52 protein-coding genes (2 of these 52 only partly in view) are annotated in these 56,155 nt (G+C 67.2%); 30 read left to right on the forward strand and 22 right to left on the reverse strand.

Features of this window, described 5'->3' with window-relative positions; all coding sequences use genetic code 11:
• Positions 1–191, forward strand: partial view of an NAD-dependent DNA ligase LigA gene (ligA, locus tag N5K27_RS11400; protein WP_279816489.1) — the end only. The gene continues 1,867 nt to the left of window position 1, outside the view; only the last 191 of its 2,058 coding nucleotides appear in the window; the start codon falls outside the window, past its left edge; it ends in the stop codon at positions 189–191.
• 34 nt (positions 192–225) lie between these two features.
• Positions 226–987, forward strand: coding sequence for an S-methyl-5'-thioinosine phosphorylase (locus tag N5K27_RS11405; RefSeq protein WP_087837409.1), 762 nt, complete (start codon positions 226–228; stop codon positions 985–987).
• An 89-nt stretch (positions 988–1,076) separates the two neighbouring features.
• On the opposite strand, the gene gstA is transcribed toward N5K27_RS11405, so the two are convergent.
• The 4 genes from gstA to map all read right to left on the reverse strand — a co-directional run bounded on the left by gstA (position 1,077) and on the right by map (position 7,819).
• The gene (gene gstA, locus N5K27_RS11410; RefSeq protein ID WP_087837408.1) at positions 1,077–1,682 is read right to left on the reverse strand and encodes a glutathione transferase GstA; all 606 of its coding nucleotides are present in this window, start codon (positions 1,680–1,682) and stop codon (positions 1,077–1,079) included.
• Between the two features lie 55 nt (positions 1,683–1,737).
• Positions 1,738–4,254 (reverse strand): glycogen/starch/alpha-glucan phosphorylase, encoded by a 2,517-nt coding sequence (locus N5K27_RS11415; RefSeq protein ID WP_243724335.1) that lies wholly within the window; start codon positions 4,252–4,254, stop codon positions 1,738–1,740.
• A 135-nt stretch (positions 4,255–4,389) separates the two neighbouring features.
• Complete coding sequence (locus N5K27_RS11420; RefSeq protein ID WP_279816589.1) at positions 4,390–6,990, reverse strand: [protein-PII] uridylyltransferase; 2,601 nt, start codon at positions 6,988–6,990, stop codon at positions 4,390–4,392.
• A gap of 16 nt (positions 6,991–7,006) precedes the next feature.
• Entirely contained in the window at positions 7,007–7,819 is an 813-nt protein-coding gene (map, locus tag N5K27_RS11425; protein ID WP_087837406.1) for a type I methionyl aminopeptidase, read from the reverse strand.
• Between the two features lie 417 nt (positions 7,820–8,236).
• Here map and rpsB point away from each other — a divergent pair, with 417 nt between their 5' ends.
• The 17 genes from rpsB (at position 8,237) to N5K27_RS11510 (ending at position 26,598) form a co-directional block, all read left to right on the forward strand.
• Entirely contained in the window at positions 8,237–8,986 is a 750-nt protein-coding gene (gene rpsB / locus N5K27_RS11430; protein ID WP_087837405.1) for a 30S ribosomal protein S2, read from the forward strand.
• Positions 8,987–9,224: 238 nt separating this feature from the next.
• The gene (tsf, locus tag N5K27_RS11435) at positions 9,225–10,106 is read left to right on the forward strand and encodes a translation elongation factor Ts (protein WP_087837404.1); all 882 of its coding nucleotides are present in this window, start codon (positions 9,225–9,227) and stop codon (positions 10,104–10,106) included.
• 196 nt (positions 10,107–10,302) lie between these two features.
• The gene (gene pyrH / locus N5K27_RS11440; protein WP_087837431.1) at positions 10,303–11,034 is read left to right on the forward strand and encodes a UMP kinase; all 732 of its coding nucleotides are present in this window, start codon (positions 10,303–10,305) and stop codon (positions 11,032–11,034) included.
• 28 nt (positions 11,035–11,062) lie between these two features.
• Positions 11,063–11,623 (forward strand): ribosome recycling factor, encoded by a 561-nt coding sequence (gene frr, locus N5K27_RS11445; protein ID WP_087837403.1) that lies wholly within the window; start codon positions 11,063–11,065, stop codon positions 11,621–11,623.
• Between the two features lie 36 nt (positions 11,624–11,659).
• Positions 11,660–12,439: a polyprenyl diphosphate synthase gene (gene uppS, locus N5K27_RS11450; RefSeq protein ID WP_087837402.1), complete on the forward strand. Its 780-nt coding sequence runs from the start codon at positions 11,660–11,662 to the stop codon at positions 12,437–12,439.
• A 4-nt stretch (positions 12,440–12,443) separates the two neighbouring features.
• Positions 12,444–13,295 (forward strand): phosphatidate cytidylyltransferase, encoded by an 852-nt coding sequence (locus N5K27_RS11455; protein WP_279816499.1) that lies wholly within the window; start codon positions 12,444–12,446, stop codon positions 13,293–13,295.
• On the forward strand, positions 13,292–14,500 hold the full coding sequence (locus N5K27_RS11460; RefSeq protein ID WP_279816501.1) for a 1-deoxy-D-xylulose-5-phosphate reductoisomerase: 1,209 nt from the start codon (positions 13,292–13,294) through the stop codon (positions 14,498–14,500). The genes N5K27_RS11455 and N5K27_RS11460 overlap by 4 nt, the downstream gene beginning before the upstream one ends.
• Positions 14,501–14,667: 167 nt before the next feature.
• On the forward strand, positions 14,668–16,002 hold the full coding sequence (gene rseP, locus N5K27_RS11465; protein ID WP_279816503.1) for an RIP metalloprotease RseP: 1,335 nt from the start codon (positions 14,668–14,670) through the stop codon (positions 16,000–16,002).
• Positions 16,003–16,122: 120 nt separating this feature from the next.
• A complete protein-coding gene (gene bamA / locus N5K27_RS11470) occupies positions 16,123–18,417 on the forward strand; it encodes an outer membrane protein assembly factor BamA (protein ID WP_279816505.1) in 2,295 nt (764 codons plus the stop codon).
• A gap of 157 nt (positions 18,418–18,574) precedes the next feature.
• The gene (locus N5K27_RS11475; protein ID WP_087837430.1) at positions 18,575–19,138 is read left to right on the forward strand and encodes an OmpH family outer membrane protein; all 564 of its coding nucleotides are present in this window, start codon (positions 18,575–18,577) and stop codon (positions 19,136–19,138) included.
• Positions 19,139–19,181: 43 nt separating this feature from the next.
• A complete protein-coding gene (gene lpxD / locus N5K27_RS11480; protein WP_087837397.1) occupies positions 19,182–20,303 on the forward strand; it encodes a UDP-3-O-(3-hydroxymyristoyl)glucosamine N-acyltransferase in 1,122 nt (373 codons plus the stop codon).
• Positions 20,304–20,355: 52 nt separating this feature from the next.
• A complete protein-coding gene (gene fabZ / locus N5K27_RS11485) occupies positions 20,356–20,802 on the forward strand; it encodes a 3-hydroxyacyl-ACP dehydratase FabZ (protein WP_087837396.1) in 447 nt (148 codons plus the stop codon).
• A gap of 12 nt (positions 20,803–20,814) precedes the next feature.
• A complete protein-coding gene (lpxA, locus tag N5K27_RS11490) occupies positions 20,815–21,603 on the forward strand; it encodes an acyl-ACP--UDP-N-acetylglucosamine O-acyltransferase (protein WP_087837395.1) in 789 nt (262 codons plus the stop codon).
• Positions 21,604–21,644: 41 nt separating this feature from the next.
• On the forward strand, positions 21,645–22,769 hold the full coding sequence (gene lpxB / locus N5K27_RS11495; RefSeq protein WP_087837429.1) for a lipid-A-disaccharide synthase: 1,125 nt from the start codon (positions 21,645–21,647) through the stop codon (positions 22,767–22,769).
• Between the two features lie 37 nt (positions 22,770–22,806).
• Positions 22,807–23,535 carry a ribonuclease HII gene (rnhB, locus tag N5K27_RS11500; protein ID WP_279816591.1) on the forward strand — a complete coding sequence of 243 codons (729 nt, stop codon included), beginning with the start codon at positions 22,807–22,809 and terminating at the stop codon, positions 23,533–23,535.
• 30 nt (positions 23,536–23,565) lie between these two features.
• Positions 23,566–24,360 (forward strand): RNA methyltransferase, encoded by a 795-nt coding sequence (locus N5K27_RS11505; protein WP_087837393.1) that lies wholly within the window; start codon positions 23,566–23,568, stop codon positions 24,358–24,360.
• Positions 24,361–24,477: 117 nt separating this feature from the next.
• Complete coding sequence (locus tag N5K27_RS11510; protein WP_087837392.1) at positions 24,478–26,598, forward strand: LamG-like jellyroll fold domain-containing protein; 2,121 nt, start codon at positions 24,478–24,480, stop codon at positions 26,596–26,598.
• Positions 26,599–26,601: 3 nt separating this feature from the next.
• On the opposite strand, the gene N5K27_RS11515 is transcribed toward N5K27_RS11510, so the two are convergent.
• From N5K27_RS11515 to N5K27_RS11550, 8 genes are read right to left on the reverse strand one after another with little or no spacing between them, the layout of a single operon-like run.
• A complete protein-coding gene (locus N5K27_RS11515; RefSeq protein ID WP_087837391.1) occupies positions 26,602–27,015 on the reverse strand; it encodes a VOC family protein in 414 nt (137 codons plus the stop codon).
• 30 nt (positions 27,016–27,045) lie between these two features.
• Positions 27,046–28,038: a hydroxyacid dehydrogenase gene (locus N5K27_RS11520; protein WP_279816515.1), complete on the reverse strand. Its 993-nt coding sequence runs from the start codon at positions 28,036–28,038 to the stop codon at positions 27,046–27,048.
• A gap of 21 nt (positions 28,039–28,059) precedes the next feature.
• Positions 28,060–29,310: a Zn-dependent hydrolase gene (locus N5K27_RS11525; protein ID WP_087837389.1), complete on the reverse strand. Its 1,251-nt coding sequence runs from the start codon at positions 29,308–29,310 to the stop codon at positions 28,060–28,062.
• A complete protein-coding gene (locus N5K27_RS11530) occupies positions 29,307–30,095 on the reverse strand; it encodes an aspartate/glutamate racemase family protein (RefSeq protein WP_087837388.1) in 789 nt (262 codons plus the stop codon). Before N5K27_RS11530 ends, N5K27_RS11525 begins: the two co-directional genes overlap by 4 nt.
• Positions 30,096–30,127: 32 nt before the next feature.
• Positions 30,128–30,910 (reverse strand): aldolase/citrate lyase family protein, encoded by a 783-nt coding sequence (locus N5K27_RS11535; RefSeq protein ID WP_087837387.1) that lies wholly within the window; start codon positions 30,908–30,910, stop codon positions 30,128–30,130.
• Between the two features lie 9 nt (positions 30,911–30,919).
• Complete coding sequence (locus tag N5K27_RS11540) at positions 30,920–31,699, reverse strand: creatininase family protein (protein ID WP_279816521.1); 780 nt, start codon at positions 31,697–31,699, stop codon at positions 30,920–30,922.
• 53 nt (positions 31,700–31,752) lie between these two features.
• Positions 31,753–32,709: a tripartite tricarboxylate transporter substrate binding protein gene (locus tag N5K27_RS11545; RefSeq protein WP_087837428.1), complete on the reverse strand. Its 957-nt coding sequence runs from the start codon at positions 32,707–32,709 to the stop codon at positions 31,753–31,755.
• A gap of 38 nt (positions 32,710–32,747) precedes the next feature.
• Entirely contained in the window at positions 32,748–33,698 is a 951-nt protein-coding gene (locus tag N5K27_RS11550; RefSeq protein WP_087837385.1) for a tripartite tricarboxylate transporter substrate binding protein, read from the reverse strand.
• Positions 33,699–34,004: 306 nt separating this feature from the next.
• Between N5K27_RS11550 and N5K27_RS11555 the strand changes: the two genes are divergently transcribed.
• Positions 34,005–34,919, forward strand: coding sequence for a LysR substrate-binding domain-containing protein (locus tag N5K27_RS11555; RefSeq protein WP_243724336.1), 915 nt, complete (start codon positions 34,005–34,007; stop codon positions 34,917–34,919).
• 1 nt (position 34,920) lies between these two features.
• On the opposite strand, the gene N5K27_RS11560 is transcribed toward N5K27_RS11555, so the two are convergent.
• A complete protein-coding gene (locus tag N5K27_RS11560) occupies positions 34,921–35,769 on the reverse strand; it encodes a pyruvate, water dikinase regulatory protein (protein ID WP_087837383.1) in 849 nt (282 codons plus the stop codon).
• Positions 35,770–36,017: 248 nt separating this feature from the next.
• On the opposite strand from N5K27_RS11560, the gene ppsA reads away from it, so the two are divergent.
• Positions 36,018–38,381, forward strand: coding sequence for a phosphoenolpyruvate synthase (gene ppsA / locus N5K27_RS11565; protein ID WP_279816529.1), 2,364 nt, complete (start codon positions 36,018–36,020; stop codon positions 38,379–38,381).
• A gap of 87 nt (positions 38,382–38,468) precedes the next feature.
• On the opposite strand, the gene N5K27_RS11570 is transcribed toward ppsA, so the two are convergent.
• The 3 genes from N5K27_RS11570 to N5K27_RS11580 form a co-directional block, all read right to left on the reverse strand.
• Positions 38,469–39,368, reverse strand: a complete 900-nt coding sequence (locus N5K27_RS11570) for an alpha/beta fold hydrolase (protein ID WP_279816532.1) — start codon at positions 39,366–39,368, stop codon at positions 38,469–38,471.
• 5 nt (positions 39,369–39,373) lie between these two features.
• Entirely contained in the window at positions 39,374–39,817 is a 444-nt protein-coding gene (locus N5K27_RS11575; RefSeq protein WP_279816534.1) for a DUF1330 domain-containing protein, read from the reverse strand.
• Between the two features lie 138 nt (positions 39,818–39,955).
• Entirely contained in the window at positions 39,956–41,884 is a 1,929-nt protein-coding gene (locus tag N5K27_RS11580) for a serine hydrolase domain-containing protein (protein ID WP_279816536.1), read from the reverse strand.
• Between the two features lie 133 nt (positions 41,885–42,017).
• Between N5K27_RS11580 and N5K27_RS11585 the strand changes: the two genes are divergently transcribed.
• Positions 42,018–42,446 (forward strand): NfeD family protein, encoded by a 429-nt coding sequence (locus N5K27_RS11585; RefSeq protein ID WP_087837380.1) that lies wholly within the window; start codon positions 42,018–42,020, stop codon positions 42,444–42,446.
• A 53-nt stretch (positions 42,447–42,499) separates the two neighbouring features.
• Complete coding sequence (locus tag N5K27_RS11590; protein WP_087837379.1) at positions 42,500–43,429, forward strand: stomatin-like protein; 930 nt, start codon at positions 42,500–42,502, stop codon at positions 43,427–43,429.
• A 12-nt stretch (positions 43,430–43,441) separates the two neighbouring features.
• Here N5K27_RS11590 and N5K27_RS11595 read toward each other — a convergent pair whose 3' ends face one another.
• From N5K27_RS11595 to smpB, 4 genes are all read right to left on the reverse strand, one after another.
• The gene (locus N5K27_RS11595) at positions 43,442–45,763 is read right to left on the reverse strand and encodes an acyl-CoA dehydrogenase (protein WP_279816542.1); all 2,322 of its coding nucleotides are present in this window, start codon (positions 45,761–45,763) and stop codon (positions 43,442–43,444) included.
• 23 nt (positions 45,764–45,786) lie between these two features.
• Positions 45,787–46,998, reverse strand: coding sequence for a CoA transferase (locus N5K27_RS11600; protein WP_279816545.1), 1,212 nt, complete (start codon positions 46,996–46,998; stop codon positions 45,787–45,789).
• A complete protein-coding gene (locus N5K27_RS11605; protein ID WP_087837376.1) occupies positions 46,995–48,227 on the reverse strand; it encodes a CaiB/BaiF CoA-transferase family protein in 1,233 nt (410 codons plus the stop codon). The genes N5K27_RS11600 and N5K27_RS11605 overlap by 4 nt, the downstream gene beginning before the upstream one ends.
• 186 nt (positions 48,228–48,413) lie before the next feature.
• A complete protein-coding gene (gene smpB / locus N5K27_RS11610) occupies positions 48,414–48,875 on the reverse strand; it encodes an SsrA-binding protein SmpB (protein ID WP_132978789.1) in 462 nt (153 codons plus the stop codon).
• Positions 48,876–48,932: 57 nt separating this feature from the next.
• Here smpB and N5K27_RS11615 point away from each other — a divergent pair, with 57 nt between their 5' ends.
• The 5 genes from N5K27_RS11615 to N5K27_RS11635 all read left to right on the forward strand — a co-directional run bounded on the left by N5K27_RS11615 (position 48,933) and on the right by N5K27_RS11635 (position 54,421).
• Positions 48,933–49,364, forward strand: coding sequence for a type II toxin-antitoxin system RatA family toxin (locus N5K27_RS11615; RefSeq protein ID WP_087837374.1), 432 nt, complete (start codon positions 48,933–48,935; stop codon positions 49,362–49,364).
• A complete protein-coding gene (locus tag N5K27_RS11620; protein WP_087837373.1) occupies positions 49,357–49,695 on the forward strand; it encodes an RnfH family protein in 339 nt (112 codons plus the stop codon). Before N5K27_RS11615 ends, N5K27_RS11620 begins: the two co-directional genes overlap by 8 nt.
• 122 nt (positions 49,696–49,817) lie before the next feature.
• Positions 49,818–51,278, forward strand: coding sequence for an IMP dehydrogenase (guaB, locus tag N5K27_RS11625; protein ID WP_087837372.1), 1,461 nt, complete (start codon positions 49,818–49,820; stop codon positions 51,276–51,278).
• A 3-nt stretch (positions 51,279–51,281) separates the two neighbouring features.
• Complete coding sequence (guaA, locus tag N5K27_RS11630; RefSeq protein ID WP_087837371.1) at positions 51,282–52,910, forward strand: glutamine-hydrolyzing GMP synthase; 1,629 nt, start codon at positions 51,282–51,284, stop codon at positions 52,908–52,910.
• A gap of 308 nt (positions 52,911–53,218) precedes the next feature.
• Entirely contained in the window at positions 53,219–54,421 is a 1,203-nt protein-coding gene (locus N5K27_RS11635; protein ID WP_011805741.1) for a site-specific integrase, read from the forward strand.
• 91 nt (positions 54,422–54,512) lie between these two features.
• Here the strand turns inward: N5K27_RS11635 and N5K27_RS11640 are convergent, their stop codons facing one another.
• Positions 54,513–54,758, reverse strand: coding sequence for an AlpA family phage regulatory protein (locus N5K27_RS11640; RefSeq protein WP_011805740.1), 246 nt, complete (start codon positions 54,756–54,758; stop codon positions 54,513–54,515).
• A gap of 79 nt (positions 54,759–54,837) precedes the next feature.
• Complete coding sequence (locus N5K27_RS11645) at positions 54,838–55,818, reverse strand: hypothetical protein (RefSeq protein WP_020371267.1); 981 nt, start codon at positions 55,816–55,818, stop codon at positions 54,838–54,840.
• Between the two features lie 91 nt (positions 55,819–55,909).
• On the opposite strand from N5K27_RS11645, the gene N5K27_RS11650 reads away from it, so the two are divergent.
• Together N5K27_RS11650 and N5K27_RS11655 are read left to right on the forward strand one after the other, a co-directional pair.
• The gene (locus N5K27_RS11650; RefSeq protein ID WP_016713071.1) at positions 55,910–56,143 is read left to right on the forward strand and encodes a hypothetical protein; all 234 of its coding nucleotides are present in this window, start codon (positions 55,910–55,912) and stop codon (positions 56,141–56,143) included.
• A 3-nt stretch (positions 56,144–56,146) separates the two neighbouring features.
• A protein-coding gene (locus tag N5K27_RS11655; RefSeq protein ID WP_016713070.1) for a helicase RepA family protein crosses the window boundary here: on the forward strand, positions 56,147–56,155 show its 5' portion. The gene runs 867 nt beyond the window's last position; 9 of the gene's 876 nt are visible here — the first part of the coding sequence; its start codon is at positions 56,147–56,149; its stop codon lies off the right edge, out of view.

The following is a 56,155-nucleotide window of genomic DNA, read 5'->3' on the forward strand; positions in this document are numbered from 1 at the left end:
TGCCCACGCTCACCCGCGAGGACGCGGCCGAGCTCATACGCGCCGCCGGCGGCAAGGTGACCGGCTCGGTGTCCAAGAAGACCCACTACGTCGTCGCCGGCGCCGACGCCGGCAGCAAGCTCGCCAAGGCCCAGGAGCTCGGCATCGCCGTGCTCGACGAAGACGGCCTGAAAGCCTTGCTGCAGTCTTGACAGGGCGAAGCGCCGCTTCGCAGGAAGGAAAACCATGCAGGCAATCATCGGAGGCACCGGCCTCTACCATTTGACCGGGCTCGTCGTGACGCGCCGCCAGGTCGTGCGCACGCCCTACGGCGAGCCTTCGGGCGCGCTGACCTACGGGCGCATCGGCGACGGCGCCGAAATCGTCTTCCTGGCCCGCCATGGATACGGCCACACGCTGGCCCCGCACCGCATCAACTATCGCGCCAACCTGTGGGCGCTGCATGAGGTGGGGGTGCGGCGCATCGTCTCGGTGGCGACGGTGGGCGGCATCGCGGGTCCCCTCGTGCCCGGGGTCATCGTCGTGCCCGATCAGATCATCGACTACACCACCGAACGGCCCCGCACCTTCTTCGAGGGAGGCGACCAGCCCGTCGCCCATGTGGACATGACCCAGCCCTATGGCGCCGCCATGCGGCACGATCTGCTGGAATCGGCGCGGACCTGCGGGATAGACGTCGTCGACGGCGGGGTCTATGGCTGCACACAGGGTCCGCGGCTGGAAACCGCCGCGGAAATCCGCCGGATGGGGCGGGACGGCTGCGACATGGTCGGCATGACCGGCATGCCCGAGGCCGCCCTGGCGCGGGAGCTCGACCTGGACTATGCGGCCCTGTGCCTCGTCACCAACGATGCCGCGGGCCAGCGCGCGAGCGTGGACGAGATTTCCATGCAGGGCATGCGCGTGGTGGTGGACGACAGCATGCAGAACGTCCACCGCATCCTGGGCCAACTGGTGGGCACCACCTGCGGCGACGGAGCCACCTGATTCGTCAGTGATCCAGGGCACAGCGGATCCGGCTTTGCCGGTCCGCCAGTGCCGCCCCTGGGGGCGCGCGTCAGCGCGTAGGGGGGGATTTACTGCAGGCCTTCGGCCTTGAGCGCCGCCTGCACGGCGGGGCGCTGCGCGATGCGTTCGCGGAAGGCCACGATGGCGGGCCAGCGCGACAGGTCGTAGTTCAGGCGCGTGGCCCAGCCGGTGGTCACGAACAGGTAGATATCGGCCACGGAAAAGCCACCGGGCATCAGGTATTCGCGCTGCGACAGCTCGCTTTGCACGTAGTCCAGGCGCGTGGCCAGGATCTGGCGGAAGACGTCCTTGCCTTCCTCGCTCAGCGTGGGCTTGAACATGGGCGAGAAGCCCTTGTGGATCTCGGTGGCGATGAACACCAGCCAGGTTTGCAGCGCGTAGCGCTCGGCGCTGTCGGGCGGGGGCGCCAGCTTGCGCGCCGGCACGAGATCGGCGATGTATTGCAGCAGCACGGCCAGCTCGGTCATCACCACGCCAGTGGACACTTCCAGCGCCGGCACGTAGCCCTTGGGATTGATCTTGCGGAAATCCTGCCCGGTCTCGGTGGTCTTGGCCTTGAGGTCGACCTTTTCCCAGGTGAAGTCGATGCCTGCCTCGCGCAGGACGATGTGGGGGGCCTGGGAGCAGGCGCCGGGGGAGTAGTAGAGCTTCATGGGGCCTCGATGAAGGGGGTGGAAAGCGCCTATTCTCTCACTGCTTGGCAAGCTTTCACCGCAGCGTGTGCTCCATCTCGGCCTCGTCATACAGTTCGACCGGCACCGGCTTGACGTTCCAGATCTGTTCGGCGTATTCGCGGATGCTGCGGTCCGACGAGAACTTGCCGGATCGGGCGGTATTGAGGATGGACATGCGCGTCCAGCCTTCATGGTCGCGATAGGCCTGGCTGACGAGATCCTGGCACTCGATGTAGGACTGGTAGTCCGCCAGCAGCAGATAGGGGTCGTGCCGCAGCAGGTTGTCGACCAGCGGCCGGAACAGTTCGGTGTCGCCGCGCGAGAAAAAACCGCTCTGGATCAGGTCGAGGCAGGTGCGCAGCTCGCTGTGGCTGTGGTAGTAGTCGCCGGGATGATAGCCGGCGGTCTTGATGTGGCGCACTTCCGCGGCGGTATGGCCGAACAGGAAGAAGTTCTCGGCCCCGACTTGGTCGCGCAGTTCGATGTTGGCGCCGTCCATGGTGCCTATGGTCAGCGCCCCGTTCATCGCGAATTTCATGTTGCCGGTTCCCGAGGCCTCCTTGCCCGCCAGCGATATCTGCTCGGACAGCTCGGCGGCCGGATAGATGCACTGGCCCTGCGTGACGTTGAAATTGGGGATGAACACCACCTTGAGCAGGTCGCGCACGTCGGGATCGTTGTTGACCACATCGCCTACCGAGGTGATGAGCTTGATCATCAGCTTGGCGGTGTGATAGCCGGGGGCGGCCTTGCCGCCGAAGATGAAGGTGCGGGGCAGGGGGTCGCGTGCCCGGCCGGACTTCAAGCGGTGGTACAGCGTGACGATATGCAGGACCGCCAGGTGCTGGCGCTTGTATTCGTGGATGCGCTTGACCAGCACGTCGAACATCGAATCGGGGTCGACCTTGACCCCCGTGCGCCGCAGGATCAGCGCCGCCAGGTCCACCTTGTTGGCGCGCTTGACCGCGCGCCATTCCTGCCGGAACGCCGCATCGTCGATGTAGTCCTCGATCAGGCGGATGCGGGGCAGGTCGGTCACCCAGGCGTCGCCGATGGCGTTGGTCACCAGCGAGGTCAGGCGCGGATTGCTCAGGACCAGCCAGCGGCGCGGCGTGACGCCGTTGGTGACGTTGGTGAACTTCTCGGGCCACATTTCGTAGAAGTCCTTCAGCAGCCCGTGCTTGAGCAGGTCCGAGTGCAGTTCGGCCACGCCGTTGATGGCGTGGCTGCCCACGCAGGCCAGGTGCGCCATGCGTACGTAGCGCTCGCCGCTTTCGTCGATCAGCGAGAGGCGGGAGATGCGGGATTCGTCTCCCAGGAAATGAATGCGCACGTCGTTCAGGAAGCGCGCGTTGATCTCATAGATGAGTTCCAGGTGGCGCGGCAGGATGCGCTGGAACAGGTCCAGCGGCCAGCGCTCCAGGGCTTCGGGCAGCAGCGTGTGGTTGGTGTACGAGAAGCTGCGCGTGGTGATGCCCCAGGCCTGGTCCCACGGCAACAGGTGTTCGTCCACCAGCAGCCGCATCAGTTCGGCGATGGCGATGGCCGGATGCGTGTCGTTGAGCTGGATCGCGAACTTCTTGTCGAAATCGCCGATGGCGCCGCCGCGGGCAAGATGGATGCGTATCATGTCCTGCAGCGAACACGACACGAAAAAGTATTGCTGCTCCAGCCGTAGTTCCTTGCCTTGGGTGGTTTCGTCGTTGGGGTAGAGCACCTTGGTCAGGTTCTCGGACGTCACCTTCTTGCTGACCGCGCCCAGGTAGTCACCCTGGTTGAAGACCGAGAAATCGAAGGACTCGGTGGCCTCCGCCCGCCACAGCCTCAGCGTGTTGGTGGTGTTGACGCGGTAGCCGGGGATGGGCGAATCGAACGGCACGCCCACCACGGTCTTCTCGGGGGCCCAGCGCACGCGCAGGTAGCCGGCATCGTCGGTGTACTGTTCGGTGTGGCCGCCCAGCTTGATCTCGACCGCCCATTCGGCGCGCTGGATTTCCCATGGATTGCCGTAGCGCAGCCACTTGTCGGTGTTCTCGACCTGCCAGCCATCGATGATGGTCTGGAAGAAGATACCGTACTCGTAGCGGATGCCGTAGCCGAAGGCCGGGATCTGCCCGGTGGCCAGGGAATCCAGGAAGCAGGCGGCCAGGCGGCCCAGGCCGCCGTTGCCCAGGCCCGGCTCTTCTTCCTGGCGCAGGATCTCGTTGAAGTCGAGTTTCAGCTCGGCCATGGCTTCGCGCACGCTGTCGGCGATGCCCAGGTTGATCAGGTGGTTGCCCAGGTGCGGGCCCATCAGGAATTCGGCCGACAGGTAGGCGACGGTGCGCGGCGCGGTCTGGTTGTACTGGGCGGTACTGCTGATCCAGCGCTGCAGGCTGCGGTCGCGTATCGCGTGGGCCAGGGCCAGGTAGAGGTCGTTCTTGCCCGAGATCTTCGGAAACTTGCCTATCGTGTAGAACAGGTGGTCGAAAAAGGCGCGCTTCAGGCTTTCCTTGGAGAACGACGTGCGATCGTCGTCGTCATCGGCCGGCAGGGGAACAGGTGCGGACACGTGCGGAGCTCCCATCGGTACGCCGCCCCAGGGGCGGGGCAACCCGGCTATTGTTGCTTTTGGGATCCGTGCGGCGCAAGCCGCGTTTTCAATTGGTTAAGCATGCGACAGCGCCGTGAAAGGAACTGGCGCTGCTTACTGCAGGGCTTCCAGCAAGTCCTGTTCGAACTGGATCTGGCTGCGCGCATTGTTGAGCGCGTCGCCGTCGATCAGGAAAGTGTCCTCGACCCGTTCGCCCAGGGTCATGACCTTGGCGGTCTTGAGGTTGATGCCGTGCTTGACGAAGGTGCGCGCCAGCGCGTGCAGCAGGCCGGTCCGGTCGGAGGCGGTCACGCTCAGTATCCACGATTGTCCGCGCTCGTCGGGCCGCAGTTCGATCGCGGGGGTGATCGGGAACATGCGCGACTGCCGCGACTGCCGGGGCCCCAGCGGGACGGCGTCGCCCGCCGAGGCCGGTCCGGCGGCGTTGGGCGTGGCCAGCCGCTGGGTCAGTTCGTGTTCGACCAGGCTCAGCAGCGAACGCTGTTCGCTGGGCGTGCCCTGGGCCAGCACGATGAAGCTGTCCAGCGCCCAGCCATGGCGCGTAGTGTGGATGCGGGCGTCCTGGATGCTGAGGTGGCGCTCGTCGAAATAGCCGCAGATGCGGGCGAACAGGTCGGGCTGGTCCTTGACGTAGACGACGATCTGCAGGCCTTCGCCGATGGGCGCCAGGCGGGCGCGCACGATGGGCGCCTCGCTGTTGACCTTGTTGTACAGGTGCCGGGTCTGCCAGGCGATCTCGGGCGCCTCGTGGCGCAGGAAATAGGCCACGTCCAGCTGCTTCCACAGCGCTTCGTGGGCGTCCTCGGTCAGCCCTGCCAGCCGCAGCGCGCCCAGCGCTTCTTCCTTGCGATTTTCCAGGATGGCCTTGGAGTCGGGGATCTCTCCGCCCAGCGCCCGCCGCGTCTTGACGAACAGGTCTTCGAGCAGCTTGCCTTTCCAGGCGTTCCAGACCTTGGGGCTGGTGCCGCGTATGTCGGCCACGGTCAGCAGGTAGAGCGCGGTCAGGTGCCGCGTGTCGCCCACCAGCGCCGCGAACTCCTGGATGACCTGCGGATCGGACAGGTCCTTTTTCTGCGCGACCGAGGACAGCGTGAGGTGCTGGCGCACCAGGAATTCCAGCAGTGCCGCGTCGTCCTTGGCCAGCCCGTGCTCGCGCGCGAACTTGCGCGCTTCCACGGCGCCCAGCTCGGAGTGATCGCCGCCGCGGCCCTTGGCGATGTCGTGGAACAGGGCCGCCGCGTACAGGATCCAGTGGCCGTCGAAGTTCGCGATCAACTGGCTGCACAGGGGGTACTCGTGCGCGTGTTCCGGCATGGTGAAGCGGCGCAGGTTGCGCACCACCATCAGGATGTGCTGGTCCACGGTGTAGGCGTGGAACAGGTCGTGCTGCATCTGGCCGACGATGCGGCGAAAGGGCAGCAGGTAGCGCGGCAGGATGCTGAGTTCGTTCATCCGGCGCAGCTCGTGCACGATGCCGCGCTGCTGTTGCAGGATGGACAGGAACAGGTGGCGGTTGACCGGATTGCGCCGGAACTGGGCGTCGATGCGCCGGCGCGCGTGCCAGATGGCGCGCAGCATGCGGGCCGACATGCCCTTGAGCGAGGGTTGCTGCTGCATGACCAGGAAGGCGCGCAGCAACAGCGTGGGGTTGCGCTCGAACGCGTCGTCCCGGTACATGTCCAGCCGTTCGTGCAGGCTGCGGAAGTCCTCGTCGATGGGCTGGGCTTCTTCGCCCGGCCGCGCGAACAGGCGCTCTTCCAGGTTCTGGACCAGGATGGTGTTGAGCTGGGTCACCAGCTTGGCCGCCCAGTAGTAGCGCTGCATCAGCATTTCGCTGGGGCGGCGCGCGCCGCCGGCCTCGATGCCGTAGACCTTGGCCATCGCCGGCTGGATGTCGAACACCAGTCTGTCCTCGCGCCGGCCGGTCAGCAGGTGCAGCTCGATGCGCAGGCGCTTGAAGGCCTGTTCGGCGCGCCGCAGGTGGCGGGCCTCGTCGGCCGTCAGCAGTCCCGCGCGGGCGACCTGTGCCCAGGTCTTGCCGAAGCCTGCCGCCCGCGCCATCCACAGGATGACCTGCAGGTCGCGCAGGCCGCCCGGCGATTCCTTGCAATTGGGTTCCAGCGCGTACGGCGTGTAGTTGTACTTGGTGTGCCGCTGCTGCATCTCCAGCTGCTTGTCGTGGAAGAAGGCACGCTTGTCCAGCCGGCCGCGCATCGCGGTCTCGAACTGGCGCATCAGCGTCCGGCTGCCGGCCAGGTAGCGGGCCTCCAGCAGCGCCGTTTCCACGGTGATGTCCCGGGCCGCCTCGGCCATGCATTCGTCCACCGTGCGGACGCTGTGGCCGGGCTCCAGCCCGATGTCCCACAGCGCCGTGATCAGCGCGCCTATCCTGGCCTCGTCCTCGGCGCCGGGGGGCTGGCGCAGCAGCACCAGCACGTCCACGTCGGAATAGGGATACAGCTCGCCGCGGCCGTAGCCGCCCACGGCCGCCAGTGTCGCGCCCTCGGGCAGCGGATGGCGCTCGAGCAGCGCCACCAGCGTGCGGTCGACGATGCGCCGCAGCTCGGTCAGCAGTCCATCGGCGCGCAGGTTCTCGCGGTAGGTGGCGATCGCGCGCTCGCGCGCTGCTCGCATGGTGTTGCGCAGGCCCTGCAGTTCGTTCAGGCCGGGCGAAGCCAGCGTGGCGGTGGACATGGACATGGGAGCAGGATCAGGCGGCCTTGGCGGTGACGAAGCTGGGCGGGGCGGGCATGCCGGGCGAGACGGTCAGGGTCTCGTAGCCCGAGTCCGTCACCACCACCGTGTGTTCCCATTGGGCCGACAGGCTGTGGTCCCGGGTCACGATGGTCCATCCATCGGCCAGTTCGCGAATTTCCCGGCGTCCGGCGTTGATCATGGGTTCCACGGTGAAGATCATGCCCGGCAGCAGTTCGATGCCGGTGCCGGGCTTGCCGTAGTGCAGCACCTGCGGGTCTTCGTGGAACACCTGGCCGATGCCGTGGCCGCAGAACTCCCGGACCACGCTGTAGCCGTGCGCCTCGGCGTGCTTCTGGATGGCGTGGCCGATGTCGCCCAGGTGGGCGCCGGGGCGGACCTGCTCGATGCCCAGCCACATGCACTCGTACGTGACCTGCGCCAGGCGGCGCGCCAGGATGGAGGGCTCGCCGGCGAAGAACATGCGGCTCGTGTCGCCGTGCCAGCCGTCCTTGATGATGGTGACGTCGATGTTGAGCGAGTCGCCGTTCTTCAGGACCTTGTCGCCGGGGATGCCGTGGCAGACCTGGTGGTTGACCGAGGTGCAGATGGCCCCGGTGAAGGGCGGGTAGCCCGGCGGCGCATAGCCGATGGTGGCCGACTTCACCTTCAGTTCGTCGGTCATGAATTCCAGGCACAGCCGGTCCAGTTCGCCGGTGGTCACGCCCGGCTTGACGTAGGGCGCGATGAAATCGAGCACGCTGGCCGCCGCCTGGCAGGCCTCGCGCATTTTCCCGATTTCCTCGGCCGACTTGATGGTGATGCTCATGATCTGCTTCCCGCGCTGTGTGCGCTCCACATTATGGCGCCGGACCGCCCGTCGCGCCCGCAGCCGGCCCGGACGGCGCCCGAAAGGGCAGGCGTCGAGGCTTTCTTGTAACAAGAAACGACGAGGGCCGGCGCCGGGGCCGAGGGATCGCTTGAGCAGGTGGTCCGGAAAATAGTAGAATTATAGGCTTCCTGTGATTTCAGGAAGCCAAAGGCCGGATCGGATCAGGGCGATCCTGGGGTGGCGGGGCGCCGCGTGGCGCGTCCATCATGCCAGAAAGCCTGGAGTTTCTCCAGGGATGTCGCCCGTCTTCGGCCTGGATTTTTCAACCGCGCGCCGTGTCGTCCAGGGTGCCGGCCGGGCCTAGTGTGCCTGGCGGGTGCTGATGCGGTGCAAGACCCAACCCTCGGAGTCAATATGTCCGTTAGCATGCGCGAAATGCTGGAAGCCGGTGTCCACTTTGGCCACCAAACCCGCTTCTGGAACCCCAAGATGGCCCCCTATATCTTCGGCCATCGCAACAAGATCCACATCATCAACCTCGAGAAGACCCTGGCCCTGTACCAGGACGCTCTGAAGTTCGTGCGTCAACTGTCGGCCCGCGGCGGCACGATCCTGTTCGTCAGCACCAAGCGCGCGGCTCGCGAGATCATCGCCGAGGAAGCGCAGCGCTGCGGCATGCCCTACGTCGACAGCCGCTGGCTGGGCGGCATGCTGACCAACTTCAAGACGGTCAAGACCTCGATCAAGCGCCTGAAGGACATGGAAGCCATGCAGGCCGAGGGCGCGACCGAGCGCATGAGCAAGAAGGAAGCGCTGATGTTCCAGCGCGAGCTCGAGAAGCTGAACAAGTCCATCGGCGGCATCAAGGACATGAACGGCCTGCCGGACGCGATCTTCATCATCGACGTCGGGTATCACAAAATTACCGTCACCGAAGCCAAGGCGCTTAACATTCCGGTCGTCGCCGTGGTGGATACTAACCACTCGCCGGACGGCGTGGCCCACGTCATCCCGGGCAACGACGATTCGTCCAAGGCGATCGCCCTGTATGCCCGCGGCGTGGCCGATGCCGTGCTGGAAGGCCGCGAACAGGCCCTGCAGGGCGTGGTCGATGCCGTGACCGAAGGCGGCGACGAGTTCGTGGAAGTCGAAGGCGAGGAGTAAGGTCCCCCTACGCGCTTGCGCGCGCCCCCCAGGGGGCGATGCGGGTGGACCGGCGGAGCCGGATCCACCGCATCCTGGGTCTGGGTGGGGATGTCTCGGCGCGAAGCGCCGCATTCTTGCCTGGATGCGGGAGTGGGCTTCTCTGCCGCTAGTAATGCTTGAAGGGGCCTTGTGCCCCTTCTTTTTAGTCAAACTATATTTCCGCCTTTGTCAGGGGCGGAAGATGTCAGGAGTAATCATGGCCGAAATTACCGCAGCAATGGTCAAGGAACTGCGCGAGAAGACCGACGCGCCCATGATGGAGTGCAAGAAGGCGTTGACCGAAGCCGGTGGCGATCTGGCCAAGGCCGAGGAAATCCTGCGCGTCAAGCTGGGCAGCAAGGCCAGCAAGGCCGCCGCCCGCGTGACCGCCGAAGGCCTGGTGGCCCTGTATGTCTCGGCCGATGCCAAGACCGGCGTCGCCGTCGAGGTCAACAGCGAAACCGACTTCGTGGCCAAGAACGACGATTTCGTCCAGTTCGCCAACGAAATCGCCGAGCTGATCGCCAAGGCCAACCCGGCCGACGTCGCCGCCCTGTCCGAGCTGGCGTTCCGTGACGGCACCGTGGAAAGCGTGCGTACCGCCCTGATCGGCAAGATCGGCGAGAACATCTCCATCCGCCGCTTCACCCGCATCGCCACAGAGAACAAGCTGGCCCAGTACGTGCACGGCGGCCGCATCGGCGTGCTGGTCGAGTACTCCGGCGACGAAACGCTGGGCAAGGACATCGCCATGCACGTCGCGGCCACCAAGCCGAAGGCGCTGGACGCCGCCGGCGTGTCGCAGGACGACATCCAGCGCGAGCGTTCGGTTGCCGAGCAGAAGGCCGCCGAATCGGGCAAGCCCGCCGACATCGTCGCCAAGATGGTCGAAGGTTCGGTCCAGAAGTTCCTGAAAGAGGTTACGCTGTTGTCGCAACCGTTCGTCAAGGACGACAAGCAGACCGTCCAGCAGGTGCTCAAGGCCAAGAACTCCGCCGTCCAGCAATTCGTGCTGTACGTGGTGGGCGAAGGCATCGAGAAGAAGGTCACCGACTTCGCCGCAGAAGTCGCTGCCCAGGCTGCTGCTGCAAAGAGTTAGTCCCCCCCTACGCGCTTACGCGCGCCCCCCGGGGGCGGCCTCGAGGGACCGGCGGAGCCGGATCCCTCGTGCCTCGTCTGGGGGAAGTGGGGCTGTTGTAAAGATGTAGACGTAACGCAGCGCAGAAGGGTGGGCCTCTGTGGGCGGAGATGGGCCGGATGTCGGCGATTGCGCGGGAGCATGTATGACGGTGGAAATGAACGCATCTGGAACGAAAACGGGGGCGTACAAGCGCGTCCTGCTCAAGCTGTCGGGCGAAGCCCTGATGGGTGACGATGCGTTCGGTATCAACCGGGCGACCATCGGCCGCATGGTCGAGGAAATTGCCGAGGTGGCCGAGCTGGGCGTCGAGCTGGCGCTGGTCATCGGCGGCGGCAACATCTTCCGCGGCGTGGCGCCGGGTGCCCAGGGCATGGACCGCGCCACCGCCGACTACATGGGCATGATGGCCACCATCATGAACTCCCTGGCGCTGCAGGACGCGCTCAAGCGCCGCGGCGTCGATGCGCGCGTGCAATCGGCGCTGACCATCGAGCAGGTGGTCGAGCCCTACATCCGCCCCAAGGCCCTGCGCTACCTGGAAGAGGGCAAGGTCGTGATCTTCGCGGCCGGCACGGGCAACCCGTTCTTCACCACCGACACCGCCGCCGCCCTGCGCGGCGCCGAGGTCGGTGCCGAAATCGTATTGAAGGCAACCAAGGTCGACGGCATCTATTCGGCCGATCCCAAGAAGGATCCCACGGCTACGCGCTACAGCCGCATCAGTTTCGACGAGGCCATCGTGCGCCGCCTGGAAGTGATGGATGCGACGGCGTTCGCGCTGTGCCGCGACCAGAAACTGCCGATCAAGGTTTTTTCGATCAACAAGCCTGGCGCCCTGAAGCGCGTCGTCTCGGGCGACGACGAAGGCACGCTGGTGCACGTTTGATCGATTGTTCAGCATTTAGGAGACCGCAATGAGCGCTTCCGACGTCAAGAAAAACGCCGAGACCAAGATGGGCAAGTCCATCGAGACCCTGAAGGGCAGTCTCGCGAAGATCCGTACGGGTCGTGCCCATGCCGGCATACTGGACCATGTCCAGGTCGAGTACTACGGTTCCATGGTTCCGCTGAGCCAGGTCGCCAACGTCAGCGTGCTGGATGCGCGTACCCTGAGCGTCCAGGCGTGGGAAAAGAAGATGGCCCAGGTGGTCGAGAAGGCCATCCGGGAATCCGACCTGGGTCTCAACCCCCAGTCCATGGGCGACCTGATCCGCGTGCCGATGCCGGCGCTGACCGAAGAGCGCCGCCGCGAGCTGACCAAGGTGGTCAAGAGCGAGGGCGAGGATGCCAAGGTCGCCGTGCGCAACCTGCGGCGCGACGCCAACGAGCAGCTCAAGCGCCTGGTCAAGGACAAGGAAATCTCCGAGGACGAAGAACGCCGCGCGCAGGACGACGTCCAGAAGCTGACCGATCGTTTCGTCGCCGAGATCGACAAGGTGGTCGCGCAGAAAGAAGCGGAGATCATGACGGTTTGAGTTCCGCCATGTACATTCGGTCCCAGCGGAGCTGACATGGTCCTGAGTTCAACCCTCGGCATTCCCCGTACCGACGCCGTGCCCAGGCACGTGGCGATCATCATGGACGGCAACGGCCGATGGGCCACGCAGCGCTTCCTGCCCCGCGTGGCGGGCCACAAGAAGGGCGTGGATGCCGTCAGGGCGGTGGTGGAGGCCTGCGCCGTCCGCGGCATCGAATACCTGACCCTGTTCGCCTTCAGTTCCGAGAACTGGCGCCGTCCGCCCGACGAGGTGTCCCTGCTGATGCGGCTGTTCGTCCACGCGCTGGAGCGCGAGGTCGCCAGGCTGGCCCGCAACGGCATCAAGCTCAAGGTCGTGGGGGACATCAGCGCGTTCGAGCCCCGGCTGCGCGAGCTGATCGCCGACGTGGAAGCCCGCACCCGCGACAACGACCGCCTGACGCTGACGATCGCCGCCAACTATGGCGGCCGCTGGGACATCCTGGAAGCGACGCGCCGCCTGCTGGCTGCGCGTCCGGACCTGGCTGCCCATCCCGAGCAACTGGACGAGGCCATGCTGACGCCGCATCTGTCGATGGCGTACGCGCCGGAGCCGGACCTGTTCATCCGCACGGGCGGCGAGCAGCGCATCTCCAACTTCCTGGTCTGGCAACTGGCCTATACCGAGCTGTATTTCACCGACTGCTTCTGGCCCGATTTCGACGCCGATCAACTGGATCTGGCGTGCAAGTCCTATCGCAGCCGCGAGCGCCGCTTCGGCCGCACCAGCGCCCAGCTGAAGGCGCCGGCGGCGGTTTCCTCGAACGGCGGCTAGACCCATGCTCGGGCAGCGCGTCGTCACCGCCATCGTCCTGCTGATCGTCCTGGTCGCCGTGCTGGCGGTGGCCGATCCGCGCCCCTTCGAGATCCTGATGGCGGTGTTCGTGGGCTGCGCGCTGTGGGAGTGGTGGCGCCTGACGCTTTCGCCCCGCGGCGGCACCGGCCGCGCCCATCTGCCCGCCATCGCGGCGGGCGTGGTACTGGGCGCCGCCCTGGTCGCCTGGCGCTGGAACAGCGGCGGCGCCGACCTCTCGGCCGGTCCCGCCGGCAACTTCTGGCGCGGCCTGTGGATCGCCGTCTCGGCGGTCTGGGTGGGCCTGCTGGTCCCCATGCTGTTTCGCGCCAGTCCGGATGCCGAGCCCCGCAACCCCTGGCTGACCGCGCTGGCGCCGTTTGCGCTGCTGGCCGCCTGGTCGGCGCTGACCGCGGCGTTCGGACGCGGCGTGCCCTTCCTGCTCACCCTGATGGCGGTGGTCTGGATCGCCGACATCTCGGCGTATTTCGTCGGCCGCGCGCTGGGGCGCAACAAGCTCGCACCCCACATCAGCCCGGGCAAGACCCGCGAGGGCGCGCTGGGCGGCGTCGTGTGCGTGGTCGTCTTCGTGCTGGCCTGCGGCTTCTTCCCCGGCACCTTCGGCGCCGCCCTGGTCGAGCGCTGGGGATGGGCCGGAGCCCTGGCCCTGGCCGTGGTGCTGGCGGCGCTGTCCATCGCGGGCGACCTGTTCGAATCGCTCATCAAGCGGCGCGCCGGCATCAAGGATTCCAGCAACCTGCTGCCGGGCCACGGCGGCGTGCTGGATCGCATCGATGCCCTGATTCCCGTCCTGCCGCTGGCCGTCCTGCTGTCATGACCTTCCGTACCGTCACCATACTGGGCGCCACCGGCTCCATCGGCGCCAGCACGCTGGACGTGATCGCGCGCCACCCGCAGCGCTACCGCGTTCATGCCCTGAGCGCCCACAGCCGCATGGAACAGCTCGCCGCCCAGGCGGAGGCCAGCCAGGCTGCCGTCGTGGTGGTGCCCGATGATGCGGCGCGCCAGCGTTTCGTCGATGCGTGGCGGGGCAGGGCACGGTTGCCGGAGATCCGCGTGGGCGCGCAGGCGCTGGCCGATACCGCCGCCGACGAGGCCAGCGACACGGTCATGGCCGCCATCGTGGGCGCCGCGGGCCTGCCTTCGGCGCTGGCGGCCGCCAGCGCCGGCAAGCGGGTGCTGCTGGCGAACAAAGAGGCCCTGGTGGTGGCGGGGCGCCTGTTCATGGACGCGGTGCGCGACAACGGCGCCGAACTCCTGCCTATCGACAGCGAACACAACGCCATCTTCCAGTGCCTGCCCCATGGCGCCCGGGCGTCGGCGGCCCAGGCGCCCGCGCCGGGCGTGCGCCGGCTGCTGTTGACCGCCTCGGGCGGACCATTCCGTACCCGGCCGCTGGACAGCCTGGCGGACGTCACCCCAGACCAGGCCTGTGCCCATCCCAATTGGTCCATGGGGCGCAAGATCTCGGTCGATTCGGCCACGATGCTGAACAAGGGGCTGGAGGTCATCGAGGCGCACTGGCTGTTCGCGATGCCGCCGGAGCGCATCGACGTCGTGGTGCATCCGCAAAGCGTGATCCACTCCATGGTCGAGTACGACGACGGGTCGGTGCTGGCGCAGCTCGGGCATCCCGACATGCGGACCCCCATCGCGTACGGCCTCGCATTCCCCGAGCGCATCGCCACGGGCGTCGGCCCGCTGGACCTGGCCCGGCTGGGCCGCCTGGACTTCGAGGCCCCCGACCTGGCCCGCTTTCCGTGCCTGCGCCTGGCGTTCGAGGCGTTGCGGGGCGGGCAGGGCGCCTGCGTGGCCCTGAACGCCGCCAACGAAGTGGCCGTCGAGGCCTTCCTGCGGGGCGCCGCCCCCTATCCGGCAATCGCGGCTATCATCGAGACCGTGCTGGATGGCGCCTGGGTCCGGGCCGCGGACCGGCTGGGCAGCCTGGAAGGCCTGCTCGACCTGGACCGCGAGGCGCGCGCCCGGGCTGGCGAGGCCCTGGCCCGGAACGCCGGGCCCTAGGAAGCGCGCTTGCCGCGCACCCGGGTTGGCGGCCACCGGCCTTTGGCCGATGATCCTGTCATGTTCGCTTACCGAGATTCCCCGTGTATTGCCGGAGCCGGCGTGCATTTCCGTGTTAAATCGTCGGTTCGGCATCCAGGCCAGGATGCCGGAGCAAGGAGATTTCCATGTTGTTGACGTTGGCGGCCTTCGCCGTCGCGCTGGGCGTGCTGGTGGTGATCCACGAACTGGGGCACTACCTCGTGGCCCGCGCGTGCGGGGTGCGCATCCTGAGGTTCTCGGTGGGATTCGGCAAGGTGCTGTGCAAGCGCACCGACCGCCACGGCACCGAATGGGCCCTGTCGGTGATCCCGCTGGGCGGTTACGTGAAGATGCTGGACGAGCGCGAGGGCGAGGTGCCCGCCGCCGAGCGGGGCCGCGCGTTCAATGCCCAGCCGGTGGGCAAGCGCATCGCCATCGTCGCGGCCGGGCCGGTGTTCAACCTGGTGCTCGCGGCGCTGCTGTACGCGGCGCTGAACATGGCCGGCGTCAAGGAACCGGCGGCCGTGCTGGGCGCGCCGGCGGCCGGCACGCCGGCCTTCGCGGCGGGCGTCCAGGCGGGCGACCGCATCCTCGCCATCGACGGCGCCCAGGTGGGTACCTGGGGCGACGCGCGGTGGATGCTGCTCAAGAGCCTGACCGACAAGGCCCGTCCCGCCGTCGAGGTGCAGACGGCCAGCGGCGAGCGCCGCGTGCGCACGGTCGACTTCTCCCGCGCCGCGCTGGGCCAGATGGAAGGCGACGTGCTGGGCCGCGAGGGCTTCGGCCTGGCCAGCCCGAAACCCGTGATCCGCAGCATCGTGCCCGAGAGCGCCGCCGCCCAGGCGGGCCTGCTGGCCGGCGACAGGGTGGTGGCGGCAGGCGACAAGAAGGATCCCTCGGCCACCGAACTGATCACGCTGATCCAGGCGCATGCCGGCCAGCCGCTGCGCCTGTCCGTGATACGCGACGGGGCGGCGCTGGCGATCGACGTCCTGCCGCGCGAGGAGCGCCAGGCGGACGGTACGCTGGTGGGCCGCATCGGCGCCCAGATCGGCGGCGACATCCAGCTCATCACCGTGCGCCATGGTCCGGTCGAAAGCCTGGCCATGGGCGCCCGCCGCACCGCCGAGGTGTCCTGGTTCTCGCTGCGGATGCTGGGCAAGATGCTGGTGGGGGACGTGGCCCTGAGCAACCTCAGCGGGCCGGTGACCATCGCCGACTACGCCGGCCAGACGGCCAGGATGGGCCTGGAGGCCTACATCGCCTTCCTGGCGCTGGTCAGCGTCAGCCTGGGCGTGCTGAATCTCCTGCCCATCCCCATGCTGGACGGGGGGCACCTGCTGTATTATCTCGTCGAGATCATCCGGGGCAGTCCGCCGCCGGAACGCTGGATGGAAGTGGGGCAGCGCGCCGGGTTCGGCATCCTGATGGTGCTGATGGCCGTTGCCTTGTTCAACGACTTTACGCGACTGCTGACCTAGAACCCATGCGCGCCGCCTTGCCCGCCGCCCCCGTGGACCGTGCCTCGACCGCCCGGGCCGGATCGAGCCGCACGCCGCGCTTTCGCATATCACTCAATTAAGAAAACTCCGGGATTACGCATGACCAATCGCACCCGGCGCATGCCGCGTCTGCTGTCCATTTTGCTGGCCATGGCGGTCACCCCCCTGGCCTACGCCTTCGATCCCTTCGTTGTCCGCGACATCCGGGTGGAAGGCATCCAGCGCACCGAGGCCGGCACGGTCTTCGGGTACCTGCCGGTCAAGGTGGGCGAGCGCTTCACCGAAGAGCAGGCCACGCAGGCGGTGCGGGCGCTGTACGGCACGGGCTTCTTCCGCGACGTGCGGATCGAGGTCGAGAATGACGTGGTGGTGGTCATCGTCGACGAACGCCCCGCGATCGCCGCGATCTCCTTCAACGGCATGCGTGAATTCGAGTCCGCCAACGTACTCAAGTCGCTGGCCGAAGTGGGCTTCGCCGAGGCCCGCATCTTCGACCGCGCCTTGCTCGACCGCGCCGTGCAGGAACTCAAGCGACAGTACCTGGCGCGCGGCAAGTACTCGGTCGAGATCGTGCCCACGATCACGCCGCTCGAACGCAACCGCGTCGGCATCACCTTCGACATCTTCGAAGGCGACGTGGCGCGCATCGCGGGCATCAAGATCATCGGCGCCAAGGCCATCCGCGAAAGCGAGCTGCTGGACCTGCTGCAGCTCACCACGCCGGGCTGGCTGACCTGGTATACCAAGGCCGACCAGTATTCCCGCCAGAAGCTGCAGGGCGACATCGAAACCCTGCGCTCCTACTACATGAACCGCGGCTACCTGGAATTCAACGTCGATTCGCCGCAGGTCACGATCTCGCCCGACCGCAAGGACATCTTCATCACCCTGTCCATCACGGAAGGCGACAAATACTCGGTCAGCGACGTCAAGCTGGCGGGCGACCTGCTGGGCCTGGACGACGAGCTCAACAAGCTGATCACGGTCAAGCCGGGCGAGACCTTCTCGGCCGAGAAGGTCAACGCCTCCAGCAAGGCCATCACCGACTACCTGGGCAAGCTGGGCTATGCCTTCAGCAACGTCAACGCCACGCCCCAGGTCGATCGCGAGAAAAAAACGGCGGCCATCACCTTCTTCGTCGATCCCAACCGCCGCGTGTACGTGCGCCGCGTGAACATCGGCGGCAACACCCGCACCCGCGACGTCGTGATCCGCCGCGAGATGCGCCAGCTCGAGAGCGCCTGGTACGACGCCGGCAAGATCCAGCTGTCGCGCGACCGGATCGACCGCCTGGGCTACTTCCAGAACATCAACATCGAGACGCCGCCGGTGCCGGGCACGCCCGACCAGATCGACGTCAACGTGAACGTCCAGGAAAAGCCGACCGGCATGATCAACCTGGGCGCGGGCTTCAGCAGTACCGACAAGGTGGTGCTGTCGGCGGGCATCAGCCAGGACAACATCTTCGGCAGCGGCACCACCGCCGGCCTGGAGCTGAACACCGGCAAGACCTACCGCACGATCGCGATCAGCCAGACCAATCCGTACTTCACGCAGGATGGCATCAGCCGCTCGACCAGCCTGTACTACCGTACGCTGCGTCCGCTGTCGATCAACACCGGCGACTACCGCATCAAGACCATGGGGGCGAGCCTGACGTTCGGCGTGCCGTTCACGGAAACCCAGCGCGTGTTCTTCGGCACCGCGCTGGAAGCCAACGACATCGACATCTACGACAGCAGCCCCCAGCGCTTCATCGACTACGTCAATACCTTCGGGGCTCGCAGCAACGCCGTCATCTTCTCGGTGGGCTGGAGCAACGACCGGCGCGACAGCGCGCTGGCGCCCACGCGCGGCACCTACCAGCGCGCGGCCGGCGAAACCTCGCTGTTCGGCGACCTGCGCTACTACAAGGCCAGCTACCAGCACCAGTACTACTGGCCCATCACGCGCAGCATGACGCTGGCGCTGAACGGCCAGGTCGACTACGGCAAGGGCTTCGGCGGCCGGCCGTACCCGCTGCTCAAGAACGTGTACGCCGGCGGTATCGGATCGGTGCGCGGCTTCGACGGCGGTTCGCTGGGTCCGCGCGACAGCAAGAACGGCGACAGCCTGGGCGGCGCCAAGCGGGTCATCGCCAATGCCGAGCTGCTGCTGCCGTTCCCCGGCACCCAGCAGGACCGCACGCTGCGCTGGTTCCTGTTCGCCGACGCGGGTAACGTCTACGCCGACGAGGAGAACATCAACCTGGGCCAGCTGCGCTACTCGGCCGGTATCGGCCTGAGCTGGCAATCGCCCATCGGTCCTCTGAAGATCTCCTTCGGCAAGGCGCTCAACGCCAAGCCGCAGGACCGGACCCAGAGCTTCCAGTTCCAGATCGGCACGGGGTTCTGACGAGGCGAACGAGGCGGGCGGCCGCAAGGCCTATGCCCGCCCGGGAATTTTTCTGCTACAACCAATTACCAGGGCGCGGCCCTGGGCGCTTGCCCGGCCCGGCGCCATTAGTGGCAAAATACACGACTACCTTCCTAGCGAGAAATAAATGATCCGCATGTTTTCGACATCTGCCACCAGTCTGACCGCCTCCTCTGCAGTCAAGGGTGCCGGCCGGGTGCTGGCGGCGCTGGTGCTTTCTAGTGCCGCTGTCGGCGCGGCTCATGCCCAGGCATCCCAGGCCCCGGTCAAGATCGGCTTCGTCAATACCGAGCGGATCTTCCGCGACGCCGCGCCGGCCAAGGCCGCCCAGGCCAAGATCGAAGCCGACTTCAAGAAGCGCGATGCCGAGCTGCAAGACATGGCCAATCGCCTGCGCACCCAGTCCGAGCAGCTGGACAAGGACAGCGCCGTACTGTCCGAATCCGATCGCACCCGCCGCCAGCGCGACCTGAGCGACCTCGACAAGGACTTCCAGCGCAAGCGCCGCGAGTTCCAGGAGGACCTGAACCAGCGCCGCAACGAGGAGCTCTCGCAGATCCTCGAGCGCGCCAACCGCGTGATCAAGCAGATCGCCGAGCAGGAAAACTACGACCTGATCTTCCAGGAAGCCGTCGTGGTCAGCCCGCGTGTCGACATCACCGACAAGGTCCTGAAGGCCCTGAACAGCGGCGCCAAGTAATTGCGCCGCTCTCGCATGTTCCTGTCGTCCGCGCGAGCTTCGCATGCCCATCCTGCTTGACACGACCAAGGCGCCGGTACTGCAAAGGCTGCTCGACGAAACCGATACCAGCGGGTTGACGTGGACGATCGAGCCGGGGGGGGCGCAAGCGCTCCCCAGCGCCGAAGTCGTGGTCGCGGGCATCGCGAATCTCGAGCACGCGGGGCCGCAGGAACTGAGTTTCGTCGCCAATCCCCGTTACCAGTCGCAACTGATCGATGCGCGCGCAGCGGTCGTGCTGGTCACGGCCGAGGTGGCGCAAGCCTATCGCGAAAGCCTCTCGCAGGCAGGCCGCGCCGAGCAGGCGCTGCCGCTGGTGGTCTGCAATTCGCCCTATCTGCTGTTCGCGCGGATCGGGCAATGGTTCGACCGGCAATTGCATCCCCAGCCCGCCGGCTCCATCCATCCGTCGGCCGTCGTCGCGCCCGACGCCAGCGTCGATCCCAGCGCCCACGTGGGGCCGCTCGCGGTCATCGAGGCCGGCGCGCAGATCGGGCCGCGCGCCCGCATCGGTGCGGGTTGCGTCGTGGGCGAGGGCTGCCGCGTCGGCGCCGATACGGTGCTGCATCCGCGTGTCACGCTGTACCGGGGGGTCAGCATGGGCGCGCGTTGCGTCGTCTTGTCGGGAGCGGTCATCGGCGATGACGGCTTCGGGTTCGCGCCCGATCCGTCCCGGGCCAAGGGAGCCTGGACCAAGATCCCGCAGTTCGGGGGCGTGCGTATCGGCGATGACGTCGAGATCGGCGCCAACACCACCATCGATCGCGGCGCGCTGGACGACACCGTGATCGGCAACGGCGTCAAGATCGACAACCAGATCATGATCGGCCACAACTGCCGCATCGGCGACCACACCGCGATGGCGGCCTGCGTGGGCATCGCCGGATCGACCACCATCGGCCAGCGCTGTTCCATCGGCGGGGCCGCGATGATAGGGGGCCACCTGAAGATCGGCGACGACGTCTTCATCTCGGCGGCAACCCCGGTGCACAGCAACATCGACAAGCCGGGGCAGTACACTGGTTTCTTCCCGATGACCGAGCACGCCCAGTGGGAGCGCAACGCGGTCGCTGTCAGGCACCTGGCCACCATGGCCAAGCGGATCAAGGCGCTGGAAAAGAAGTAAAAGGCGGGCGGGCGCCGCAGCGGCCCGCCGCGCATCAAATACTGGAATCTGTATGGAAATGGACATCAAGGGGATACTCGACCATTTGCCGCATCGCTATCCGATGCTGCTGATCGATCGGGTCATCGACGTCAAGCCCGGGGAATCCATCCTCGCGATCAAGAACGTGTCGATCAACGAACCGTTCTTCACCGGCCATTTCCCGCACCATCCCGTCATGCCGGGCGTGCTGATCCTCGAGGCCATGGCCCAGGCGGCCGCCATCACGTCGTTCACCGCGGCCGGCAAGAAGCCCGACGACAACACGGTGTACTACTTCGTCGGCATCGACGGCGCCCGCTTCAAGCGGCCCGTGGTCCCGGGGGACCAGCTGCGCCTGGAGGTCAACGTCGAGCGTTCGTCGCGCGGCATCTGGAAGTACAACGGCAAGGCGCTGGTGGACGGACAGGTCGCGGCCGAGGCGGACCTGATGTGCACCATGCGCATCCTTGAACCCTGACGGAAGGTTTTCGTGGCGAGGATACATCCCACCGCTATCGTCGATCCGGCCGCCCGGCTGGACGACAGCGTGACGGTCGGCCCCTTCAGCATGATCGGGCCGAACGTGCGCATCGGCGCCGACACCGAGATCGGACCGCATTGCGTCATCGACGGCCATACGACGATAGGGCGCGGCAACCGCTTCTTCCCGTCGTGCTCGATCGGTGCCGAGCCGCAGGACAAGAAGTACGCCGGCGAGCCCACCCGCCTGGAGATCGGCGACGGCAACACGATACGCGAATGCTGCACCATCAACACCGGCACGGTGCAGGACGCGGGTGCGACGCGCCTGGGCAACGACAACTGGATCATGGCCTACGTGCACGTGGCCCATGATTGCCAGCTGGGCAGCCACATCATCCTGGCCAACGGCACGCAGCTGGCCGGCCATGTGCACATCGGCGACCACGTATTCCTGGGCGGCATGACCGGCGTGCACCAGTTCGTCAAGATCGGCGCGCATGCCATGACCAGCGTCCATTCCACGCTGCTGCAGGACCTGCCGCCCTTCGTCACGTCCTCGGGCAGTCCGGCCAGGGCCGTCGGCATCAACGTCGAGGGCCTGAAGCGGCGCGGTTTCACGCCGGCGCAGATCTCCGGACTGCGGGCCGCCTACAAGACGCTGTACCGCCAGGGCCTGACGCTGGACGAGGCGCGCGCGGCGCTCCAGGCCAGGCGTGCCGAGGATCCCGAGCTCGATGCTCCGCTGTCCACCTTGCTGGCCTTCCTCGATACCGCCACGCGCGGTATCGTGCGCTGACGGAGGCCGGCGTGCCGGATGAGGGCAGGGCGTCCATCGGCATGGTGGCGGGAGAGCCTTCGGGCGACCTGCTGGCGGCCACGGTGGTCGAGGCCCTGCACGAGCGGGCGCCGCAACTGGCGCTGGCGGGCATAGGCGGCCCCAACATGCAGGCCCAGGGTTTCGATGCCTGGTATCCCATGCACAAGCTGGCCGTGAACGGCTACGCCGACGTCCTGATGCACCTGCCCGAGCTGCTCAACATCCGCCGCAGCCTGCGCGAGCGCTGGCTGGCCGAACGGCCGGCGGCCTTCGTCGGGGTCGACGCGCCCGATTTCAATTTCGGCCTGGAGCATGCCCTGCGCGAGGGCGGCATCCCCACCGTGCATTTCATCGGCCCCTCGCTGTGGGCCTGGCGGGGGGAACGCATCAACAAGATCCGCGACGCCGTCTCCCACATGCTGGTGGTGTTCCCGTTCGAGGAGCAGATCTATCGCGACGCCGGCGTTCCCGTGACCTACGTGGGCCACCCGCTGGCGCGCCTCGTCCAGCGCGTGCCCGACCGCGCCGCGGCCAGGGCCCGCCACGGCATAGCCGCCGGCGCGCGGGTGCTGGCGCTGATGCCCGGCAGCCGGGCCGGCGAGGTTCGACACCTGGCTCCGCGCTTCCTGGCCGCGGCCAAGCTGCTGCAGGCGCGCGATCCGGGCCTGCATCTGTGGGCGCCCATGGCCAACGCCGAGCGCGAGCGCGAGTTCCTGGCGCACGCCGCGGCCGTGGGGGGGCTGGCCAACCTGCATACCGTCATAGGCGGCACGCACGACATCCTGGCCGCCTGCAACGCCGTCCTGGTTGCCAGCGGCACCGCCACGCTGGAGGCCGCGCTGTTCAAGCGCCCCATGGTGATTTCCTACGTGCTGCCGCGATTGTCATGGTGGATCATGCGGCGCCAGGCCTATCTGCCCTGGGTGGGACTGCCCAACGTGCTGTGCCGCGACACGGTCGTGCCCGAGCTGCTGCAGGACGAGGCCACGCCGCGCGCGCTGGCCGACGCGGCCTGGAAGGCGCTGACCGACGAGGCCGCCACCCGCCGGCTGGAAGAGCGCTTCACCGCCTTGCATGACGACCTCGTGCGCGACACGCCCGCCCTGGCCAGCCAGGCGATCCTGGAGGTGGCGGGCCATGGCTGAGAAGGGCTGGGTGCAGACCGAGCTGGGCTGGACCGCGGTGGAATCGCCGGGAGCGGACCTGTTGTCGGCCTTCGATGCCCAGACGCTGCTGACCCTGCGCGTGGCGGGCGTGGACGAAGCCGGCCGGGGGCCCTTGGCCGGGCCGGTCTACGCGGCGGCCGTCATCCTCGATCCGGCCCGTCCGGTCGACGGCCTGAACGATTCCAAGATGCTGAGCGAGCGCGCCCGCGACGAACTCGCCCCGCTGATCCAGGAGCGCGCGCTGGCCTGGTGCGTGGCCAGCGTCAGCGTGGCCGAGATCGACGCGCTGAACATCCTGAACGCCACCATGCTGGCCATGCGGCGGGCCGTCGAGGGGCTGGGCTGCGTGCCCGACCTGGTGCAGGTGGACGGCAACCGTGCGCCGGCGCTGGCCTGCCGGGTGCAGACCGTGATCGGCGGCGATGCGCAGGTACAGGCGATCTCGGCGGCGTCCATCCTGGCCAAGACCGCGCGCGATGCCGAACTGGTCCGGCTGCACGCCAGCTACCCCATGTACGGCTTCGACCGGCACAAGGGCTACGGCACGCCAGACCACCTGCGTTGCCTGCTGGAACACGGCCCGTGCCCGGAACACCGCCGCAGTTTCGAGCCCGTGCGCCGGGCCCTGGGCATACCCGAGCCGGAAACGCCGCTGGCCCGGGTAATGGACAGCCTGCTGCCCTGGGACGACCTGCCCGAACCCGAGGCGCCGGCCCCGCGCCGCCGCCATGCCAAGCGCGCCTAGCCGCGCGGATCGCCGCCTGGAAGACCGACCATGAAACGCATCGCCTCGCGCGACAATCCGCTATTCAAGTCGCTGCGCAAGCTGACGCAGGCCTCGCAGGCACGGCGCGAGGCCGGCCTGTCCGTGCTGGAAGGCGTGCACCTGTGCCAGGCCTACCTGCAATGGCGGGGCCTGCCCCGGCATGCGGTGTTCGACGCGCGGCGGCTGGAAGGCGAGCGGGCCAGCGCCGAAGTCATGGCCTTGCGCGACCAGGTGCCGGCCGACCGCCAGGTCTGGCTGGACGGCAACCTGATCGACGACCTGGAGCACGTGCAGGCCGGCCAGGGCGTGGTGTTCGTGGTCGAGACGCCGGCGCCGCCGCTGCCCGAGCGCGTCACGCAAGGCTGCGTGCTGCTCGACCGCGTCCAGGACCCCGGCAACGTCGGCGCCATCCTGCGCACCTGCGCGGCGGCCGGCGTGCGCCACGTCTTCCTGTCGGACGAGACCGCCTTCGCCTGGTCGCCCAAGGTGCTGCGTTCGGGGCAGGGGGCGCATTTCTCGCTGACCATCCATGAGCGGGTCGATCTGCGGGCCCTGCTGGCGCGCCTGGACCTGCCGCTGGTGGCCACCACGCTGGACGATGCCGTGGGCCTTTACCAGGCCGCGCTGCCGCGGCACTGCGCCTGGGTATTCGGCAATGAAGGGCAGGGCGTGCGCGCCGAACTTCAGGCCGCCGCGGCGCTGCGGGTGCGCATTCCGCAGGAGCCGGCGGCCGAGTCGCTGAACGTCGGGGCGGCGGTGGCGGTGTGCCTGTTCGAGCATCGGCGCCGGTTCGTTCCGGGTTAGGGCCCAGCCGCGGCTCCAAGGTTGCATGCGCGTTTCAACGCGGCATGCGGACCGCGTACTCCTGTCATGTTCCATCGCTACGCTGTGCGGCTTTCGTGGCATGGAAACAAGCAGGACATGAACAAGAAGGACAACATTCTCGCCCCGGACACGCTCCGCAAGCTGGAAGGACTGCCCGACCGGCAGCGCCGCTTGCTGATGAAGGCGGGCTTCGGATTGTCGCTGGGCGGCACGGCATTGCTGCTGTCGGCCTGCGGCGGCGATGACGCGCCGCCGCAGACGGGCAATCCCGGGGACGGCAACGGCGGAGACGGCGAGCAGCCATCCACCCTGGTGTCCAGCTTCGCGCTGGCGGTGCTGCCCGATACCCAGTTCTATGCGCGCTATGCGACCGAGGCCGAGAACACGCAGTTCCAGCGCAAGTACGGATCGACGCCGTTCCGCGCGCAGACGAACTGGATCGCGCAAAACGCCAAGAGCCTGAAGATCCCGTTCACCATCCATCTGGGCGACGTGGTGGACCAGCAGGGCAAGCCGGCCCAGTGGCAGGTCGCCGACGACGCGATGAAGGTGCTGGAGGAAGCCAGGCTGCCGTACTCCATCCTGGCGGGCAACCACGACGTGATCCGCGACGTGGACTATGTCGACGAGAGCAGCCAGGCCTCGAACACCGACGCCCAGCGCAACCTGGCCGCCGAGCCGTACCTGAAGTGGTTCCCGACCGAACGCGCGAAGCAGCAGGCGACGTTCGGCGGCCGCGATGCGTCCGGGTTCCACGAGTTCCACATCTTCGAGGCCGACGGCAACCGGTTCCTGGTGCTGTCGCTGTCGTGGCGCGCGTCGGACGCGGCCATCGCCTGGGCGCGCAAGGTGCTGGCGGATCATCCGACCCTGCCCGCCATCCTGGTCAACCACCAGTTGCTGAACATCGCCGCGGACGGCGCGAGCCCGCTGGAGGTTCCGTACGGCAAGATGCTGTGGGAGAAGCTGATCCGGGACAACGACCAGATCTTCATGACGCTGAACGGCCACTATCACGGCGCCTCGCGCCTGACCAAGACCAACGACTATGGCAACGCGGTCGAGGAAATGGTGGTCGACTACCAGATGGCCTACATGGGCGGCAACGGGCTGATGCGCCTGTACGAGTTCGACCTGACCCGCAACAAGATCAAGGTCCTGTCGTTCTCGCCGTGGGTGCCGCAGAAGCCCGCCGATACGCTGAACGACTTCGACGTGGCGGTGCTGACCGAGGCCAACCAGCAATTCGAGATCGACTTCGATTTCAAGAAGCGCTTCGCCCGCTTCAACCCCGGTTTCAAGACGCCCGAGGCGGGCAACGAGCCGATCAACGATCGTGCCAAGGCCGCCATCCTGGCGACCTATGAGGAACCGGAAACGGTGGAGAAGAAGCCCGCCGCCGACGAGAACGACTACCCGCTGGTGGCGTCCACGGTGGCGCACTGGCGCTTCTTCGGCGGAACGCCCGGCAGCGTGGTGCCGGTGGGCCAGGTGGTGGCGGACACGACCGGCAGGAATCCGGTGTATCGCGAGGCCCTGACCTTTAACGGCGCCACGATAGGGCAGGAGGGCGACCTGACCTGGACCGACGACCGTCATTACCTGTCCGCGGCGCCCGGCAGCGTGCGCTTCGCCAATACGACCACGAGTCCGCTGCGCATGAGCTATTTCACGACGCGCGCGGATGCCCAGGTCAACACGGCCACCCTGGATGCCGGCTACACCGTCGAGGCCTTCATCAAGGTCGACAGCAGCTGGACCGCCAGCCAGAACGCGTGGATGAACATCATGGAGCGCGACGGCCGGCGTGGCCAGATCCCCGGTTTCGCGGGCGGAGACGGCGACGAATGCCCCATCATCTTCTCGATCTCGAGCCTGCGGGAAGTGCAATGGGAAGTGCTGCCCAACAGCCCGGGCAGCAAGTCTCCCGCGGCCAACTGGTCGGGCGAGATCATCGCCGGCAAATGGGTGCACATCGCCATCGTCAACGATCCGGCCTTGAACGAGACCATCATGTACGTGGAAGGGGCGCCGGTGCTGCGCAACGCGGCCAACGCGCCGGGCATCGCCTACCGCAAGTCCACCGACCGCATGGTGATCGGCGGCGGCGCGTATGCCGGCGAGCGCACCAACGGCTTCCTGGGCAACATCGGCGAGATCCGCATCTGCGCCGAGCCGCTGCCCCCGGCCAAATGGCTGACGGCGCGCCGCGCCTGATCCTCAGGCGGCGTACACCGACTCGAAGGACTTGAACCCCTTCACCTCGATGGGGTTGCCGAACGGGTCGGTGAAGAACATGGTCCATTGTTCGCCGGGCTGGCCCTGGAAGCGGACCTGCGGCTCCAGCACGAATTCCGTGCCGGCCTCCCGCAGGCGCCGCGCCAGCGCCTGCCAGTCGTCCAGCAGCAGGATCACGCCCAGGTGCGGCATGGGCACGAGCTTGTCGCCCACGTGGCCGGTGCGCTCGGTCTTGAACGGCGTGCCCAGGTGCAGCGAGATCTGGTGTCCGAAGAAGTCGAAATCGACCCAGGTGTCGGTGCTGCGCCCCTCGGCGCAGCCCAGGACGTCGCCATAGAAGCGGCGCGCCTGGGCGAGGTCGGTGACGTTATAGGCCAGGTGGAAGATCGATTGCATGATGACGGTCGGTGCATGAAAGATGACGGGTCAGGCCGGAACGGGCAGGCGCCGGGTTTCCCAGACCTGCGGGTTGACCAGGTGGGCCGGCCGGCGTGCCGCCAGGACCTCGATGATCTGGTCGGCGCACTGTTCGGCGGCGGCGCGCAGGGCCTCGTCCGTGCTGCCGGCAGTGTGGGGCGTCAGCAGCGCGTTGTCCAGTCCGCACAGCGGATGGCCGGCGGGCAGGGGCTCCTGCTCGAATACGTCCAGCGCGGCGCCGGCGATGCGGCGGTCGCGCAGCGCCGCAGCCAGCGCGTCGGTGTCGATCAGGTCGGCGCGCGCGGTGTTGACCAGGATGGCCGTCGGCTTCATGCGCGCCAGCGCGCGCGCGTCGATCATGTGCCGGGTATCGGCCCGGGAAGGACGGTGCAGCGACACCACGTCGGCCTGCGCCAGCAGCTCGTCCAGCGCCGGGCAGGGCTGCGCCCCCTGGGCGGTGATCTCGCCGGCGGGCACGGCCGGCGAATACACGATGACCCGCATGCCCAGGCCATGCAGGGCAATGGCCGCGGTCAGCCGGCCGATGGTGCCGAAGCCGACGATGCCCAGGGTCTTGCCGTGCAGTTCCTGCAGGCCGGGCCGATAGCGGTAGTCCCAGTCGCCGGCGCGCACCGCGTGGTCGCAGGCGGCCAGCCGCTTGGCCACCGCCAGCATCTGCATGACGGCGTGCTCGGCCACCGAGCGGGCGTTCGCGGTGGGGGTGTAGACGATGGGTATCGACAGCGCCGTGGCGCGCGCCACGTCGATCTTGTTGGTGCCTATGCCGTGGTTGGCGATCACGGCCAGTTGCGCGCCGGCCTCGACGGCGGCGGTATCCAGTCCGGCGTTGCGCGTGATCACGGCCTGGCAGGGAGCGATCTCGCGGGCCACGGTGGCCATGTCGGCCGAACTGGCCATGCGGGCTTCGATACCGGCGGCCCGCAGGCGGGCGATGCCGGCGGGGTGGATGGGCTGGACAACCAGGCAGACGGGTGGCTTCATCGTGTTCCTAGGAAAAGAGAGTCAGGGAGCGGCCAGAACGTCGGCCAGCAGGCGCGTGCCCAGCGCGAAGTCGTCCATGTCCATGTGTTCGTCGGGATTGTGCGAACCGTGGTCGTTGCGCACGAACACCATGCCGGTGGGTACGCCGCGCTGGGCGAACACCGCCGCGTCGTGTCCCGCGCCGCTGGCCATGCGGCGCGCGGCGATGCCGTGGCGGGCGGCGGCGGCTTCCAGCGACCGCTGGATGCCCGCATCCATCAGCGCCGGTTCCGAGCCGGTGCGCGGGCCCAGTTCGATGCGCGTGCCGGTCGCCTGTTCCAGCCGGCGCGCATGGGCGTCCAGCAGGGCGTCGACCTCGTCCAGCACCGCGCGGTCCTGGCTGCGTACGTCCACGCACAGGTCCACTTCGCCGGCCACCTTGCTGAAGGCGTGCTGGGCGGGATTGGTGCAGAACTTGCCGAAGGTCACGACCAGGTCGCGGCCTTGCGCCTCCAGCCGTTCCCAGTCGTCGTCGATGGCGGCCACCAGCAGGGCGGCGGCGCGCACGGCATCGCGCCGTCCGGCGCGCGGTACGGCGCCCGAATGGGCATAGCTGCCCAGGACGCGGGCATCGCGATGGCGCAGGCTGCCCCGTATGCCGGTGACGATGCCCACCGGCAGCGCGTCGTCCACCAGCACGGGACCTTGCTCGATGTGCAGCTCGACGAAGCGGGCGATGCGCGCCGGATCCAGCCAGGCACTGCCGAACGCGGCCGGGTCGCCGCCGCATTCGGCCAGGTGCTCGGCCAGCGGGCGGCCGGTGTCGGCGCGCCGCAATTGCAGCGCGTCGCGGCCGACCAGGCCGAAGGCGGCCTTGCTGCCCAGGTAGGAATAGGGAAACCAGGTGCTTTCCTCGGCGCGCACGGCCATCACCGTCACGTCCGCCGGAGGCACGAATCCGGCCGCCCGCCAACCCGCCAGCACCGCCAGCCCGGCCACCACGCCGGCGGCGCCGTCGTAGTTGCCGCCGGCCGGCACCGAGTCCAGGTGCGACCCCGTCATGACGCGGGGTGCCTGCCGGTCCCGGCCGGGCAGCGTCAGGTACAGGTTCAGCGCGGCGTCGCGCGCGATCTCCAGGTCCAGCGCGCGGGCAAGGCGCGTGGCCTCGTCATGCGCGCGCTGTTCCCCCGGGCCGTAGGCATCGCGCGTGATGCCCACGCCGTCGTGGCCATCGCGGCGCAACTGCGCGAACAGCGTCTTGGCCAGCGCGAGGTCGGGCGGCGGGACGTTCATCGCGCGGACGGCAGCGCGTAGCTGGATTCGTCGATGGGATCGAGCTGGTGCTCCAGCAGCGTGCCGTGGCCGGTAATGGACGTGCGCAGGCCCAGCAGGCGCAGGCAGGCCCAGAAGCACGCCTGGTTGCTGGTCACGACCGGCTTGCCCAGCTCGCTTTCGATCTCGGCGATGACGTCGAAGGTGGCGAGGTTGGTGCACGAGATGAAGATGGCATCGGCCTCGGGCCGGTCGATCGCGCGGGCCAGGCGGAACACCATCTCGGGCGGCACGCGGCCGATGCCGCGGCGTTCCTCCTGCGTTTCGCCCAGGCGCAGGCCTTGCAGGGTCAGTACGTCGAAGCCGTAGTCGCGCAGGAATTTGTCCTCGCTCTCGTTGACGAAATCGACGTAGGGCGTGCCCACGGCGATCCTGCGGGCGCCCAGCGCGCGCAGCGCCGCCACGACGGCGCCGGCGGTGGCGATGGCGGGGGTGCCGGTGCGCTGGCTCATGTTGCGGATCAGTTCCGGCAGCGGGCAGATGATCGAGCCCGAGGTGCAGCCGTAGGCCACCACGTCGACCTCGGCCGTGGCCAGTTCGTCGGCGGCGCCGTTCACCGCCTCGGCCATCTTGTAGTAGGACTCCTCGGTGGCGGGGCCCAGCAGCATGGCGCGGGCGGTATGGATGGTCACGCCCTCGGGCGCGAGGCGCCAGAACTCGGGTTCGTTGACGGTGTTGGTGGACGGCACGATCAGGCCGATCTTGGCTTTCCAGCCGTAGGGGCTGTACATGGCGACTGCTTTCATCGAAGACTCCTGGTCTATGAAGGAATGGGGGGCTAGCGGCCCGCCGCGCGCTTGAGCTGCTGCGCGGCCGAGCTGAAGGTGTTGAACAGCGCCGCGGCGTCGTTGGCATAGGGCATCCACCGGATGCCGCGGCCTATCCATTCGGCGGCGCTGGCCGGGTCCTGGCAACTGAAGCCCCAGGGCACGTCGTGGCGCTGGCAGGTGGCGATGACGTGCTCGGTGGCCTCGACCATGCGCGCATGCTTCATGTCGCCGGGCACGCCCAGCGCCTGCGACAGGTCGTCGGGCCCGATCATGACGGCGTCCAGTCCCGGCACGCGGCAGATGGCGTCCAGGTTGTCCAGGCCGCGTTGCGACTCCATCATCGCCACCGTCAGGGTGTGCTCGTTCATGGCCTGGATCTGCTCCAGCGGCTGGGTCAGCCGGACGTAGTCGGTGTGCGGGCCGCGCATGTTCAGGATGCGTTCGCCGCGCGGGTGGTACTTGGTGGCGCGCAGGATGGATTCGAGCTGCCCGGCCGTCTCCACGTTGGGCAGCAGCAGGCCCATGGCGCCGGCGTCCAGCGGCCGCGTGTAGTCGTGCGGCTGCGTGCCCGCGGGCCGCACGATGGGCACGATGCCGGCTTCACGCGCGACCAGGCACAGCGTGCCGACCTCGGCGATGGTGAAGTCGCTGTGCTCCATCTCGATCAGCACGAAGTCCAGGCCCGTCACGGCCAGGAGCTTCATGAAGCGCGGATGGTGCACCAGCGTGGCCCAGGTGCCGAAGGCCGGCTTGCCGGCCCGCCAGAGCGCTTTCAGCGGATTGTTGCGCATGGCCGCTCCCTATGCCTGGAACGACATCTGGCTGAACTTCCTGGCGGCCTCGGCCAGGTAGTCCACCGCGGCGTTCCATACCTGGTGCCCCTGCTCGGCGGTGGCGCCGGTCGGGTCGCCCTGGGTGCCGATGGGAGCATAGTCGCTGATGTCGCTGAATACCGAGAAGCTGGACTTGCCCAGGCTGACCTTGCCGCTGGACACTGTCTTGACGCCGTCCACGAAGGGGCGCAGCGATTCGGTGGCCTGGGCGCGGTCCATGAAGACCAGCTCCGGGCACTTGGCCAGCGCCACCGAGGTCACCATTTCCGAGGCATGGCCCGAGGGCGATTTCCTGGTCTTGAATTCGACGCCGCCGACGTCGCGCATCACCGTGAAGACGTCGATGGTGCCGCCCACCGCGCCATGGCGCCGGCGCAGATTGCGGCAGACGCTTTCGATCGGCCCGAGCGAGCCGGCATGGATGTTGACGAACATGAAATGGCGAAAGCCCTGGCCGGCCAGGCCGTCGCACATCTCGTCCAGGTAGCGTTCCAGCGTGGCCATGGACACCGACAGCGTGCCGGGGTAATCCAGGAACATGGCGGAGTAGTTGACCGGGATGATGGGCGTCACGGCAATGCCCGTCAGCGCACCGACCTCGGTGGCGATCATCTCGCACAGCCGCAGTTCCGTGCCCGTGGCCAGGTGCGAGCCGTATTGCTCGGTGGCGCCCACCGGGACCAGCAGGGTGTCGTGATTCTTCAGGTAGGCGCGGATGTCCGCATAGGTGCTGTGGTCGGTTCTCATGAAGCGTTCGTCTCGTTCAGGATGGCGGAAGGTCCGCCGTTGGGGTGAAGGGGTCATTGGTTCCAGGGCTTGGCCTTCCACAGCTCGCGCAGCGAGGTGTCCAGGCGCCGCAGGCTGTCCAGGTGTTCCTGCGGCGGCAGATAGCGCACGGGCAGGAAGGCTTTCTGCGCGCGGTCCAGGAACACCGGGTCGGCGGCGCAGGTGCGGATGGCGTCGGATAGTGTCTTGACCACCTCGCGCGGCATGCCCTTGGGGCCGGCGAAGCCGCGCATGGAGCCCGCCACGATGTCGTAGCCGGCTTCCTTGAACGTGGGCAGGTCGGCGGCCACGGGCGAGCGGGTATCGCTCATCACGCCCAGGATGCGCCACGGCGATCCGTTGCGGAAACCCACGGCCTCGTCCACGTTGGCCATGGTGGAGTCGATCACCTTGCCCAGCAGCGCGGTGCGCGCGGGCGCCGCACCCTGGAACGGCACCGGGGTCAGTTCGATGCCGGCCGACTGCTCCAGCAGCAGGAGCGCGATGTGGCCGGCCGAGCCCACGCCTTGCGTACCCACGGTGATCCCGCCCGGTTTCGCCTTGGCCGCGCGCACCAGGTCCTGGATGGAGTGGATGCCGCTGTCGGCGTGCACGCTGATCGTGCCCGGCGCATCGGCCACGGCGCCCAGGAAGTCGAAGCTGGCGACGGTGTAGCGCGTCTGGCGCTCGATCGGGATGCTGACCACGCCGGGCGTGTTGACGATGCCCAGGGTATAGCCGTCGGGCGCGGCCGTGGCCAGCGCCGCCAGGCCGATGTCGCCGCTGGCGCCGGGGCGGTTGGTGACGACGATGGTGGCACCCTTGATCTGGCCTTCCATGCACTGGGCGACGGTGCGCGCGGTCAGGTCGGTGCCGGCGCCCGCGCTGAACGGCACGATCATGGTGATGGGGCGGTCGGGATAGGCGGCGTGCGCGGCGCAGGCGCCGGCCAGCGCGAGGGCGGAAAGAAGGAAGCGAAGGGCGGTTTTCATGGTGGCGGTCCGGTGCGGGGGGAACGAGGGGCTCGGCATCATTGATTCCAGGGCGAGGCCGCCCACAGTTTCTCGAACTGGCCCTGCATGCCCGTCAGCAGGAGCGCGTAGTCGTCGCGCGGCAGGTAGCGGACGTTCTGCTCGGCCCCCCGGGCCGCCTGGCGGAAGTCGGGGTCGTTGATGGCCTTGTCCACCAGCGCCGAGAGCGCCCTGAGCGTTTCCGGCGGCGTGCCGCGCGGCGCGCCCAGCCCGCGCAGCGAACCGCTTTCGATGGGATAGCCGGCCTCGGCGAAGGTGGGCAGGTCCGTCGCCATGGGGGACCGGCTGGACGCCATCTGGCCCAGGATGCGCCACTGCTTGCCCTTGGAAAAACCCAGGGCCTCGCCCAGGTTGGCGGTGGCGATGTCGATGTGGCCGCCCAGCAAGGCCGTTGCCACGTCCGCCGTGCCCTTGAAGGGCACGTGGCGCAGCCGTATGCCGGCGGCCTGCTCCAGCAGCAGCATGGAAATATGGCCGGCCGAGCCGACGCCGGCCGTCCCGTAGGTCAGCGTTCCCGGTGCCTTGCGAGCCGCGTCCACCAGTTCCTGGATACCGCGCAGCGGACTGTCGCCGCGCACGCTCAGGGTGCCGGGGTCGTCCACGATATTGGCGATCACGTCGAAACTGGACAGGCTGAACTGCGCCCGGCGTTCGATGGGAATGGTCAGTACGTTGGGCGTATTGAGGATGGACAGCGTGTAACCGTCGGGCGCCGCGTTGGCCACCGACGCCATGCCGATCTCGCCGCCGGCGCCGGCGCGGTTCACCACCACGACGCTGCGGCCCGCGTGCTTCTCCATGGTGCGCGCGAGGAGGCGGGCGGTCAGATCGGTGCCGGCGCCGGCCGAGAACGGCACCACGATGGTGATCGGTCGGTCCGGATAGGCATGGGCCGGCAGGGCCAGGGTCAGGGCCAGCGCGGCGGCCGCTAGAAAGGAGGGGATCTTCATACCTGCTGTTCCATTCAAGAGAGAGGGGCGAACGCGGGATTGCGCGCCGTCTCCTGGGTTATCAAGCAAGTGCTGTGCCATGAATTTGAAAGAAGTTTGATGTATTTATTTGGTTTTGAGTTTATTTAATTGTTTTTGGGCGAAGTTAACCCCGCTGCGGGGAGGGCAGTGTCCAGGGGTTCGAAGTGGGAAGGGACGCCAAGGCAGGCATCCATGACAGCCATGGTATAAACAAAAATCCTTAAACGAAAACGCTTTGTTTTTCGTCTGAGGTCAAATTTTTTTGATTATTTGGAGGAGGCCGTCGTGCTGCGCGAGCTGAAGACGTTTCTTGCGGTCGTGCGCTGGGGCACGTTCGCCGCGGCGGGGGCCCGCATCGGCCTGACGCAGTCGGCCGTCAGCGCCCAGATGCAACGCCTGGAGGAGGCGCTGGGCGCGCCCCTGTTCACCCGGACCGGACGCTCGGCCACGCTGAACGAGGCGGGAGAGGAAGCGGTGGAAATGGCTCGCCAGATCGTCGGGTTGTTCGACGAGCTGGCCGTGCGGGTGACCAGCCGCGAACTGCGCGGCACGGTCAGGATGGGGGCGATCCAGACCGCCCAGGTGGGCATGCTGCCCACGGCGCTGGGCATCCTGCGGGGCCGCCATCCCCTGGTATCGGTGCGGCTGGTGCACGGTTCGTCGCTGTTCCTGATCGGCCAGGTCGACAGCGGCGAGCTGGACGCCGCGCTGATGATCGCGCCGCCCTTCATGCTGCCGCGCGAGCTGCTATGGCAGCCGCTGGTGCGCGAACCCTTCGTGCTGGCGGTGCCGGAGGGCGTCCCGGGCGAGGACTGGCGCCAGTTGCTGGCCGCCCACCCCTTCATCCGCTACGACCGTGCCTCGTTCGGCGGGCGGGGGGTCGAGCATTTCCTGCGCCGGCACGACCTGCATGTCGAGGCCATGCTGGACATCGAGGACGTGGATGCCATGGTGGCGATGGTGGCGGCCGGGCTGGGCGTGTCGCTGGTGCCCATCACGCGCAGCAACAGCCTGCCGCCGGGCGTCCGGGCGGTCTCGCTGGGCAAGGACGTCTTCCACCGCGAGCTGGGCCTGGTCATGCCCCGCGAACCCAGGCGGCGCGAACTGCTGAACGTGCTGCGCGAGTGCTTGGAGGTCGCGGCCCGGCCCCATGCGGCCGAAAGCGAGGCGCTGGCGCGCCCGCCGCGGCCTGCTTCCTGACTTAATAGAACCGGCCTTCCAGCCCGATCTTCTGCAGCACGGTGGTCGAGATTTCCTCTATCGACTTGGTGGTGGTCGACAGCCAGCGGATGCTTTCGCGGCGCATCAGCTTCTCGGCCTCGGCCACCTCGTAGCGGCACTGCTCCAGCGAGGCATAGCGGCTGTCGGGGCGGCGCTCGTTGCGGACCTCGGCCAGGCGCTCGGGCTGGATGGTCAGCCCGAACAGCTTGTTGCGGTGAGGCAGGATGGCCGAGGGCAGGGCGTCGCGCTCGAAGTCGTCGGGAATCAGCGGCACGTTGGCGGCCTTGATCCCGTACTGCATGGCCAGGTACAGGCTGGTGGGCGTCTTGCCGCAGCGCGACACGCCCACCAGGATCACGTCGGCCTGTTCCAGGCCCTTGATGAACTGTCCGTCGTCGTGCGCCAGGCTGAAGTTGATGGCCTCGATCCGGCTCTGGTACTGCTTGGTGTTGGCCATGTTGTGCGAGCGGCCGATCGAATGGCTGGACTTGATGTTCAGTTCCTGCTCGATGGGCTCGACGAAGGTCGAGAACAGGTCCAGGAACAGGCCGTTGGCCTGGCGCACGCGGGTATTGATCTCGGAATTGACCAGGGTGCTGAAGACGATGGGGCGCTGCCCGTCCGCCGTGAAGGCGGCGTCGATCCGCGCGGCCACGTCGGCGGCCTTGTCCACCGAATCAATGAAAGGAAGCCTGATATGGCGGAAGCGGGCGTTCTCGAACTGCGCCAGGACCGAGTGGGCGAAGGTCTCGGCGGTGATGCCGGTGCCGTCGGAGACCACGAATACGGTGCGCAGGTACGAATTCGCGGCGGGGGCGGGTTGAGGCATGGATATCTCGCAAAAACAGGGTTTCCGGGGGTGGGAAAGGCAAACGAAGCAAGCAATGTGCAGAAAGGCCGGCGGCCGGCGTACAATCCGGGGATTACCCCGGTTACGCATGGCGCACGCCCAGGCTTACGGAGCCCTGGGCCGCGGCGGAGGCGGGTTTGGCCAGCACACCACGCATTGCGGCGCGGAATCGCCCGGCGCGTGTGCTCGCCAAACAAGCTTTCTTGCCATTGTAATAGGGGACTTTCATGTCTTATGTTGTGCCGTTCGAGCAACTCCGGATGACGGATGTTGACTCGGTAGGAGGAAAGAACGCCTCACTTGGAGAGATGATCAGCCAGCTCACCGGCGCCGGAGTCCGCGTGCCCGGGGGCTTTGCCACGACGGCAGAGGCTTTCCGCGATTTCCTGAAGGATTCGGGCCTGGATACCCGGATCAACGAACGCCTGTCTTCCCTGAATCCGGAAGACGTGCGCGCGCTCGCCGAAACCGGCGCGGAAATCCGGCAATGGATCGTCGATGCTCCGTTCTCGGCCAAGTTCGAGAAGGACATCCGTGAAGCGTTCGCCAAGCTCGACGCCGACGGCAAGGGTTCGTTCGCCGTCCGTTCGTCCGCCACCGCCGAAGACCTGCCCGACGCCTCGTTCGCCGGCCAGCAGGAAACCTTCCTGAACGTGGTCGGCATCGACGACGTGTTGGACAAGATCCGCCACGTGTTCGCGTCGCTGTACAACGACCGCGCCATCTCGTATCGCGTGCACAAGGGCTTCGCCCATGCCGACGTGGCCTTGTCCGCCGGCATCCAGCGCATGGTCCGCTCCGACACCGGCGCGGCCGGCGTCATGTTCACCATCGACACCGAATCGGGCTTCCCCGACGTCGTCTTCATCACCTCGTCCTACGGCCTGGGCGAGACGGTGGTGCAGGGCGCGGTCAACCCCGACGAGTTCTACGTCTTCAAGCCCACGCTGGAAGCCGGCAAGTATCCCATCGTCAGCCGCCGCATCGGCTCCAAGCTGATCAAGATGGAATTCGACCCGGCCCGCACCGAAGGCCGCGCCGTGCGCACGGTCGACGTCGCGCCCGAACAGCGCAACCGCTTCTCGCTGTCCGATGACGACGTGATCGAGCTGGCGCGCTACGCCGTCATCATCGAAAAGCACTACGGCCGTCCCATGGACATCGAATGGGGCCGCGACGGCAACGACGGCAAGATCTACATCCTGCAGGCCCGCCCGGAAACCGTGAAGTCGCAGCAGTCCGGCAACGACGTGCAGCAGCGCTACCGCCTGAAGGCCACCGGCAACGTGCTGGTCACGGGCCGCGCCATCGGCCAGAAGATCGGCTCGGGCCCGGTGCGCCTGGTGGCCGACATCGCCGACATGGACAAGGTCCAGCCCGGCGACGTGCTGGTCACCGACATGACCGATCCCAACTGGGAACCGGTCATGAAGCGCGCCTCGGCCATCGTCACCAACCGTGGCGGCCGCACCTGCCACGCGGCCATCATCGCGCGCGAACTGGGCATCCCGGCGGTCGTCGGTAGCGGCGACGCCACCAGCGTGCTGGCCGACGGCGCCATGGTCACCGTGTCCTGCGCCGAAGGCGACGAGGGCCGGATCTACGACGGCCTGCTGGAAACCGAGGTCGAGGAAGTCCGACGCGGCGAAATGCCCGCCATCGACGTCAAGATCATGATGAACGTGGGCAACCCGCAGCTCGCCTACGACTTCGCGCAGATCCCGAACGGCGGCGTGGGCCTGGCCCGCCTGGAATTCATCATCAACAACAACATCGGCATCCACCCCAAGGCCATCCTCGACTATCCGAATGTCGACGGCGACCTGAAGAAGGCGGTGGAATCGGTGGCCCGGGGCTACGCCAGCCCGCGCGCGTTCTTCGTCGACAAGCTGGCCGAGGGCATCGCAACGATCGCGGCGGCCTTCTATCCCAAGCCGGTCATCGTGCGCATGTCCGACTTCAAGTCGAACGAATACCGCAAGCTCATCGGCGGCTCGCGCTACGAGCCCGAGGAAGAGAACCCCATGCTGGGCTTCCGCGGCGCCTCGCGCTACATCGCCGACGAGTTCGCCGAGTGCTTCCGCATGGAATGCGAGGCGCTGCGCCGCGTGCGCCAGGACATGGGCCTGACCAACGTCGAGATCATGGTTCCCTTCGTGCGCACGCTCAAACAGGCCGAGCGCGTGGTCGGCCTCCTGGCCGACAACCAGCTCAAGCGCGGCGAGAACGGCCTGCGCCTGATCATGATGTGCGAAGTCCCGTCCAACGCCGTGCTGGCCGAGCAGTTCCTCGAATACTTCGACGGCTTCTCGATCGGTTCGAACGACCTGACCCAGCTCACCCTGGGCCTGGACCGCGACTCGGGCCTGGAACTGCTGGCCGCAGACTTCGACGAGCGCGATCCGGCCGTCCAGGCGCTGCTGCAGCGTGCCATCGAGGCTTGCCTGAAGGCGGGCAAGTACGTCGGCATCTGCGGCCAAGGTCCTTCGGATCATCCAGACTTCGCGGTCTGGCTGAAGGACCAGGGCATCAAGTCGATCTCGCTGAATCCGGATACGGTGGTCGATACTTGGAAGAAGTTGGCTGAATAGGATCCCCCCTACGCGCTGACGCGCGCCCCCCAGGGGGCGGCACTGGTGGACCGGCGGAGCCGGATCCACCGTGCCCCCGGCGTTCTTCTATTTGCCGATGTGGCGGTGGGCGTTCCTGCAAATTGCCTCGACCAGTGTCTGATGGAGCGCGACCGGCAAGTCGTGGCCCATGCCCTCGATCAGTAGAAGTTCCGCGCCGGGGATGGAAGCCGCCGTATCCTCGCCGCAGGCCGGCGGGATCAACGCATCGTCGCGGCCATGCACCACCAGGGTCGGGACACGGATAGAGGCAAGCCTTGGCCGTATGTCCCCCGTGGCGGCTATCGCGGCGATCTGCCGTCCGAAACCGGCCGGATCGTAGGCGCGGCGGGACTCTTCCAGAATCATGGCGCGGTGCGCTTCTCGATCGATAGGGAAGCCGGTGCCGCCGATGCGGGTCGCAAACGCGAGGCCATGCGCGACGAACCCCTCTTCGTCATCAACGGGGTGGGGCGCCCGCCTGGTCAGCATCGCCATGATGTCGGGCGCCGCCGAAGGCAGACCGGGGTTGCCCGTGCTGGACATGATGGAAGCCAGCGACGACACGCGCCGCGGGTGATCACCGGCCATCAGTTGCGCGATCATGCCGCCCATCGAGCGACCGACGACGTGTGCGCGCTCGATGGACAGGGCGTCCAGCAGGCCGATGGCGTCTGCCGCCATGTCATCGAGGGTGTAAGGCACGTCCGGCTTCCGGCCCGCCGCGATGGCCGTTGCCAAAGCCGCGAAATCCGGAGTGGGGGCGTCCGTGAAATGCGTCGACAGACCCGCATCCCGGTTGTCGAAGCGGATGATGCGAAAACCCTTTGCCACAAGGCTTAGGCAGAAGGGATCCGTCCAGCGGATCATCTGGGCGCCAAGACCCGGAATAAGCAGGATGGTGTCGTCGTTTTCGTCGCCCAGACTGTCGTAGCAGACGGTGATGCCGTTGGCTTGCAGGGACTTCATGTTCTTCAACTCGTCTTTTCGGTCTGCGTCAACGGAAGGAGACGAGCGTCTTCGAGAGCCGCCGTTCTATGGCCCATGCCCGCCAGATACTCCGCATTGTTCGCGAAATCCAGGAATGACTCGGCGCTGCGTTGCCTGACCATCATGGCCAGGTCCCAGCGTTCGTTTTCCGGGCCGATCAGGAGCGGGCCGCCAGTGCCGAGGAACAGAAGGTCTCCGCCGCTTGCGCGCAGGAACGGCAGCGTGTGGTGGACATAGCGATCGAACGCCTGCGCGCCGCTGATGGGTTCTTCCGGTGCCAGTTCCGGGTTTGCGGCGTAGTCGGCAATCTCGCGAAAGCGCAGCAGGTTCAACATGACGACGTTGCCCTGCATTTTCCTCATGACGAATGCGCGACCGGATTGCTGCGTGGGCTCCAGGTAGGGAGCGAATGGGGCGGTCGATGCCATCTTCAGAATTTTCCTGTTCGGTCCGAGTCTGAATAAATTTTACCCGGGTAAAATATCGTCGTCAATATTACCCGGGTAAATATTTGAGGGCGCCCGTCCGCCGGGGGCTTTGCCGTTGCCGCGGCCTCTTGTCCGGCCTCAGCCTACGGATGCCTCGTAGGTCCAACTGCCTATGGTCAGCGTTTCCTTGCCGCCAGCCGTGGCGAAGTGCAGTTCGTACAGGTCGCGGCCGGCGTTGGCGGGGATCTTGACGGTCATGCCGGCGCGGTCGGCGGCCAGCGGGGCCAGGAGTTGGTATTCGGGCGAGCCGTCGTCGTAGCTGCTATTGCGCACCAGGATGTAGCCCGGCAGCTCGGGCAGGCTGCCCAGTGTGGCGTAGGGTGTGCCGCCCAGGGTGGACGGCATGGTCGTGGGGGATTCGTTGATGACCGTCCAGGTCTTGCCCAGCCGCGCCTGCCAGGCGGCGCCCAGCGGCGCCAGCGGAAGCAGTTGCTGGCCCACGGGCAGCGTCGTTTCGCTGTAGCCGGCGCCGAACAGGGGGCCGCGCAGCATCAGGTAGCGATAGCGGTAGGGCTGGCCGTTCGCGTCGGTGCCGGACACGACCTCGAAGCGGTAGCTGATGGGGGCGTCGTTGCCCCACCACCACCCGTCGCTGCGATAACTGTATCTGGCACCGCCGTTCATCGGCTGCCAGGCGGTGCCGTTCCAGGACGACAGCGAGAAGCTGCCGTCCTGGTTGGCGGTGACCCGGGTGGGCTGGTTGTAGTTGGCGTACACGCCCACGGCGTCGGCCAGCCCGGGCGATGCCGCCGCGGGCGGCGCGGCATGGGCGACCAGCGGCGGCAGGGCGCGTATCGTGCCGTCCTCGACCAGGGCGCGCAGCAGCACGCCTTCGGCCAGCGCGCCGGCGCGATACGTATCGGGGCGTTGCGCGTTGCCCGTGTTGCCGGTCACCATCAGGGCCAGCCGCTGGTCCGGCAGGACGTAGAAGTCGCTCGAGAAAAAGGTCGTGCCGCCATTCTTCTGCCAGGCCCGGACGCCTGCCGCGGCCAGCCCGGGATGCCGCACGCTGTCCCAGCCCAGCCCCCATACCCATTCCGGCGAGGGATTGATGGCTAGGCCCGTGGTCTGGTCGGTGCCCATCTGCGCGATGCCGTCGGCCGACACGATGCGCCGCGACTGGTAGGTGCCGCGTTCGAGCAGCATGCGGGCGAGCTTCATCATGTCGCCGGGCGTGGCGGCCAGGCCGCCCGTGGCCAGCGGATTGACGAACTCCTGGGGATATTGCCTGCCGCCCGAATAAGGCAGCGCGAACGAGCCGCCCGTGGGCTTCTTCGTCAGGAAGCCGGAGTCGGCCATGCCCAGCGGCGTCAGGATGTTGGCCTGGACGAAGCTGGCGTAGTCCTGCCGGGCCAGGGCCGCCACCACCCGTTCGATCATCGTGAAGCCGTCGTTGCAATAGACCGCCAGTTCGCCCGGCAGGTGCTTCAGGTGCTGGTTGGCCAGAGCCGCTTCGGCATGGGCCGCGTAGCCCGGTATGGGTTCGAAGGCAAAGGCATCGCGCATGCTGGTGCCCGGCAGGCCCGAGGAATGCGAAAGCAGGTGCCGGGTCGTGATCAGCGCATACTCGGGCGACAGCATGGCGAAGCCCGGCAGGTAGCGCGCCACGGGTGCGTCCAGGTCCAGCAGTCCGCGGTCCCGCAGGATCATGGCGGCCAGCGCCGCCAGCACCTTGCTGACCGAACCGATGTTGAAGCGGGTCAGGACGGTGGCCGCCACGTTGTCCTGGACCGAGGCGCGGCCGAAGGCCTGCTGCCAGACTACGGTGCCGTTCTTGAGCAGGGCAATCGAGACCGCGGCCACGTTGCCGGGATCGCCGGCCAGGGCGCGCGCGATTTCCTGCCGGCCCCACTCGATCGTTTGCGCATAGGCGGCGGGCGTCGGGCCGTCGCCCCCTCCGCAGCCGGGCAGGACCGCGGCCAGCATGCCGGCACCGCCATAGCCCAGGAACTGCCGCCGGCTGGCGGATGACGGATAGGCGGGAGTGGGGGCGGGCGGTATGCGCATGGGGGTTCCTCCGGTGGCCGGGCGGCATTTCCCCCAGGCAGGCATAATAGAGGCAGATACGTCACTGCGGCACGTTTCGTGCCGCGCGGCCGAGCCGGCGGGCCGCGTCCGCTCTCGCTCGAAGGAGGCAACTATGAATCCCGCCTGGGTATGGTTCGGTCTGATGGCCCTGGCCCTGATCGGCGAAGTCATGACCGGCACCTTCTATCTGCTGATGGTCGCCGTCGGCTTCGCCGTGGCCGGCATCGCGGCCTGGCTGGGCGTGGACATCGCCTGGCAACTGGTGCTGTGCGCGGCGGCGGTGGTGCTTTGCACGCTGCTGCTCAAGCGCCTGAACGTGCTGAAGAAACGGGGAGGGCCGCCGTCTTCCAACGCCAACGTCAACATGGACATCGGCCAGACCGTCAAGGTCGACGCCTGGAACGAAGACCGCACCGCACGTGTCTGGTATCGTGGGGCGCACTGGCAGGCCGAGCTCGCTCCCGGGGCCGAGCCGGTCGCCGGGCAGTTCGTGATTACCGAGATGCGCGGCAACAGCCTCGTTCTTTCGCCCACTCGCTAAGGCCGTTGCGGACGGCCTTCCCGTATCGCTGGCATCACTCATAAGGAAGCACCATGAGCGCATCCACCATCGTCCTGCTGGTCATCGTTTTCCTGGCCATCCTCATCGTCGTCAAGGCCATTGCCATCGTTCCGCAGCAGCATGCGTGGGTGGTCGAGCGCCTGGGCAAGTTCGACCGCGTGCTGTCGCCCGGCGCCGGCTTCGTCATCCCCTTCATCGAGCGCGTGGCCTACAAGCATTCGCTCAAGGAAATCCCGCTGGACGTGCCCAGCCAGGTCTGCATCACGCGCGACAACACCCAGCTGCAGGTGGACGGCATCCTGTATTTCCAGGTCACCGACGCGATGCGCGCCTCGTACGGTTCGTCCAACTACATCGTCGCCATCACCCAGCTGGCCCAGACCACGCTGCGCTCGGTCATCGGCAAGCTGGAACTGGACCGCACCTTCGAGGAGCGCGAGCAGATCAACAGCAGCATCGTCAGCGCGCTGGACGAGGCTGCGCTAAACTGGGGCGTGAAGGTGCTGCGCTACGAGATCAAGGACCTGACGCCGCCGGCCGAGATCCTGCGCGCCATGCAGGCCCAGATCACCGCCGAGCGCGAGAAGCGGGCCCTGATCGCGGCCTCCGAAGGCCGCCGCCAGGAACAGATCAACATCGCCACCGGCGAGCGCGAGGCCGCCATCGCGCGTTCCGAGGGCGAGAAGCAGGCCCAGATCAACCAGGCCCAGGGCGAGGCCACCGCCGTGGTGACCGTGGCGGATGCTACCGCCAAGGCCATCATCCAGGTGGCCGAGGCCATCAAGCACCCCGGCGGCATGGAAGCGGTCAACCTCAAGGTGGCCGAGCGCTACGTCGACGCCTTCGGCAACCTGGCCAAGACCAACAACACCCTGATCGTGCCCGCCAACGTCAGCGACATCAGCGGCCTGATCGCCTCGGCGCTGACCGTGGTCAAGGGCACCCAGGCCGGCCAGGGCTGAACGCCGCCGCCTTCAGCCCGAGGGCAGCTCCAGCACGGCCTTGGCCAGGATGTTGCGCTGGATCTCGTTGCTGCCGGCGAAGATCTTCGCGCCCAGCGCGTTGAACAGCGGCGCCACCACGTGCAGGTCGATCTCGTCGGTGCCGGCGTGGTCGCGCACCGCGCCGTATTCGCCGGCGGCCTCGATCAGCAGCAGGGCCAGCCGCTCGTAGGTCTCGGTGGACCAGATCTTCAGGATCGACACGGTGGGCGGAATGGCCGCCCCGCGCTTGGCCAGGTCGGCAAAGCCGCCGTACGCCGCCCCCAGGTCCAGCGTGTCGAGTTGCAAGGCGGTATGGCGCGCGACGAAGGCCGGGTCGTCGAACAGCCCGCGCTGGCGCGCCAGCTTTTCCACCTGCCGCAGTGTGTGCTGGGAATGCTTGGGGCTGCCGGTGAACAGGCGCTCGAAGCCCAGCAGCGCCTTGGCCACCGTCCAGCCCTCGTTCAGGCCTCCCACCAGGTTCTCGCGCGGCACGCGGACGTTGTCGAAGAACACCTCGCAGAATTCCCGCTCGTCGGCGATGTTGCGGATGGGGCGAACGGTGATGCCGGGTGTCTTCAGGTCCACCAGCAGGAAGCTGATGCCGGCCTGCTTCTTGGCCGTCTTGTCGGTGCGCACGAGCATGAACATGTGCGTGCCGTCCGAACCCCAGGTGGTCCAGGTTTTCTGGCCGTTGACGACGAAGTGGTCGCCGTCGGGCACGGCTTCCGTGCGCACGGCGGCCAGGTCCGAGCCGGCGTTCGGTTCCGAATAGCCCTGGATCCAGACGTGCTCGCCTTTCAGGATGGCCGGCAGGAAGCGGGCGCGCTGCGCATCGGTGCCGAAGCGCATCAGGATCGGCCCCACCATGTTCAGCCCCTGGTCGGGCGGCCGCGCGACGCCGTAGGCCTCGGCTTCTTCGATGTAGGCGATCAGCTTGTCGGGCGGCAGGCCCATGCCGCCATGCTCGCGGGGCCAGGCCGGCGCCAGCCAGCCCAGGCGGGCCAGCGTCAGGTACCAGTCGCGCGTCTCGGCCCAGGTCTGACGGTAGGGCATGTGCCGCCGGTCTTGCGGGTAGTGCGTGTCGAACAGTGCGCGGACCAGGCGGCGGAATTCGGCTTCCGGCATCGCCCCCCAGTCCGCGTCGGCGGGAAACGCGGTGATGGGCGCGGGGGCCGGCCCGGTTTCGGGATCGTCCGCTTCCGGAGCGGCCAGCGTGGCGTAGCGCACGCGGTGTGCCTCGGCATTTCCCAGGTGCGCGGACAGCGCCATCGCGCGGCGGAAATACAGGCCGATGTCGTATTCGTAGGTCGTGCCGATGGCGCCGTGCAACTGGATCGCCATGCGGGTCATCTCCAGCGCCGCGTGGGCGCAGCGGGCCTTGGCCCGGCTGGCCAGGCGCCCCAGGCGCGTGGCGGGAGCATCCGGCGCCGCCTGCGCCAGCACCTCGCGCAGGCAGGCCTCGGCCAGTTCCACCTGTATCAGCCCGTCGACCATGCGGTGCTGCAAGGCCTGGAAGCTGCCGATCGGGCGACCGAACTGCTCCCGCGTCGCCAGGTAGTCGCGCGTCAGTTCCAGCGCCCGCCGGGCGATGCCCGCCAGCTCCGCGCCCTGGGCCAGGCGCGCCACGTCGTTGGCGCGCGCCAGGGCCTCGCTGGCCGTCGGGCCGGTGGCCAGCACGTGCTCCGCATCCAGCACGGTACCGTCCAGGTCCAGGTCCGCCTGCGCGCTGCCGTCCACCAGGCGCCGGGTGATGGGAGCGCGGGCCAAACGTTCGCGGGGCAGCCACAGCAGCGCGGCTTCTTCGTCCAGCGTGGCGGCCAGCAGCCAGCCATCGACGTCGGCGCCGGGCTGGACGAAGCGCTTGCGGCCGGCCAGCCGCAGGCCGCCGGCCCCGCGCGTGGCGCATGAACCGGGCCGGGCGTCGGGATCGAGCTGGCCCGCGCGTTCCTGCCAGGCCACGCCCAGCAGCATGGCGCCCGACATGGCCTTCTCCAGCAGCGATGCGCGCGGCGGCGTGGCGGGCAGGCCGGCCAGCAGCGCCATCGTATGCACGCCCGCCGCGGCCAGCGGTTCGGGCAGCAGATGGCGGCCGGCTTCCTGGGCGATCGCGCACAGCTCGGGCAGACCCAGGCCCAGTCCGCCGTCGTCCTCGGCCACCAGCACCGCCAGCCAGCCCAGTTCGGCGATGCGGCGCCATTCCTCGCGATCGTGTCCGCCCGCGCTGTCGTCCAGCGCACGCATGCGCTGCCGCTGGTCGTTCGCGCCCAGGTAGTCGGCGGCGCTGTCGCGAAATTCCCGCAGAGTATCGTCCATGAAGTTCCCTGGGGCATGCCCCGTCAAAGAATGCCTTGCTCGCGCAAGGCCCGCAGCCGCTCCACCGGCACTTGCAGCAGCTGCGCGCAGATTTCCTCGGTGTGCTCGCCCAGGGCCGGTGGCGGGCGTCGGTACTCGACCGGGGTCTCCGACAGGCGCACGGGATTGGCCACCATGGGCAGCGTGCCGGTGGGCGCGAAGGGCAGGTGCGTGATCACCTGCCGGTGCCGCACCTGCGGGTCGTCGAAGGCCTGCTGGAAGTCCTGGATGGGCGCGCACGGGACGCCGGCCCGGTCCAGCGCTTCCAGCCAATGGGCGCGCGGGCGGGCGCGCAGCGCATCTTCCAGCAGGGGCACCAGCGTGTCCTGGTGCCGCATGCGCTGGAGATTGGCGGCGTAGCGCGCATCGTCCGCCAGCCCCGGCAGTCCGAGCGCGGCGGCCAGGCGGCGGAACTGGTCGTCGTTGCCGCACATCACCACCAGCGGCTGGTCCGCGCAGTCGAAAGCCTGGTAGGGCACCATGAAGTGCGAACGCGTGCCTATGCGCGCCGGCTGCGAACCCGACAGCAGATAGCCCATCGCGACATGCGAGGCGGCGGCCAGCTGACAGTCCAGCAGCGCGATGTCGATGTGCTGCCCTTCGCACAGACCCGCCTGGCGCGCGTGCAGCGCCGACAGGATGCCGATCACCGCATGGTAGGCGGCGGTGATGTCCGACACCGAATAACCCACGCGCTGCGGCGGGCCGTCGGGTTCGCCCGTCATGCTCATGATGCCGCTCATGGCCTGGAACACCAGGTCATAGCCGGGCTGGCGGGCACGCGGCCCATCCTGGCCGAAACCCGTGATCGAGCAATAGACCAGGCGCGGATTGACCGCGCGCAGCGACGCGTAGTCCAGCCCGTGGCGGGCCAGGTCGCCGGCCTTGAAGTTCTCGATGAAGACGTCGCTTTGCCGCGCCAGGCCGCGCACCAGTGCCTGCCCCTCGGGATTGGCGACGTCGATGGCGATGGACCGCTTGCCGCGGTTCATCGCCAGGAAAGATGAGGTCCAGTCCAGCGGCCTGCCGTCGGCGTCCCGCAGGGGCGAACCCTGGTAGCGCGCTTCGTCGCCCATACCCGGCCGTTCGACCTTGATCACGTCCGCCCCCAGGTCCGCCAGCATCTGGGTGGCGAACGGGCCCGAGAACACCCGGCTCAGGTCCAGTACGCGGATGCCGTGCAGCGGGGCGGTCATGGGGCGGCCTGGATGATGCGGTCGCGCCGCAGGGCGTCAAGCTCGGCCGCCTCCAGGCCCAGCACCTCGCGCAGCACCTCGTCCGTGTGCTGGCCCAGGGCGGGCGGGGCGCGCCGGTATTCGACCGGCGTGTCCGAGAAGCGGACCGGATTGGCCACCTGGGGAATATCGCGCCCCGCGTCCGCGGGCATGCGCAGCAGCATTTCCCGATGGCGTATCTGCGGATCGTCGAACACCTGCGCGAAGTCGTTGATGGGTCCGCAGGGCACGCCGGCGGCGTCGAAGGCCGCGCGCAATTGCGCCACGGGATGCCGGACGATGGCCCGCTCCAGCAGCGGCACCAGCTCCAGCCGGTGCCGCGCCCGCATGGGGTTGGTGGCATAGCGCGGATCGCCCGGCAGCCCGGGCAGCCCCAGCACCTCGCACATGGCGGCGAACTGCGTGTCGTTGCCCACCGCGACCACGATCTGGCCATCGGCGCAGTCGAAGGACTGCCAGGGGCAGGTGATGGGCGAGGCATTGCCCAGCCGCTCCGGCTGCCGTCCCGACACCAGGTACATCATGGCCACGTGCGAGATCGACGCCACCTGGGCATCCAGCAGGGCCAGGTCGATGTGCTGTCCCGTGCCGGACACCACGTCGCGGTGGCGCAGCGCGGCCAGGATGGCGCTGACGGCATAGAAGCCGGCGGTGATGTCCCCCACCGAATAGCCCACGCGCAGCGGCCCGCCGCCCGGCTCGCCGTCGGCGTGGCCGGTGATGCTCATCAGCCCGCTCATGGACTGGAACAGCGGGTCGTAGCCCGGCAGGTGGCTGTACGGACCGGTCTGCCCGAACCCGCTGATCGAGCAATACACCAGCCGGGGGTTCAGCGCCGACAGCGACGCGTAGTCCAGCCCGTAGCGCGCCAGGTCGCCGGCCTTGAAGTTCTCGATCAGGATGTCCGAGCGCATGGCCAGCTCGCGCACCAGCGCCTGGCCGGCCGGCCTGGACAGGTCGATGGCCACCGAACGCTTGCCGCGGTTCATGGACATGAAGGACGAGGTCTCGCCCACCTCGCCGCCGTCCTCGCCGCGCGCCCGCAGACCCTGGTGGCGCACGTCGTCGCCGCGTCCGGGCCGCTCCACCTTGATCACGTCGGCCCCGAAATCGGCCAGCATCTGCGCGGCCCAGGGGCCCGAGAACACCCGGCTCAGGTCCAGGACCTTCACGCCCGCCAGGCTGCTCATGGCCGGCTCGCGCCGTGGGCGGGGCGGCAGGGGAGGTCAGTGGGGAAAGGGGCGATGCGGCGCGGCATGAGGCGTCTCCTGGCCGGATCCGGGTCCGGTCTCGTGCGATGGATGGCTGGCACGAGTATAGGTAGCCGCCGCGCGGCTGTTCATCACCGCGGCGCCAAAGCTGATATGCCTGAGGGATCAGGAGGAGTGCTTGCGCGTGTCGTGCTTCATGATCTGCGCCTTCTCGCGCAGCCAGTCGCGCTCGCGCTCGGTGTCGCGCTTGTCGAACTGCTTCTTGCCCCGCGCCAGCCCGAATTCCAGCTTGATCAGCGACTTCTTGAAATGCAGGTTCAGCGGCACCAGCGCGAAGCCGCGCTGTTCCACCTTGCCGATCAGCTTGTGGATCTCCTCGGCCTTGAGCAGCAGCTTGCGCGTGCGGGTCGGGTCGGGATGGACGTGGGTGGAGGCCGTCTCCAGGGGGCTGACGTGCATGCCCAGCAGGTACAGTTCGGCATCGCGGACGATGACGTAGCTTTCCTTGAGCTGGACACGCCCGGCACGAATCGCCTTCACCTCCCAGCCTTCGAGTACCAGGCCGGCCTCGAAACGCTCGTCGATGAAGTAGTCGTGGAATGCCTTGCGGTTCTCAATGATGCTCATTCGTCACGCCGTTAAAATGGGTCATTCTAGCAATTTGCCCAATCGGATCATCTACGCATGCATAAAGTGCAACGTTCGGTGTTGGTCCCCTATAGCGCCGCCCAGATGTTCGACCTGGTGGCCAAGGTCGAGGACTACCCCAAATTCATGCCCTGGTGCGGCGGAACCGAGGTGCACGAGCGCGACGAGAACGGCATGCGCGCCTCGGTCGTGATCCAGTTCGCGGGCCTGCGCCAGCGCTTCACCACCCGCAACACCCACCACTATCCCGACCGCATCCAGCTCGACCTGGTGGACGGGCCGTTCTCGCTGCTGGAAGGCGTCTGGGAATTCCACGCCCTGGCCGACGACGCCTGCAAGGTGGTCTTCACCATGCAGTACCAGTTCTCCAGCCGTGCGCTGGAAACCCTGGTCGGCCCCGTGTTCAACCGCATCGCCACCAGCTTCATCGACGCCTTCACCCAGCGGGCCGAAGCCTGCTATGGATAGCCAGGCGGGGCGGGGCGGCACCGTGGCCGTCAGCGTCTGTTATGCGGATGCGTCGGAAACCTGGATGCGGGAACTCGTCCTGCCCCGGGGCGCGACCCTGGCCGACGCCATCCTGGCCAGCGGTTTTCGCCAGGCCTACCCGGGGGTGGACCCCGCCCAGGCCGGCACCGGCGTCCATGGCCGCCGCCGGCCGCTGGACCATGTGCTGCACGACCACGACCGGGTCGAGATCTACCGCCCGCTGGTCTTCGACCCCAAGGAATCCCGCCGCCGGCGAGCCGCGCACAAGGCGGCGTCGGCAGGCGCCAGGCGGGGCGGACCGGGCCGCTAGACGGGCCCGGCGTGTGGACCGTGGGTTTTCCCGCATATAAACCCTCTTGACAGCAAGGCTGAACAGCGCAGCCCCCCGCTCTGATTTACAATACTAGGTTTATTGCGGCCAGGGGTTACTCGATGCGTCTCGTACAAAATGCGCTTACTTTCGATGACGTGTTGTTGGTGCCCGCATACTCTGCGGTGTTGCCCCGCGACACCAGTCTTCGAACCCGTCTGACCCGTGAAATCTCGCTGAACATTCCCCTGGTGTCCGCCGCCATGGACACCGTCACGGAATCGCGCCTGGCCATCGCCATGGCCAAGGAGGGCGGGATCGGGATCATCCACAAGAACCTCACCGCCGACGAGCAGGCGCGCGAAGTCGCCAAGGTCAAGCGCTACGAGGCCGGGGTCGTGCTCGATCCCATCACCATCGCGCCCCACATGAAGGTGCGCGAAGTCATCGAGCTGCAGCGCCAGCACGGCATCTCCGGCCTGCCCGTGGTCGAGGGCCGCCAGGTGGTCGGCATCGTCACCAACCGCGACCTGCGCTTCGAAGACCGCTACGACGAGCCCATCCGCACCGTCATGACGCCGCGCGAGCGCCTCATCACCGTGCGCGAAGGCGCCTCGCTGGACGAGGCCCAGGCCCTGATGCACAAGCACCGCCTGGAGCGCGTGCTGGTCGTCAACGACAGCTTCGAGCTGCGCGGCCTGATCACCGTCAAGGACATCATCAAGACCACCGAGAACCCCAACGCCAGCAAGGACGAGCACGGCAAGCTGCGCGTCGGCGCCGCCGTCGGGGTGGGCGAGGGCACCGACGAACGGGTCGAGAAGCTCGTCGCCGCCGGCGTCGACGTCCTCATCGTCGACACCGCCCACGGCCACACCGCCGGCGTGCTCGACCGCGTCCGCTGGATCAAGAAACACTACCCGCAACTGCAGGTCATCGGCGGCAACATCGCCACCGGCGCCGCGGCCCGCGCACTGGTCGAGGCCGGCGCCGACGGCGTCAAGGTCGGCATCGGCCCCGGCTCCATCTGCACCACCCGCATCGTGGCCGGCGTGGGCGTGCCCCAGATCACCGCCATCTCCAACGTGGCCGAGGCCCTGGAAGGCACCGGCGTCCCGCTGATCGCCGACGGCGGTGTGCGCTACTCCGGCGACATCGCCAAGGCCCTGTCGGCCGGCGCCTACACCGTCATGATGGGCGGCATGTTCGCCGGTACCGACGAAGCTCCGGGCGAAATCGTCCTGTACCAGGGCCGCTCGTACAAGTCCTACCGCGGCATGGGCAGCCTGGGCGCCATGGCCGACGGCTCGGCCGACCGCTACTTCCAGGACCCGGCCAACAACTCCGACAAGTTCGTGCCCGAAGGCATCGAAGGCCGCGTGCCCTACAAGGGCAGCGTCATCGCCATCATCTACCAACTGGTGGGCGGCGTGCGGGCCTCCATGGGCTACTGCGGCTGCGCCACCATCGACGAAATGCGCACCAAGAGCGAATTCGTCCAGATCACCGCCGCCGGCATCCGCGAATCGCACGTCCACGACGTGCAGATCACCAAAGAAGCTCCCAACTACCGGATGGACTGAAGCGTGCACGACCGCATCCTGATTCTCGACTTCGGCTCGCAAGTCACCCAACTCATCGCCCGCCGCGTGCGCGAAGCGCAGGTCTACTGCGAAATCCACCCCTACGACGTCTCGGACGACTTCGTCCGCGGCGAACTCGCCAAGGGTCTCAAAGGCGTCATCCTGTCCGGCAGCCACGCCTCGGCCTACGACGAAGCCTCCATGCGCGCCCCCCAGGCCGTGTTCGAATCCGGCGTGCCCGTGCTCGGCATCTGCTACGGCATGCAGACCATGGCCATGCAACTGGGCGGCAAGGTCAGCTTCAGCGACCACCGCGAATTCGGCTACGCCGAAGTCCGCGCCCACGGCCACACCCCGTTCCTGAACGGCATCCAGGACTTCGCCACCCCCGAAGGCCACGGCATGCTCAAGGTCTGGATGAGCCACGGCGACAAGGTCACCGAACTGCCGCCCGGCTTCAAGCTCATGGCCTCCACCGCCTCGTGTCCCATCGCCGGCATGGCCGACGTCGACCGCGGCTACTACGCCGTCCAGTTCCACCCCGAAGTCACCCACACCGTCCAGGGCCAGGCCCTGCTGTCGCGCTTCGTGCACGACATCTGCGGCTGCGGCACCGACTGGAACATGCCCGACTACGTCAGCGAAGCCGTCGAGGCCATCCGCAAACAGGTCGGCAGCGACGAAGTCATCCTGGGCCTGTCCGGCGGCGTCGATTCCTCCGTGGCGGCCGCACTGATCCACAAGGCCATCGGCGACCAGCTCACCTGCGTCTTCGTCGACCACGGCCTGCTGCGCCTGAACGAAGGCGAGCAGGTCATGCAGACCTTCGCCGAAAACATGGGCCTGAAGATCATCCACGTCGACGCCACCGACGACTTCATGGGCAAGCTGGCCGGCGAAACCGACCCCGAGGCCAAGCGCAAGATCATCGGCAAGGAATTCGTCGAAGTCTTCCAGCGCGAAGCCGCCAAGCTCAAGGGCGCCAAGTGGCTGGCGCAGGGCACCATCTACCCCGACGTGATCGAATCGGCCGGCGCCAAGACCGGCAAGGCCGTCACCATCAAGTCGCACCACAACGTCGGCGGCCTGCCCGATACCCTGCACCTGAAACTGCTCGAGCCGCTGCGCGAGCTGTTCAAGGACGAAGTGCGCAAGCTCGGCATCGCGCTCGGCCTGCCGCACGGCATGGTCTACCGGCATCCGTTCCCCGGGCCGGGCCTGGGCGTGCGGATCCTGGGCGAGGTGAAGAAGGAATACGCCGACCTGCTGCGCCGCGCGGACGCGATCTTCATCGAAGAACTGCGAGGCACCCGGGCAACCGAACAGGATGCCGCAGCGGGCCTGTGCGCGGCCGAGGAGGTCGGGAAGAACTGGTACGACCTGACCAGCCAGGCGTTCGCCGTGTTCCTGCCCGTGAAGTCCGTGGGCGTGATGGGGGACGGGCGGACGTACGACTACGTCGTCGCGCTACGCGCGGTGCAGACCACCGACTTCATGACGGCGCATTGGGCGCATTTGCCGTATGCGTTGCTGGGAAGGACTTCGAACCGGATCATCAATGAGGTTCGGGGGTTGAATCGGGTGGTTTATGACGTGTCGGGAAAGCCGCCGGCGACGATTGAGTGGGAATGATCCCGCGTCTGGCAGCCACTGGCAATAAGTGGCATGGAACCACATCTAAGCCCGCGTAAATGCGGGCTTTTTTGTGATCTCGTTCGGCACCGCCTGGCAACATTTGGCATCGCCAAGCACCGTTTTTTCATGGCATGATGGATGGCATTGAATGCTTCTATGCCATGAGAAGTCGCCGATACCATGCAACCACCTTGCTGAATGTTCATGGTATCGAATTTGCGTAATACGATGATTTAATTGATGTTTTACGCCAGGGCGGGCCGGTCTTCGGATCATGGTATTTGAGTTGAATCAGGGCGAGAACCATGTTGACCGATACCAAGCTGCGCAACCTCAAGCCGAAGGACAAGCTCTACAAGGTGAATGACCGTGACGGCCTCTATGTAGCCGTCACGGCCGCCGGAGCGATCTCGTTCCGCTACAACTACTCGATCCACGGTAGGCAGGAGACCATCACCTTCGGCCGCTACGGTGTCGGCGGGATCACCCTGGCGGAAGCCCGCGAGCGGTTGGGCGAGGCCAAGAAGATGATCGCGGCCGGGAAGTCGCCGGCCAAGGAAAAGGCGCGGGACAAGGCACGCGTCAAGGACGCGGAGACGTTCGGGGCCTGGGCGGAAAAGTGGCTGCGCGGCTACCAGATGGCCGACTCCACCCGCGACATGCGCCGCTCGGTCTACGAGCGCGAGCTGAAGCCAAAGTTCGGCAATCAGAAGCTGGTGGAGATCACCCACGAAGACCTGCGCGCGCTGACCGATGCCATCGTCGAGCGCGGCGCGCCGGCGACGGCCGTGCATGTCCGCGAGGTGGTGCTCCAGGTCTTTCGCTGGGCCATCGAGCGCGGCCAGAAGGTCGAGAACCCGGCCGAGCTGGTACGCCCGACGACCATTGCCAAGTTCGAGCCGCGCGACCGTGCGCTGACGCCCGACGAGATCGGCCTGATGTACCAGTACATGGAGCGCATCGGCACAGCGCCATCCATTCGGGCGGCGGCCAAGCTGCTGCTGTTGACGATGGTGCGCAAGAGCGAGCTGACCAACGCGACCTGGAGCGAGATCAATTTCAGCGACGCGCTTTGGACGATCCCGAAGGAGCGGATGAAGCGGCGCAATCCGCATCTGGTGTTCCTGTCCCGGCAGGCGCTGGACATCTTCATCGCCCTGAAAACCTTCGCGGGGGGATCGGACTACGTGCTTCCGTCGCGGTATGACTCGGACTTACCCATGAGCAGCGCCACGCTCAACCAGGTGCTGACGCTGACGTATCGGCTGGCGCAGAAGGAAGGGAAGTCGCTCGCCAAGTTCGGGCCGCATGACTTGCGGCGCACGGCCAGTACGTTGCTGCATGAGGCCGGCTACAACACGGACTGGATCGAGAAGTGCCTGGCGCACGAACAGCGGGGCGTCAGGGCCGTCTACAACAAGGCCGAGTACCGCGAGCAGCGCACGGCGATGTTGCAGGACTGGGCGGACATGATCGACGAATGGACGCTGAGACGGCCGAAGGCGTAAGTCAGAGGAGGGCGGGTTCAGCAGCGCCGCCCGAGCATCGAGGTGTGGCTTCGCGCGTCATTGACACTTTAGGGGCGCGGCGTTTTAGCGGCTAAAAAGTGGCGGCTGCGACCGACTGAGTGAAGCCTGGCCGCATCGCCTGAGTGCCCGACGACTTCCGCGCCTCGATCCATTCCTCGACCTCGGCCAAGTCCCAGGCAACGTTTCGGCTGGTGAGTGCGATCCGGCGCGGAAACTCCCCGCGCTGCTCCATGTTGAAGATCGTGCGCTCAGACAGCGGGATCATTGCCAGTAGCTTCTTCCGATTGATGAGCGTCTTGCTTGTCGTTGCCTGCATCCCCTGGCCTCTTTCAGTCACTTGCGAACATGTGCCTGATGGTGCCTGGCAATGCGGATTGTTTCGTCCTATTAGTTGGTCAATTAGGTTGACGCCGTGAGCGCGGCTTTGTACTCAAGCGGAACATCGCGGGGATCGCCGCCAGCGCCTTCGATACCGCTTGGCGCTCGATGCCGAGCTTTCGCGCAATCTCCGACTGATTGAGTCCAGACCGCTGGAGCATCAGCATCTGCTTTTTGCGATCCGATAGCTTCGAGTCCACCATCAGCCGTGCTTGATTGCGCAGCTCTGCCTTGTCCGCCGGCTGTAAGGTCTGGCCTGCGACATAGTGGAAGAAGTAGCTGTCAACCAGTTGATCGCCCGATTTCACTTGGGCAGTGGCCGGCTTCGCGCATTGCTGGTTGAGTCTCGCCAGTTCGAGGTCGAATTGCGCGAGGGATCGCCTTGCTTGTCTGTAGACAGGGTTCCATGCGCCGCTCGGCAATTTAGGCCGGTGATCCAGGCAATACAGGCTGCTTAGTCGAAGCTTTTCCTCTGGATCGTCCGCTTTCGGATCATCGCTCCCGCCGGCGAATGAGGTCAGCTCGGCGAGTGATCCGCAGAACCGGCAGAACCCCTGGAGGCGTTCGCCATTCAGTCGGGTGTCGCGCACCTTCGACTTCACCGGCCGTTTGCAGGCGCAGTCCCATACAAGCCCGATCAACGATTCGAGTGTTGCAACAAACCGCCGATCTCTTGGGGTCTGCGTGTCCTCCGTTTTGATGAACTGGCGCAGCAACTGCCGCTGCATGCGAACCATCGCATCAAGTCCCACCAGTCGAATGATTCCGCTGAAGCTCACCCCTGTTCCTGCTCCGGGGATATGGCCCAAGTAGCGTTGCGGCAGCGTCGCCGTGTACGCAGCTACGGCGGGGTCGATGAGTTCCTGTATCAGCCCAACGATGGGGTAGCGCCGCGAGGAGGCGGAATACGGCCGCCAGCGATCCTCAAACTGCTCGATGGCTTCCGAGACAGTGGGATCGCAGCCTTCCCAGATGACAATGGTTGGATCGTTCTTCATGTCAACCATTTTGGACAACTAATAAGATGTAGGCAACCCCCAATAGCGCCTAACCTTCGTAGCAATTCAGTTGATAACGGAGGTTTACGCAATGACGATAGAAGACACGCTGCTGCAACGCTTCGGCCCGCTGCTGAGCATGGCGCAGCTCGCCTCTGTCCTGGATCGATCACCGGATGGCCTGCGGGTCAGCTTGCGCACGACGAGCGAATGGGCGGGGCGAATCAACAAGGCTCGCTTGAAGATCGGTCGACGGGTCTACTTCCGAACCTCGCAGATCGCCAAGGTGTTGAGCGACGAGTCCCTGTACGGAACGGGGAACTGAGTCGTGGCGATT

The organism is Pigmentiphaga sp. GD03639 (assembly GCF_029845405.1).
Classification (GTDB): Bacteria; Pseudomonadota; Gammaproteobacteria; order Burkholderiales; family Burkholderiaceae_B; genus Pigmentiphaga; species Pigmentiphaga daeguensis.

Bases quoted from the DNA above. Each gene is read 5' to 3' on its own strand.
- N5K27_RS11405 (WP_087837409.1), top strand. From the start codon at position 226: ATGCAGGCAATCATCGGAGGCACCGGCCTCTACCATTTGACCGGGCTC.
- gstA (WP_087837408.1), bottom strand. From the start codon at position 1,682: ATGAAGCTCTACTACTCCCCCGGCGCCTGCTCCCAGGCCCCCCACATC.
- N5K27_RS11420 (WP_279816589.1), bottom strand. From the start codon at position 6,990: ATGTCCACCGCCACGCTGGCTTCGCCCGGCCTGAACGAACTGCAGGGC.
- map (WP_087837406.1), bottom strand. From the start codon at position 7,819: ATGAGCATCACCATCAAGTCGGCCGAGGAAATCGGGAAAATGCGCGAG.
- rpsB (WP_087837405.1), top strand. From the start codon at position 8,237: ATGTCCGTTAGCATGCGCGAAATGCTGGAAGCCGGTGTCCACTTTGGC.
- tsf (WP_087837404.1), top strand. From the start codon at position 9,225: ATGGCCGAAATTACCGCAGCAATGGTCAAGGAACTGCGCGAGAAGACC.
- pyrH (WP_087837431.1), top strand. From the start codon at position 10,303: ATGAACGCATCTGGAACGAAAACGGGGGCGTACAAGCGCGTCCTGCTC.
- frr (WP_087837403.1), top strand. From the start codon at position 11,063: ATGAGCGCTTCCGACGTCAAGAAAAACGCCGAGACCAAGATGGGCAAG.
- uppS (WP_087837402.1), top strand. From the start codon at position 11,660: ATGGTCCTGAGTTCAACCCTCGGCATTCCCCGTACCGACGCCGTGCCC.
- N5K27_RS11455 (WP_279816499.1), top strand. From the start codon at position 12,444: ATGCTCGGGCAGCGCGTCGTCACCGCCATCGTCCTGCTGATCGTCCTG.
- N5K27_RS11460 (WP_279816501.1), top strand. From the start codon at position 13,292: ATGACCTTCCGTACCGTCACCATACTGGGCGCCACCGGCTCCATCGGC.
- rseP (WP_279816503.1), top strand. From the start codon at position 14,668: ATGTTGTTGACGTTGGCGGCCTTCGCCGTCGCGCTGGGCGTGCTGGTG.
- bamA (WP_279816505.1), top strand. From the start codon at position 16,123: ATGACCAATCGCACCCGGCGCATGCCGCGTCTGCTGTCCATTTTGCTG.
- N5K27_RS11475 (WP_087837430.1), top strand. From the start codon at position 18,575: ATGTTTTCGACATCTGCCACCAGTCTGACCGCCTCCTCTGCAGTCAAG.
- lpxD (WP_087837397.1), top strand. From the start codon at position 19,182: ATGCCCATCCTGCTTGACACGACCAAGGCGCCGGTACTGCAAAGGCTG.
- fabZ (WP_087837396.1), top strand. From the start codon at position 20,356: ATGGAAATGGACATCAAGGGGATACTCGACCATTTGCCGCATCGCTAT.
- lpxB (WP_087837429.1), top strand. From the start codon at position 21,645: ATGGTGGCGGGAGAGCCTTCGGGCGACCTGCTGGCGGCCACGGTGGTC.
- N5K27_RS11505 (WP_087837393.1), top strand. From the start codon at position 23,566: ATGAAACGCATCGCCTCGCGCGACAATCCGCTATTCAAGTCGCTGCGC.
- N5K27_RS11510 (WP_087837392.1), top strand. From the start codon at position 24,478: ATGAACAAGAAGGACAACATTCTCGCCCCGGACACGCTCCGCAAGCTG.
- N5K27_RS11515 (WP_087837391.1), bottom strand. From the start codon at position 27,015: ATGCAATCGATCTTCCACCTGGCCTATAACGTCACCGACCTCGCCCAG.
- N5K27_RS11520 (WP_279816515.1), bottom strand. From the start codon at position 28,038: ATGAAGCCACCCGTCTGCCTGGTTGTCCAGCCCATCCACCCCGCCGGC.
- N5K27_RS11525 (WP_087837389.1), bottom strand. From the start codon at position 29,310: ATGAACGTCCCGCCGCCCGACCTCGCGCTGGCCAAGACGCTGTTCGCG.
- N5K27_RS11530 (WP_087837388.1), bottom strand. From the start codon at position 30,095: ATGAAAGCAGTCGCCATGTACAGCCCCTACGGCTGGAAAGCCAAGATC.
- N5K27_RS11535 (WP_087837387.1), bottom strand. From the start codon at position 30,910: ATGCGCAACAATCCGCTGAAAGCGCTCTGGCGGGCCGGCAAGCCGGCC.
- N5K27_RS11540 (WP_279816521.1), bottom strand. From the start codon at position 31,699: ATGAGAACCGACCACAGCACCTATGCGGACATCCGCGCCTACCTGAAG.
- N5K27_RS11545 (WP_087837428.1), bottom strand. From the start codon at position 32,709: ATGAAAACCGCCCTTCGCTTCCTTCTTTCCGCCCTCGCGCTGGCCGGC.
- N5K27_RS11550 (WP_087837385.1), bottom strand. From the start codon at position 33,698: ATGAAGATCCCCTCCTTTCTAGCGGCCGCCGCGCTGGCCCTGACCCTG.
- N5K27_RS11560 (WP_087837383.1), bottom strand. From the start codon at position 35,769: ATGCCTCAACCCGCCCCCGCCGCGAATTCGTACCTGCGCACCGTATTC.
- ppsA (WP_279816529.1), top strand. From the start codon at position 36,018: ATGTCTTATGTTGTGCCGTTCGAGCAACTCCGGATGACGGATGTTGAC.
- N5K27_RS11570 (WP_279816532.1), bottom strand. From the start codon at position 39,368: ATGAAGTCCCTGCAAGCCAACGGCATCACCGTCTGCTACGACAGTCTG.
- N5K27_RS11575 (WP_279816534.1), bottom strand. From the start codon at position 39,817: ATGGCATCGACCGCCCCATTCGCTCCCTACCTGGAGCCCACGCAGCAA.
- N5K27_RS11580 (WP_279816536.1), bottom strand. From the start codon at position 41,884: ATGCGCATACCGCCCGCCCCCACTCCCGCCTATCCGTCATCCGCCAGC.
- N5K27_RS11585 (WP_087837380.1), top strand. From the start codon at position 42,018: ATGAATCCCGCCTGGGTATGGTTCGGTCTGATGGCCCTGGCCCTGATC.
- N5K27_RS11590 (WP_087837379.1), top strand. From the start codon at position 42,500: ATGAGCGCATCCACCATCGTCCTGCTGGTCATCGTTTTCCTGGCCATC.
- N5K27_RS11595 (WP_279816542.1), bottom strand. From the start codon at position 45,763: ATGGACGATACTCTGCGGGAATTTCGCGACAGCGCCGCCGACTACCTG.
- N5K27_RS11600 (WP_279816545.1), bottom strand. From the start codon at position 46,998: ATGACCGCCCCGCTGCACGGCATCCGCGTACTGGACCTGAGCCGGGTG.
- N5K27_RS11605 (WP_087837376.1), bottom strand. From the start codon at position 48,227: ATGAGCAGCCTGGCGGGCGTGAAGGTCCTGGACCTGAGCCGGGTGTTC.
- smpB (WP_132978789.1), bottom strand. From the start codon at position 48,875: ATGAGCATCATTGAGAACCGCAAGGCATTCCACGACTACTTCATCGAC.
- N5K27_RS11615 (WP_087837374.1), top strand. From the start codon at position 48,933: ATGCATAAAGTGCAACGTTCGGTGTTGGTCCCCTATAGCGCCGCCCAG.
- N5K27_RS11620 (WP_087837373.1), top strand. From the start codon at position 49,357: ATGGATAGCCAGGCGGGGCGGGGCGGCACCGTGGCCGTCAGCGTCTGT.
- guaB (WP_087837372.1), top strand. From the start codon at position 49,818: ATGCGTCTCGTACAAAATGCGCTTACTTTCGATGACGTGTTGTTGGTG.
- N5K27_RS11635 (WP_011805741.1), top strand. From the start codon at position 53,219: ATGTTGACCGATACCAAGCTGCGCAACCTCAAGCCGAAGGACAAGCTC.
- N5K27_RS11640 (WP_011805740.1), bottom strand. From the start codon at position 54,758: ATGCAGGCAACGACAAGCAAGACGCTCATCAATCGGAAGAAGCTACTG.
- N5K27_RS11645 (WP_020371267.1), bottom strand. From the start codon at position 55,818: ATGAAGAACGATCCAACCATTGTCATCTGGGAAGGCTGCGATCCCACT.
- N5K27_RS11650 (WP_016713071.1), top strand. From the start codon at position 55,910: ATGACGATAGAAGACACGCTGCTGCAACGCTTCGGCCCGCTGCTGAGC.